Consider the following 57,671-nt stretch of genomic DNA (forward strand, 5'->3'; position numbering starts at 1 on the left):
CTGAGCCAGGATCAAACTCTCATATAATGAAAGAAGTTTGTTTTCCTTCTCAATTGCTGGCAATGGTTCAAAACCATTTATCCATTTATTTATTGACGTTCGTTTCGTTCAGTTTTCAAAGATCAAACCTCGTTGCCTCATTGGCGACTTTTCTATAATACCAAATCTCTTTTCCAATGTCAACAACTTTTTTATTTCTTTCTCCTTGTCTCAAGGAACGACTATTAATATACCACCGTTTTTTTAAGTATGCAACACTTTTTTTAAATATTTATCAAAAATATTTCAGAGGCATGGGAGATATCTTACCATGCCTCTGATAAGGAAATCACATTTAATCTTTCTTTCTCATTAATGGGAATAAGAGAACATCACGAATAGATGGAGCGTTTGTTAATAACATGACCAAACGATCAATTCCTATTCCAAGTCCACCAGTTGGTGGCATACCATATTCTAATGCTTCCACGAAATCTTCATCCATTTCATGAGCTTCATCATTACCTTGCTCACGCTCAAGCAATTGACTTTCAAAGCGTGCCCTTTGATCAATAGGATCATTTAATTCGGTAAAGGCGTTGGCATGTTCTCTACCAACTATAAATAACTCAAATCGATCTGTGAATCTTTGATCTTCATCGTTCTTTTTCGCTAACGGAGAGATTTCAACTGGATGTCCATATATAAACGTTGGCTGTATAAGTTTCTCTTCAACTCTTTGTTCAAAAAATTCATTGACTATATGTCCAAAGGTCATATGCTCGGTAATTTCAATTCCATTATCTTTGGCCAATTGTTTTGCTTCGTCGTCACTCATTTCTTTCCAAAAGTCGACGCCCGTATATTCTTTCACAGCATCTACCATATGTAGACGACGCCATCTCGGTTCTAAATTAACCTCATAGTCTCCATATTGAACTGTTGCTGATCCAAGAACGGCTTTTGCTACATGGGCAATGAGGTTTTCTGTTAATTCCATAATATCATTATAGTCCGCATAGGCTTCATAAAGCTCAATCATAGTGAATTCTGGGTTATGTCTAGTGGATACACCTTCATTTCTAAAGACACGGCCAATTTCATAAACCTTTTCTAATCCACCGACAATTAGGCGTTTTAAATGCAGCTCAATGGCAATTCGCATATAAAATGGCATATCTAAAGCATTATGATGGGTTTCGAAGGGACGCGCTGCAGCTCCACCTGCGATTGCATGTAACATTGGGGTCTCTACTTCTAAGTACCCTTTTTCATCCAAATAGTGTCTAATTTCATGCAAAATCATACTTCTTTTAATAAACGTTTCCTTACTATCCTGATTTGTAATTAAATCAAGATAGCGCTGACGATAGCGTTGTTCAACATCTTTTAGTCCATGGAACTTATCAGGCAGTGGTCGTAAAGCTTTTGTTAATAAGGTAAAATCAGTGACTTTAACAGATAGCTCCCCTACTTTAGTTTTAAATACCGTTCCCGTAATTCCGACTAGGTCTCCTAAATCAACAGACTTAAAAAGCTCATATTGCTCTTCTCCAACGCCATCTTTCCGCACATAAATTTGGATTTGACCGCGGAGATCTTGGATATGAGCGAAACCAGCCTTTCCTTTTCCACGTTTCGTCATCACCCTACCAGCAATAGTCACCTCAATTGCTTTCTCTTCTAGCTCCTCTTTAGAAAATTCATCATAAGAGCTTTTGATTTCTTCTGTATCATGGGTACGTTCAAACCTTTTCCCAAAGGGGTCAATTCCGTTTTCCCTTAAGGTTTGCATTTTTTCACGTCTCACCTGTAGTTGGTCATTCAATTCTTCCTGACTCATTAAAAACACTCCAATCTAGTTTATAAAGCAGAGTTCACTCTAATTTAGCCATCTGCATCAAGTTGTAGACACTTACCATTATAAAAGTAATGTGATTAAAAACGCAGTCGTTAAAAGTAGACCAGCACTCCTCATACAAAAAACAACTGCCAGCTTCTACCGGCAGTATGGTTCTGTTATCCCGCTTGTTTATCCCTTGTCGCCGCATCTGCAGATAATTTTACAACTCTTCCCGGGTCAGACATCGATTAATGGCATTTCTAATTTTGCATTTCCCCAAATCCTTTTAAATATCATGCCTCATGTTTCTCATTACTGGTATGTTTTCACCTGAAACCCCCTACCCCATTTATTTCATCCTTTCATCCTCCGGTGTCAGTTCTTCTACAGAAACACCTAATACCTCGGATATTTTGCGTAACATATGATCAGTTGGCAAACGGGTGCCACGTTCAATTTCTCCAAAAACCGAAACGGAAACTCCTAAACTTTCCGCAAGCCTTTCTTGTGTAAAACCTTTTAATTTTCGAAAGGCGCGTATGCGTCTTCCCCATTTATCTGTTTCCATAACCGAACTCCTTCTTTATCAGGTATTTCGTCCAGGATTTCAACTAAAGGGGCGTTTGAACTTGGAAGGACAAGACTACTGTCAATTTCCATTAAGGGAATAAGGACAAAAGCCCGCTCATTCATACGTGGATGAGGGATTTGCAAATCCTTCATCACAACATTTTCTTTATTATACAATAAAATGTCAAGATCGATAACCCTCGGTCCCCACTTAAACTCGCGAATCCGTCCAATCTCCCGCTCAATTTCTAGACAATGTTTTAATAATTGATGTGGTGATAAGGACGTGGAAATTTTTATGACCATATTAAGAAATTGATCTTGGTCCGTATATCCGATTGGCTCTGTCTCATATATGGAGGAAAGCTTCTCTATTCGAATTTCCGCACAGTTCTTTATACTTTGAATCGCTTGCTTTAAATATCCTAGTCTGTCCCCAATATTTGATCCTAAAGATATAAATGCCACATTTTCCATTATACTTTCTCCCTCGTTATTTCCACAGCAACTGAATGGTAATGTCCAGGAATAGGTGGGTCTGGCTTTACGACCTTCACTGTAACGCGGTCAATTAATGTATATTTCTCCAGTAAAACAGAAGCGATCTTCTCTGCAACAGCTTCAATTAATTTATATTTATCTTTCTCTACAATTTGCTTACACTCTTCATAAACATTCGCATAGTTGATTGTTTTAGCTAGGTCATCCTTCAGACCTGCTTCTCTTAGATCACTTTCGATCATAAGATTCACAATAAATCTCTGTCCTAGTCGATTCTCTTCTGGAAGTACGCCATGATAGCCATAAAACTCCAGCTCGTTTAAATAGATTTTATCCACTTTATTCGCTCCCTTTTACTAAAACATCCATCATAGCGGCCATTCTACTCATTTCTTTCACATCATGGACACGCACCATATGGCAACCTTTTTGAATACCGTAACAGACTGTAGCGCCTGTCCCTTCCATCCGTTCATCAACAGGTAAATCCAATGTCTCACCGATCATCCTTTTACGAGACGTCGCTAACAGAACTGGATAACCAAGGCCTACTAATTTATCTAAGTTTCTCATCATCTCGATGTTTTCGTTATAGTCCTTTGCAAAGCCAATACCAGGATCTAAAATAATATTCTCATCACGAACTCCCGCCTTCTTCGCGATAGAAATACTTTCATATAGATCTTGGAGTACATCCCGGATAAACGAGGTATAATCGCGATTATCCCGATTATGCATGAGAATAATTGGGATTCCGCTATTTGCCGCCACACTAGCTATTTCAGGGTCCTTTTTTGCTCCCCAAATATCATTGATAATCGTAGCCCCAGCCGCTACAGCCCGCTCTGCCGTGGATGCTTTATATGTATCAATGGAAATAGGGACTTGTATTTTAGTTGCTAAAGATTCAATGATCGGAACGACCCTTGCTATTTCCTCATCAACAGATACTGGATCATGTCCAGGCCTTGTGGATTCTCCGCCAATATCAATCATATCGGCCCCGTTTTCGATCATATCCATTGCGTGCTCTAGTGCATGGGATTCATTATTAAAACGTCCACCATCTGAGAAAGAATCTGGTGTCACATTTAAGATTCCCATAATTAGGGTTTTAGTCGTGAAGTCCAATGTATGTGGCCCACATTTTATTACCTTTTTCAATATAAACACCTTCTCATTCAAACATTTACTCTCAGTCTAACCTTAAAAGGTATTTTTGAAAAGAATGGGGTTCTTCGGACGGAAATGGGGTTCTTCGGACGGAAATGGGGTTCTTCGGACGGAAATGGGGTTCTTCGGACGGAAATGGGGTTCTTCGGACGGAAATGGGGTTCTTCGGACGGAAATGGGGTTCTTCGGACGGAAAAAACTTGGTGCACGAGGCACCAAGTTTTTTCTAATATTTATTCATCGAACTGATAAAGAGGCGTACTCAAATAGCGTTCTCCATTACTTGGAATAACAGCTAGTACTTTTTTGCCCTTTCCAAGTTCTTTCGCTACCTTTAAAGCGGCCGCTACGGCTGCCCCTGATGAGATTCCACCTAATATTCCTTCTTCGCGCGCTGTTTTTCTTGCCCATTCAAATGCTTCTTCATTTTTGATTTTGATGACCTCATCATAAATATGAGTATCTAAAATACTTGGAACGAATCCAGCGCCTAAACCTTGAATCTTGTGTGGTCCCGGTTTTCCTCCTGATAAGATAGGGGAGTCTTCTGGCTCCACAGCGTAAATTCTCACATTGGGATAATGCTCTTTTAATACCTGTCCAGCCCCTGTGATAGTACCACCTGTTCCAATACCTGCAACAAATCCATCAAGCTGATCTCCCATTTGCTCGACAATTTCTTTTCCTGTCGTTAAACGGTGGATCTCAGGGTTAGCTGGATTTTCAAACTGTTGAGGAACAAAATATCCATGTTCTTTCGCTAGTTCATTTGCCTTTTTAATCGCTCCGTTCATTCCTTCTGCTCCCGGAGTCAAAATCAAATCAGCTCCATATGCTTTCAGTAAATTACGTCTCTCCATACTCATTGTATCGGGCATGACTAATACAGAACGATATCCCTTGGCAGCCGCAACCATTGCCAAACCAATTCCAGTATTTCCGCTTGTTGGTTCAATAATGGTATCGCCCTCTTTTAACTTTCCACTTTTTTCAGCCGCTTCAATCATCGCTAAAGCAATACGATCTTTTACACTACTTCCGGGGTTCATATACTCTAATTTTAAATAAACATCTGCGCTATTTTCATCTGTTAATCGGTTCAGTTTCACAATCGGGGTATTTCCAATGAGATCGGTTATTGAATTCGCCAAATTTGCCATCTTCCCACCTCTAATTCCTAGTATTTTTATAGGTTTATTATAAAGTACCATGACAATTATTTAAAGTCAATTAAAAATAGCTATTTAAAAAAAGAAGATGGCTTAATTAAAGCACATCTTCCCTCTTTTACTTTTCAGTTTCTGCTTCCAATGCTTCTAGTTCTTCTTTTGAGAAGTGATACGACTCATTACAAAAATGGCAATGAGCATTTGCTTCTCCATCTTCTTCAATCATGGCATGAATTTCCTCTTTGCCTAAACTGATGATGGCATTGGATAGACGTTCCTTTGAACATGTACATTGGAATTCAACAGCTTGTTTTTCTAGGATATTGACATCCTTGAGAAAACTCTCCAATATTTGCTCGGGGGAATAACCTTCATTTACTAAACTCGAAACAGCTGAAGTGGACTGTAACCTCTGCTCAATTTCGGTAATCACTTCTTCATCTGCACCAGGCATCAATTGAATAATAAAGCCACCTGAAGCTAAAATGGAATTATCCGGATTGACAAGAACTCCAACTCCTACAGAGGATGGCGTTTGTTCCGATTTAGCAAAGTAATACGTGAAATCATCACCTATTTCACCTGATACAAGCGGTACTTGGCCGGAAAAATGGTCTCTTAACCCGACATCCTTCACGATCGTTAATGTGCCATCCACACCAACAGCGCGTCTTACATCCAACTTTCCGATATCATTTAATTCAAAATGGGTTTGGGGGTTCGTAACATAGCCGCGCACATGTCCTTTTGCATCAGCATCTGCTAGTACGATCCCAATTGGCCCGCCCCCTTCTATTTTAATCGTTATTTTATCCTCGCCTTTCAGCATTGCTCCCATCATCACCCCAGCGGTCATCGTTCGACCAAGGGCAGCTGATGCTGTGGGCCAAGTTTGATGCCGGCGCCTGGCTTCCTCAACCGTATTCGTTGTAATAACTGCATAAGCGCGGACTTGACCATCATAAGCTATTGCCTTCACCAAATAGTCTTCCATTAAGAGACCACCTCTCATTCGTTTCGTTTATAAATCAATTGTAGACCTTTCAACGTTAAATCCGGATCTACAATATCAATCATCTCGGTTTCCATTGCGATTAAATTAGCAAGCCCACCAGTTGCAATGACTGTTGGCTTAGTTTGACATGTATTCATGATGCGTTGAACTATGCTCTCTACTTGTCCTACAAATCCAAACAGAATCCCGGCCTGCATTGCTGCAACTGTATTCTTACCAATGATTTCGTCCACATGGGTAATTTCAATTCTTGGGAGTTTTGCAGCTCGATTATAAAGGGCTTCTGTAGAAATGCCAATCCCCGGGGCAATAACCCCACCCATATATTCACTTTTCTCATTGATATAGCAAAAGGTTGTAGCTGTTCCAAAATCAACTATAATAAGCGGACTTCCGTATTCGTGAATTCCCGCAACAGCATTGACAATCCGATCGGCTCCTACTTCGCGGGGATTATCATATTTTATATTTAATCCTGTTTTAATACCTGGACCAACAATCTTTGGGTTAACATGAAAGTATTTTTCACACATCTTTTCTAGCGTGAACATCAATGGAGGCACAACAGAAGAAATAATCACTCCTTGAATATCTTTAAACTGAATTCCTTCATGCTGAAAGAGCATTTTAATACCCATTCCATATTCATCTTCTGTTTTATGACGATTGGTTTGCATTCTCCAATGATATTTTAGCTGATCTCGATGATATACACCAAGTACAATATTGGTATTTCCTACATCCAAAACTAAAATCAATCGTTTCACCACTTTTTATTGGACTTTTTCTCAAAACATCATACCACAAATACTTTATTGAGGGGATATATTAAGACTCACTTCAAGCACACGAAGGGAGTCTGTAAGAACGATAAAAAAGGTTATTCCCAAGCGGATCCCTAGGCTACCAAACAATCGCAATATTGATTCTCCTTGATTATTCTAGTACTGTTGTTGGCTTTGACTCCTTCACAATAATAAGGCCGTCATATGCATCAACAGGCTTCATTTTAATGGTATAAAACATCTTCGCTATCTTATACCATGCACGGAAATCATCGCCTATATTCCCCATCCTTTGCTCACTATGAATAATTTTCGATAATTCAGCTGATTGACTAGCCGTTTTAAAATCGACATAGAATTCATTTGATTCTATATCACCAAAAGCATCCGTCAATTGACTATGATGTTTTACAGTGAATTGTTCACGCTCATCTGAACCGCCGTTAAGCGCCTGAAATGTATTATCCATGAATTCCGTGCCAATCGCAAAGTATTCCTCTCCATATCGTTCAGCTAAATAATTCCCCATAGATTTATATCCAGCTAATGAGGCAGAGGTTTTTTCGATATGCCCATTATGAGCCGAAATAAGTATTTTATCATGACCACGGGTTTCTTCATAATCAATGATCCATTGTAAATTATCTGCCAAGTATTGATCACGAACTCTCGCATAATGTTTATCATCCGTTAATAGTAATTCTGTGCGCTGTCTTATTATCTCCATATATTGTAAAGCAATAGCAAAGTCATCAGGTGAAGATTGTTGGACATATATCTCTTTATTTGACTGTAAATCTAATTTAATATTGTCCATAATATCATTCACTTCTTGTAACTGAGCTGCAGTTAATGTACGCATTGTATCATTCGAAACATAATTCAATTGTTCAGTTAGAGCATTTGCCGCCTCTGGATTGACCACTTCATAATAATCAAGAAGACCTTCTTTACTATAGTCGTACCGTTGCATATCATTCCCATAGAAAGTTATTTTTTTATCGGCGTTTGCCTTCCTATTATAATCATGCATCCATTGTACAAACTTAATCATTTGCTCAGTTCGATAAATCGGATAATCGAGTGCATTTACAGCATCTTTAGCCGTTCCCTCTCCTGTTAAAATAAAGTGATTTATAATCTGACTACTACCAAAATCACCTTCCAGAACAAAAACATAAACATCCTCGTTTGTAATTAGCGCCTCAAATACATCTTTCTTCAATTGCTGAAATTCAATATTTCCATGGGTTGCTTCTCCAAGTCCAATCACCCTTACTCCATCCGGCAAAGTAATTTGCTCAATCGAAGAAACGTATTGATCTGCATTCTCTACAACACTATTACTGCACCCTGATAGCATCACCAGTATAAACAATATCAACAGTAAACCCCTTTTAAAAATCCCCATTTGTAAGCTCCCATCATCTATTTTCACATTACAATATAAATCCCAAAACTGTATTACCATGATAGTACACTCATACATATTTAAATGTCAATAAAAAAATTCCCGAATCAGATAAACAAGATAAAATTGACCGGTGGTCCGATGGGTGGCAGCAGGCAATCGCAATTAGAGGCTCACAGAGTTTAAAACAAAAAGGACCCAATTGTTCCTAAATAGAAACAATTTGGGTCCAATACGGACATAGTCCTTTTATAGCAAACAAGAAAGGAGAGTCGCAGACCCTCCTTCAAAAGCAATTTTACTTATTCATTTTTAGTATCATCGTTGTCCATTCCATCTGGACGTTGACTTGGACCTAATTTACCTGGTTGGCCAGAAATTGGGTCATCTTCACGCTGTTCTGTAATTGTTAAATCTTCTTCTGTTTTTTCCTTAGGTTGAATAGTAATCGCTGGGTCTACCTTTTCAGTATTGCCAGTTCGACCTTCAGGAAGCTTACCATCTTCGTACAAGCTACGAATTTGTTCAGCATCTAATGTTTCAATATCAAGAAGAGTTTGGGCAATTAATTCAAGCTTATCTTTATTTTCCGTAAGAATTTTTGTAGCCCGATCATAACATTCTTTAATAATGCGTTGAATCTCCAAATCAATCTCATAAGCAATGGCATCAGAATAATTCTGCTCATTGTTAATATCGCGGCCTAAGAACACTTGACCACCTTGTGATTGACCAAACTGGAGGGGACCAAGTTTTTCACTCATCCCAAATTCTGTCACCATTTTTCGTGCAATGCCTGTCGCACGTTGGAAGTCATTATGGGCTCCTGTAGAAGCTTCACCAAAGGTAATTTCTTCTGCGACACGCCCACCTAATAATCCAGTGATCTTATCAAGCAATTCTGGTTTCGTCATAAAATAACGATCTTCCTTAGGAAGCATAACCGCATAACCACCAGCTTGCCCACGCGGTACGATGGTTACTTTGTGCACCATCTCAGCCTCTTCTAACACAAGGCCAATAACCGTATGACCACCTTCATGATAAGCAACAATGTTCCTTTCCTTCTTCGAAATGACACGAGTTTTCTTCGCAGGACCTGCAATCACCCGATCTGTTGCTTCGTCTACATCTTCCATATCAATTTTCTTCTTATTGACTCTAGCCGCAACCAAAGCTGCTTCATTTAACAGGTTCTCTAAGTCTGCCCCTGAAAAGCCTGGTGTCCTCATAGCGATCGCCTTTAAATCAACCGAAGCATCAAGAGGTTTATTGCGTGCATGCACACGTAATACCGCTTCACGACCTTTTACATCTGGTCGATCTACTGTAATTTGTCGATCAAAACGACCTGGACGTAATAACGCTGGGTCTAAAATATCAGGACGGTTCGTAGCGGCGATAATGATAATTCCTTCATTTTCACCAAATCCATCCATTTCAACAAGTAACTGGTTTAGTGTTTGTTCACGCTCATCATGCCCACCACCAAGACCTGCACCACGTTGGCGACCAACTGCATCTATTTCATCAATAAAGATAATACACGGGGAATTCTTTTTAGCATTCTCAAATAAATCACGAACACGGGATGCCCCTACACCCACAAACATTTCAACAAAGTCAGAACCACTAATGGAGAAGAATGGTACTCCCGCCTCCCCAGCTACTGCACGAGCAAGGAGGGTTTTACCTGTTCCAGGTGGACCAACTAACAAAATCCCTTTTGGTATATTTGCACCCAATTCAGTATACTTTCTTGGATCCTTTAAAAAGTCCACTACTTCTACTAGTTCTTGCTTTTCTTCATCAGCGCCCGCTACATCTCTAAAGCGAACCTTTTTCTTTTCTTCGGAATATAATTTTGCTTTACTCTTCCCAAAGTTCATTACGCGGCTACCGCCACCTTGAGCTTGATTTAGAAGGAAGAAGAATAAAATAAAGATAATAATGAACGGAATAATCCCAGTTAAGAATGAGACCCAAACACTTGTCTCTTTTGCTGGTTTTACTTCCAAATCACTTGAGGCAGCATCAATGCGGTCAAGCATTGCAGGGCTATTCATTACATATGTAATAAAGAAGTCCCCTTCTTTCGCACCTTTCAACTGTCCTTTAATTTCGTAAACGCCTCGTTCAGGCTGCATTGTATATTTTTCGATATCGCCATTTTCCAAATGTGCCACAAATTCATTATACGTAATCGGTTTCGTCACTTCATTACTATTTTTAAACCAACTCAAAATTCCAACTAATACAAGAAAGATGAGTCCATAAAAAATGACATTTCGCAAAACCCGGTTCATCCCTTACCTCCTCCCACGGTAAAAAAACTATCTTCAATAGTATCATAGCCATTTGCATTTTTACAACTATTCCACATCAGTTTAGACACTTTTTTATTGTTATTCATTCTTTTCATAAACTTTCGGTTTTAATACCCCTATATAAGGGAGATTGCGGTATTTCTCCGCATAATCAAGTCCATACCCTACAACAAAAGCATCCGGAACGGTAAAACCTACGTAATCTGCTTCAATCTTTCCTTTTCTGTTTGACGGTTTATCAAGCAATGTCACAATTTTGATCGACTTTGCTTTTCGATAACGGAATAAATCCACCAAATAACTTAGGGTTAGTCCACTATCAATAATATCTTCAATGATTAAAATATCTCTTCCCTCAACAGGAGTGTTGAGGTCTTTTAGAATTTTAACCTCACCAGTAGATACCATTCCGTCCCCGTAGCTAGAAACATCCATGAAATCCACTTCCAAATATGTATCAACCCGTTTTAATAAATCCGTCATGAACGGGATGGCTCCTTTAAGTACACCAATCGCGAGTGGGAAGCGACCTTCATACTCTTCCGTAAGTTGAGCGGCTAACTCCAAAATTTTCTCATTAATTTCCTCTTCTGTTATAAGGACTTCTTTAATATCATTCTTCATTTCATCCTGCCCCCGTAAATTGTTTGGGTTTGGTCATATAATAGAACATAATTATGACTATTTTGGGATATTCCCTCAAAGCTAGACTTTTTCAAACCAGGGATCCACAAGATTTTGCCAGTATGATCCACTACAATCGGCCAAATCTTTCGTTCTTCCAAAGGAACCTTCTGGTCAATAAAAATGTCCTTGATCTTTTTGCTTCCTTCCATTCCTTTTAAACTTATTCTATCACCTGGTTTTCTAGTCCGTATAATTAATGGAGTTTGAATTTCTTGCCCATCTAACAAAAATGAATTTGCATCCTCTTTTATTAGCAAGTCTTTTGTCTGTCTTAATTCCAGACTCCCCCCATTAGGCAAAACCACTTTATTCCCCTCATATAACTCATAATAATAAGGTGAATGAAGTTCCCTTCCCTCGTTAAAGACGAAACGACATGATGAATAGGAGCGAATAACCTTCAATCCCCTAGGGAAATCAAGCCTTCCAGATGGGTTTTCGGACCTTAATAATTGTTGGATCAAATCAGTATGTACGGCTAAAATATCAAGTGTCTTATACTGGTAAAGATAGTTTAATATTAGATGAATCACTCTCCTTTGTAAAGGCAAAGGTTCCACTAAAAAGGAGGGAATATCTAAATAAATTTCTTGATTATCATTGACTTGACATATTTTATTGAACAGGACTTTTGCCTCACTTTGTAAATAGTCCTCGTCTTCCGTCAAATCGTCATGAAAACGTTGAAAATGTTCCAATGCCTGTTCATTTTCCTCTTTCAAGATTGGGAGAACATCAAGACGAAATCGATTTCTTGTATAATCCCTCTTTTTATTACTTGGATCTAACCTTGGTTCAAGTTGATAATGATGGCAATATTCCTCAACTTCTTGCTTTGAGACAGCGAGCAAAGGCCGGATAATCTCTCCGTTCCCAAATGATCGCCTTATTCTAATACCTGCTCTTGCCTGTCCTGTTGCCCCTCTCGTAAGCCTCATTAAAATGGTCTCCATCTGATCATCCCCATGATGGGCAACCATCAGTTTATTTGCGTTAATCTCTTCCATTACCTTCATTAGAAATTGATAGCGATAAGTTCTGGCTGTTTCCTGCAAACCTGTTTTGTCCAGTTCCATTTTTCGTGGAATATCAATCGCTGTACTATGAAAAGGGATTGATTTCTCCTCACAATATCTCTTCACAAATAAGAGATCTTGTTTGGATTCTTCCCCTCTTAACATATGGTCAACATGCGCAACAGCCAGTTGAATCTCGTATTTTTCTTTCCGGGTAATGAAAAAGTCAATCATCGCAAGGGAATCTGGCCCCCCAGATACAGCAGCTACAAGATAATCTCCCTTTTCAACCAGTTTGTGTTTCTTGATAAAAGCCTCTGTCTTTTTCTCAAACTGCAACATTCTCCCCATCCCTTTACAAGAAAAGTGCGACAAGCTAAAAACAACGTTTTCCGTCTTGTCTTACACGTTCATGCCGACTTTATATCTGATCCTATTGATATTGCCTCTTTATTATTACATCACACATTTTCTTATAAAACATGTTACCATTTCACTTCAATGTGCTCCAGTCGCAACACTTTATCCCCTCTTCAAAGGTGTTTACAAAGTGCCGAACCATTTACAGAAGATAACTATAAATATACAAGGCATAAAGAACAATCGTAAGCAATAAAACCATGACGGTTTCCTTTAGGGAGCCTGACTTCTTCTTTTTCTGTTGTCTTGTAGCATACCTCTTTGCATAGGACGGCGCTTTGTCCTGCCTTTCAGATAAGATCATAAGTAGCTCTTCCTTCATCCTTTTAGCAGAATCATATTTCCCGAATAAAGCTTTCTGAAGAACAGGATTAAAACGAGCTAACTCAGGATGAGAGCCAATTTGTTGAACCAATTGTTTCTTGCCATCACCAACTTTTGCAAATTTCTTTGGATAATACATGTGGATCATAAGCATAGCTGTTGAAAATAAATCATAGGATGGTTCCGACTTTCTTGAACCTAATCCCCAATAACCTCTATCAAAAAATTCCGTAAACTCCTTAATCGCTCTACCATTTATCGTGGTACCGCCAACATCGATAAAACGAATTCTAGGTGGTGGTCCCGATACGATTAAATTTTCCGGTTTCAGATCTCCAAAAGTCCATCCTTCTTGATGCAGCTTCTCTAATGCATCTAAAAGTTGCACAATCAAAATTCCTACCCATGTTTGCCCATTCTTACGGATAAAAGTTAGTAAATCTGGGCCTTGTATATATTCCATTGTATAAAAATGAATTCTTCCCCTTGGACTCTCCCAATCATCCATTTCATGCAAAGAAGGCCCTGGGGAATCCCCTTGGACCTTAGAGAAAGCTTTCAGAACATTGACCTCTGACGTAATCGAAAGGCTATCTATACTCATTTTTAGCGCAGTATGTCCTTTCGTTCCTTTAGCTAGATAAACAATCCCATTTGCTCCAGAACCAAGTTCCCTTATAAGTTGATAAATTCCGCCATGCCATTTCCCAGTTATCACTGTGCCAGGAGGAAATTTACATTGAGTCTTCCATGTATTCATCATCATTTGCTAGCAGTCCTCTCAAAGAACGCCTTTTCTTAAAATAAGTCATAGCTTCACGTAATGCTGGTCCAGTAGGGGTAATACCGCCAACCGCCAATTTCGGAAAAGTCGAAGTTAATAACTCTAAATTAGGTGTCCAATCTAAAAGTTTTTCTACTTCCTTTCTTTTCCCAGGAAATATAAAGACGGCAAAACGATTATGACCCATCCGTGCATTTAGACTTAAAGACAAGTCTAATAACGCCTCTTTTACTGTCGGTAATTTTGATTTCATACTGGCACTTGTATCTACTAAAACTAATACCTCAATATCGGACGTTTCACCGAGTTCATCAACAACCTCCAAAACTTCCCCTCGTTGATCTGGAGGTAGTTCTTCCATATCGGTTTCTTTCCCTAAAATTTGCCGCAACTCTTTATTGACGACGCCTTGTAAAGTTTGCGTCATGGCCTTTCTTGTCACCATTTGAACGGTTTGAGATAGTTGCTCCGCATACACAATTTGGCTAATCCCACCACCAGAAGCAGCAATTCCTTCAATCTCTTGGACACCCTTATGTTCAATTGATTCATTTTCAACCACACCGATAACATTCACTGTTATACCACTTTCATTCGCCAAAGCTGCCATTGCAATCGGATCTTCTCCTTGATTGGAACATCCATCCGTGATGAGTAAAATCTGCTTTAAAGGACTTTTTGTCATGATCTCCCCTCCATTTGAACGATTAAACAGGAACAAAAGCGCAAATACCTGTTACATCCTTGTATGTTGCAACGCCGTTCTGACCAACATCCTGTTGACTCGTTTTTAACATCCTCGCCTCAAATAGGAAATTTTATACAATTTCTATGAGATTTTCATTCCTCTGCTTCTCACTGGAATCGCTGCCCACTTAGGGGTATTATGCTTTATTTTCAATGCCATGATGGTCATATCATCTGATATGGTGCCTGAGCAAGTACGAATCACTTCTTCCATGATTAAATCAGAAATTGCTTGGGGATCGTCCGTTTCGATTTCCCTCAGCTTTCGTTTCATCCAAATTTCATAATTTTCTACATTTTTCGGCCCTTCAAAAATGCCATCACTCATCATAATAAGTAAATCTCCGGCTTTTAATTGTTCTGTGACGACGTCTACATCAAATTCCTGTATCATTCCAATTGGTAAATTGGCTGCTTCAATTTTTAATACTTTATTTCCCCTTTTTATAAAGCTCGGGGTGGAACCAATTTTCAAAAATTTCGTTTGCGCATCTTGTAAGTCAATGACGGCTAAGTCCAAGGTTGAGAAAATTTCATCCGTTGAACGCAAGGATAAAATGGAGTTAACTGATTTGATCGCAACCTTCTCCTCTATACCTGACTTTAAAATCTTCTGTAACAGTTTCAATGTCTCACTGCTCTCGTGATGGGCCCTCTCTCCATTTCCCATCCCATCACTGATCGCGGCGGCAAATTTCCCTGGGCCTAATTCGATCATCGAATAACTGTCCCCAGATAAAAAGCCACCACCTTTTGCCGCGTGGGCAACACCTGTTTCTACTACAAATGCCTTAGCTGAGCGGAAGGTAGCATACAGAAAATCAAAGGATCCTTGTTCTTCCTTCTGAACAATAATCGTTTCATTTAAAATATCGGAAAGGAGAGGAGCAATTATTTTTTCGCATTCCCCTAATACATTTTGACCCGGCAAAGTAATATCAATATCGATATTACCGGGTACTAGACTATAAATTTCAACTTCTTCAATTTCAATCCCAAAATCTTGTAATGCATCTAAAATGATTTCTTCCTGTTTTTGATGATTGGCTTGCTCCCTCTGAATTTCCTTTGCAAAGTCGCCCATTACCTCTGACACCCCTAACAACTGTTCAGCAACAAGTTTCCTACTTTCCTTCACTTGTAACTTTAATTGCTGATTCGCTTGATAAATATTCAATCCTTGATGAATCGCATTTTTTACCTTTTGCGAACGATTACAATGGCGTTCGAGCTGTTGATTAAGGGAATTGGGTATGGTTCCTGTATTTTCATCCATTTCATGCATAATGTTCTTCATTAAATCATAAGTTGTATCAAAGTTTTCAGTTCCCCAACATTGGGCTTTCTTATAACACATTTGACATGTCTTCTCCGTCACATCACTTAGAAAATAATCAAATTCTTGTTCTATTTTTTCAGATTCATTCCCTTTTTCTGTTTGTGAGAAACTATTAGATAAAGCTTGAAAAACAGACGAAAATTGCTCGACCCTTTTTACTGTAATATCGCGAATTTTCCGGGCATATCTTTGTTGGTCCTGCGTATACTCAGTAGTACCTGGGATATAACGTGCAATATTCTCGGACCAGCTTTTAGGTGTGATCAATAAAAGAAAAATAGCAATACTGGATTCGTAGACCGTATCTAGCAAGGAAGAATTTCCTTCCCCATATAAACCCATTAACAAAGTAGCAACCATGAGACCAAATGCTGTACCTATTTGCTTTCCTTCCTTTAGCAAGCCACCTAGTAATCCCGCGAAAGCTAGTAAGCTCATTTGCAGAAGACTACTGACACTGGCCAAGCTAAAAATAAGTCCTGTTACAACACCAACGGTCGACCCTACCGTTGCCCCTGCTGTAAAGGCAAAGAGAATAACAAGATAACGGGATAAAATATGTTCAACAGACAGATCATACACTGTCCACCCAATTGTTCCTGTCATAATTGAGGCAAGTAAAATGATGAGGCTTACAACCTCTTCTGTTTTTAATGACTTTTTCCGCTTTTTCGATGTAAGAAAAGGAATACTTTGCATAAAAATAAAGACCAGAACAAAACTTAAGCTTGCTTCTATCCCCGCCATGAAAGCGTCGAATTGTGAGATTGTTTGTCCATTTTGAAAAAAGAGCCAACCACATTTTACTAAAAAGGAAATGACCAATACACCATAGGGCAGTATTTTCACACTAGGTTGGACGAATAAGGAAAGTAGCTTAAGACTAATAAGATAAATGAAGCATAGACCGAATGTATGAATGGTATTTCCAATCCCCAGTGTTAACGACCCCGCTAAAAGGCCAAATAGTACAATCGGAGCCTTATCCTTTTTTAATAAATAGACAACAGCAAAAAACGGCAATATAAAAGGAGTCAATTGTGACAAAATAAGAGCTCGTCCCAAAAGCAAGGCAACTAAAAATAAAGCCAAGCCTTTTTGTAAAATTAAATTCACCAATTTCTGTGTTACCTTCTTGAAGCCGTGTGAAATCTCTAGCTTCGTCCCCCCTAAAGCCGAATTCCGAATAGATGTCTCCGCAAAGCCTCTTTCTCCTTTATCCATTTTATTCGCACTCCCCACACAAAGTAATGATGGGCTTTATTATAACGGAGCTTATTCTAAAACTTTGTCAATTCTAGGGAGGAAGTTGAAAGAAAAGTTCGACTAAATGAGGCAAAATCCCAGATGATTAGAAGTTTATGGAGAAAGGTCGAATAAAATGCAAAAAAATACAAGTCCTCGTAGAAACGAGAAACTTGTATTTAGGCTAGCATAATGTTGGTCAAAACAGCGAAGGCAGGCGCTTCCGCTTTTCTTTGTCCAGCTCCGCCTCCTAGCTGCTAGCAAACTTTTGGTGCCTTCCTACGATAAGTCAACATCGATTCACCCTTCGGGTTCATCGTGTTTCCTTTATCTCGTCAGGCCCCTAAAAAGTTTGTACGCAGCTAAACAGTCGGCTCCGCTTTTCTTTATGTCTAGCTACAGCGCCTAGCGATTAGCAAATTTACGCCTTCTTCCTGCGATAAGTCAACATCGGCTCATTCTTCGCCGTGTTTCCTTTATCTCGTCAGAAGTCTTTAAATTTGTACATCGCTGGGCAGGCGCTTCCGCTTTTCTTTATAGCGGTGGAGGGGATCGAACCCCCGACCTCACGGGTATGAACCGTACGCTCTAGCCAGCTGAGCTACACCGCCAAGTTGTTCGTGCCAAAGGCACAGATTCTATAATACAATTATCTACAGAGCTTGTCAATCATTGTTTTAAAAGAAGATAAGCAAGTGGTTCTTACACAGCATTTCAAAAGGAAATTCGTAACTCTCCTCCAAAAGTAAAATGACCCCACCACTCTAAAAAACAGAGTCGAAGAGCCACTTTATTAAAAAAACAGACAGCAAGTTAACCGCGTCTTGCACCTCGTCCGCCACGTTTTGATTCGGTATTTCGCTTTAATGAAGATAGGCGATCCTCACTATCTTTTAGAAAACGATTCATTTTACTCTCAAAGCTTTCCTTCGCACGATCATTCATCCGGTTATGACGATGATTGTCACGATGTTGGTTTGAATGGGATTGACTCGATGGCTGGTCTACTGCCTTACGAATAGACAAGCCAATTTTACCGTCTTTCTCAACATTTAACACTTTCACGAGGACTTCATCCCCAACAGTTAAATGGTCTTTAATATCCTTTACATAATTATCGGCCACTTCACTGATATGAACAAGTCCTGTGGAGCCACCGGGTAATTCCACAAACGCCCCAAAATGCGTAATGCCTGTTACCTTGCCTTGTACCTTGCTGCCTACTTCGATCGACATAAAAAAATTTATCCTCCTTAAAAGTATAAAAGTAAACCTTACATTACATTATATCTAACTTTTGAAAAAAGTGTCAATAAGACTCCTTTTCCTTCTCTTTTTTCTTTTTCGTTTCCGGGAGATTAAAAATGATTTCCCCTTTCTCTGAAAGAAAGTAATCTCTTCGTGCAAGTTTTGCTATGTATTCTTCATCATTTAACTTTACAAGTTCATTCTCCAACGAAGCTTGCCTTTTCTCCAAAGTGGCAAGAGTCTGTTCTAATTTCGCCTTTTCCTTTTGTTTCTCAGCTAACATAGAATTTTTAGAAACAAGGGAAGAAATAACCAAATAAGACAGGGCGACGGTCAGGATAAGGAATACTGTTAGCCTGCGAATAAGAAGCTTTTTTCTTCTTGCCGCCTTCCTCATTGTAACTTCTTGTTGTTTCATATAATTAGTTTCCAATGAAGCAACCTTTTTCATCCCCATCCTGAGTCCTCCTTACCATTATTTTTTGAAAAGCTTCTTCATATAGCCTGAAACAAAATGAACCATTCTGTTCCAGATACGAGTAGTAGAATGGAATAATCTTTGTAATGCTGCCACCCAAGGTTTAGGGAGCAATAAAAGAATACCTTTTGCTAAAAGAGTAAACGGATACCAGAATATCTTTAATACCCATAATAACACGATTCCAATCCCTTTTACAAGAACCCAGGCAAATCGTCCAATCCCTAACAAAATAGTAAGGATGAGGAAAAGGATGGCTTTGATAGGGCGATAGATAAGGAAAAGGAATAATCGTTGAATAAAAGACCAAGTCGCTTTTAAGAAAGAAATGATCCCTTCTAATATGCGAAGATAAACACCTTTCATTAATGCTTGATAAGCAGCAAAGCCACAAAGAATGGCTAAAACAAGATAAAAACGCACCTCTCCGTAATTGACAAGGAATAATACATAAAAAACAATGATGCCATGTAAAAGCCAAAATAATATATCGTTGATAAAAACAATGACTTTGCTTCGGTTTCCTCGTTTCAGAAAACGTTGGTACGTGTCAAGTGAGGCACCGAAAAAGCCACCCATACTAATCATAGCAAGCATGGTATAAAGTTGGGTAGATAAAGTCATCGAAACAACTTGCCAAAGAATCCTTTAGCCTTCTCCCCATGATGATCATCAAGGTAAACGAGATCATATATTTTTCCTTTAATCGAGACAATCCCTCGATCAACATCTAGGTTTTTCATTTGTAAATTTTGACCGTGTATGGATAAATACCCCATCGTCGTTTCTAATAGAAATTCCTCATTATCGAAACTCTCTACATGTTTCACACCGGTTATATCAAGTAGCTTTCTACCTCTCATTGTTAAGTCATGCTCTGGTGTTGGGCCTTTATTTCCCATAGATTCATGATATTGGTTCATGTTCATCCCTCATTTCCGTACTGATTTTACTTCATACATATGAGGGAAAATCAGGAAATAGAACAAGCCCTTCTCTAGAGATTATGTCTTTTATAGTGCGATTCCAACAGGAGGATAAACTTTTTGAACATCTCTTATACGTGTTTTATTGTTCCGTCGTTAGCTTTTCTTCCTTTACGGTCTTGTACATACTGGCAGCATCCTCTTTTTTGGTGGACTCTTGAAGCTCAGTAACTTGTACTGTCACAAGCTTTTGACCAAAACGAATCTCTAATTCATCTCCAACTTTCACATTGGACCCCGCTTTTGCCTGCTGCCCATTAATCAGAATTCTCCCCTTATCCGCCACTTCCTTTGCAAGTGTACGCCTTTTTATAAGCCGGGAGACTTTTAAAAATTTATCTAAACGCATGGTTGTCATGCCCTCACCTCTTATATCATTCTTTTTCCTTTGCCTCATCCCAAAACTGATCAAGCTGCTCAAGGGTATAGGCCTCAAAGCCTTTTCCGCTTTCTCGTACTTTCTCTTCTATGTAAGTAAAGCGACGGGCAAATTTTTCATTTGTACTTTCAAGTGCTTCTTCAGGATGTATGTTCAATAGACGAGCAACGTTCACAACTGCAAATAATAGATCCCCTAATTCTTTCATTTGCTCTTGTTTATTTACTTTCGCCATCTCTATCTCTAATTCCTGCATTTCTTCCTTAACTTTTTCCCAAGCTTCTTGTGCTTCTCCCCAATCGAACCCTAGTTTCCCTGCCTTCTTTTGATATTTATAAGCTTTGATTAAAGCAGGTAAGCCTTTTGCCGTTTCGGCTAAAATAGAATCATCTCTATCTTTCTCCGTTGCTTTGATTTTGTCCCAATTTACTGTAACCTCTTCAGCATCACGTACCTTAACATCACCAAATACATGGGGATGACGACGAACCATTTTTCTGGAGATCGATTCTAGCACATCTTCAATTGAGAACATTCCTTCGTCTTCCCCAATTTGGGCGTGAAGCATGATTTGTAATAAAACATCCCCTAACTCTTCAATCATATTTCCAATATCGTCCTGATCAATAGCCGCTAACAGCTCATAGGCTTCTTCAATCAGATATTTTTTCAAAGAAAGATGGGTTTGCTTCAGGTCCCAAGGACAACCATTGGGTCCCCGTAAATCCGCAATAATCTGCCGTAAAGTCGAAAATTCTTTATAAGCCTGCTCCTGTTCAACAATAGGGGGAACATATAAACTTGTTAAATTGTCCAACGTGATACCGTGATCTAATTCATACAGAGGGAGCTTCCTGATTTTCTCCCGCTTACTCCCCGCTGCGGTCACAAGCCACACCTCGTAATCATGGGGGTACTTTTCCATAAGAGTCAGTTTTATGTTCGAAGCCACAAAAGGATCATACACTTGTCCAACAATGACATGCTGGAATATTTGAATTTCATCTCTCTTTAATGAAGTTCCATCTAAAAGTTGGAATCCTTCAATGGGATCCACCTTCAGGGCGGTAAACAAAGCATCCAAAAAGCTTTGTCCTCCTTGTATATGGATCTCAATATTTTTTTTCGGAGCCCATTCTAATAAAAGTTGAACCGTTCTTTCAGCGACAAGGGGGTGACCAGGAACTGCATAGGTGATCGATTCCTTCTCGGCCTTATTCAATAAAAACTGGGTAATTTCCTCATAAACGCCAGCAAAATCTTCATGTTTTTCATAGATATCATCGAATGATTCAAAGACAAGCCCTTCATCTATTAATTCTAATACGACAGGATGTTCTCTCGTTCGCAAAAAGAGTGGCTTCTCTTGCTTTAATAATTTATATATTCCAAAAGGCAATTGATCCAAATCTCCAGAGCCTAAACCGATCACGGTTATTTCTCGATTCATTCTAACCCTTCTCACTTTCTATTCGAATTAAAGCGATTCAATTTACTACTAAATGGGAAAAAGGAAAGCTCTTCCTCTGTTAAGCTCCCGTTTTTTAAAATGATCCCTAAGTAGACGCTTGCCCCAAGAACAACACTTGACAAGGATAGGGCGGCACTTATAAAACGTCCCCCTTCCCAAAAGGAAAACAAGAATAACCACAATTGTAAAACAAGGGTCATTCCTAATGCAGCTAAGCCAATGGAAGGAAGTACTTTTCTGATGGTTGGAAGAATAGAAACTCGTTTGTGTAGCTGCCAAATGAATAGCATCGCCATCACCGCTAAACCGATGACTGTTGATAAGGAAGCTCCCATTGTTCCCCATAAAGGCACTGCAATATAATTGCCGATTATTTTGATGATGAGTCCTACTAAAATATACTTCCCTACAACCAATACTTGGCCTAGCGCTTGTAAAATCCCTGTACAAATCAAAATCAAGGAACTGAACAAAATAGAAACAGCTAGAACGGATAGCACTGCTGAGCCTTGCTCATTGGCAAATAACATTGTATTGGTTGGTTTCATAATGTTTATAAGGCCTATAGTGGCCCCTATCGCAACCACAAGCGTGATTTTCATGGCACTGGCTGTTCTCATCCGGATGGTTTGTTCATCATCCTTCATCCAGGCGGCTGTCACAATTGGCACGAGTGCAAGAGAAAAAGAAGAAGCGACAACGGTTCCTAATTGAATAAGCGGTTGTCCGCGGTCAAAAATTCCCTTCAATGCTTTTGCCTCGTCTATTTCTACCCCCAAATTCGTCAATAAAGAATAAATACTAAAGGAATCGACAAATTGAAATAAAATAAGCACCATCCCACTAAGACAAAAAACAGCTCCATGAATAAGAACGATCTGTGCCGTGGTATAAAGCTTCTTCCAAGATAACCCCTTTATAAAAAATAAAAAGTACGTTTTTCTTTTTATCATATAAACGAGAAGGATTCCTACTCCGATCGCTCCACCAATAAAGGACCCTGCAATTGCAACTGTCCCCACATCATAAAGCGAGTATCCTCGCCGGGTTAACATAATGGCCGCCATCATAATGATGAGCACTCTCACTGTTTGCTCTGCTACTTGGCTGGTTGCAGTAGGAAGCATATCTCCTGTACTTTGGAAATAGCCACGACTAATCGATAAGAATGGCAGAAGTAGAAACATAAAGGCTGTCATTTGAATTAAAGAGGTTAACTGCGAATCTCCCATCCATTGGGCGATCAAGGAAGCACCAAAGAAGAAACAGCTAAATAAGACAATCCCTACAAAGAGAAGGGTGATCAAAGCCGCCTGCATGCGATGAGCTAAAAATTCCCGCTTCCCAGTTCCATCCTCAGCAGCTAATTTAGAAATAATAACAGGAAAGCCAGCTGTAGCCAATATCATTCCTATTCCATAGATCGGGTATACTTGCTGATAGATATAAAATCCGATATCGCCAACGATGTTTTGATAAGGAACTCGATATACGGCACTTAAAATTTTTACAATAAAGGCAGCGATAGTTAAAATAAACGCACCCTTCATATATTGATTCGTTGGTTGTGTAGGCAATCCACATTCTCGCCTTTCAATAAATATACTAAATAAAAGATATTATAACATGTTTTAAATCCTTCCTTCATTCGAAACATAACAAAGACCCGAGCAAAATATAGAATTCCCGCTCGGGTCTTTCACATATTCAATTCAATAAGATAATACGATTACGATTCCATCTGCCTTGCTAAAAAGCCGGCGGCTGTTTCAGCGGATTTTTGTTCGATTTCTCCAATCGTGCGATCCTTAGAGAAGATCACAACAGCTCCGATTGGATCGCCGCTCGCAATAATAGGTGAAACAGCGTAGGATGTTAATTCTTCTTGATTTCCTTCCACTAATATCGTATTTCCGGCATTTTTTTCAATCCGGGAGGCACGATCCGCCATTGATCTTTCAATCACTTCACCATTATGTTTATTCATATATTCCTTTTTAGAAGTTCCAGCAACGGCAATGACGCTATCTCGGTCACAAATTAGAATGGAACTGCCTAGACTTTCAAATAAGGCTTCTGCATATTCCTTAGCAAAATCCCCAAGTTCACTAATAGGTGAATATTTTTTTAAAATAACCTCGCCGTCTCTATCCACAAAAATCTCAAGTGGATCCCCCTCACGGATTCTTAAGGTTCTGCGAATTTCCTTTGGGATAACCACTCTTCCCAAATCATCGATTCGACGAACGATTCCAGTTGCTTTCATCTTAAGCTGCCTCACTTTCATCTGATGATTTCCAAAGACACAATCCTAAAATTACGCTTGGCAACTTCTGCCAACTAAGGGAGTGTCTCTGCTATTTTGCTTTCATTTCCAACGGTTGTTAAATTTAGTATCTTTCAGATGAGAAGTTCTATTCATAAATTCACTTATTTTTTTGGATAAGGTATGCAGCAGTTCCTTATTTACGTAAGCAGACACCGAAAGTTTGCCTTCCACTTTTCTTATTTCCGCGCTTTTTTTAAATCCTTCATCATTTTCTTGACCATTTTCAACCATTCTTCTTGTGGCATTTTACCGATTTGAATGGTGATCTTTAACTGCGAGCCATCCATTCCAAGCCCGACTTTTCTGCCAAATTGGCTACAGATTTTAAACACCTTTGATCCATCGGTTTCACCTGTTCCGATCTCCGACATGAGGATGGTGATCTCTGATTTAGATTGTTTAATCGATTCTAGTTTCGCTTCTTTGGCATAGACTTTAATTTCGGCCACTGCAAATAATAGCTCAACCTGTTCAGGGTAATCGCCAAAGCGATCGATCATTTCTTCTTGGAGTTCCTCAAGTTCTTCTAATGTTTCAATATTCCGGAAGCGTTTATACATCTCAATCTTTTGTTGTCCGTCTTTAATATAAGCATCTGGAATATAAGCATCCAATTCTAATTCAACTTCAAAAGCGGGAAGTTGTTGTTGATTGATTTCACCTTTACGCTCATCAATCGCCTCTTTCAGCATTTGCGAGTATAAATCAAAACCAACTGAATCAATAAAGCCATGTTGCTGGGCTCCTAATAAATTACCGGCCCCTCGAATCGACAAATCGCGCATAGCAATTTTAAAGCCTGAACCTAGTTCGGTAAATTCCTTGATTGATTGTAACCTTTTTTCCGCAACCTCTGTCAGTACCTTATTTTTTCTATACGTAAAATACGCATAAGCCACTCGATTTGAACGCCCCACTCGTCCTCGTAATTGATAGAGTTGGGAGAGTCCCATCCGATCGGCATCATGGACGATTAATGTATTTACATTGGGAATGTCGACTCCTGTTTCAATAATCGTTGTTGTCACCAATACATCGAATTCTCCATCGAGGAAACTAAGGATGACCGATTCTAATTCAGTCTCTGTCATTTGTCCATGGGCATAGGCCACCCTCGCATCAGGTACGAGCAATGAAACTTCTTCTGCCTTTCTCTCAATATCCTCAACACGATTATATAAGAAATAGACTTGGCCACCTCTGGCTAGTTCCCGTTCGATCGATTCTTTTACAAGGGAACCATTATACTCCATCACGAAGGTTTGGATCGGAAAGCGATTTTCCGGTGGTGTTTCAATCACAGATAAATCTCGTACGCCTAGCATCGACATATGCAAAGTTCTAGGAATCGGAGTAGCTGTTAGAGTTAAAACATCAATATTTGCCTTTAGCTGTTTCAATTTTTCCTTATGGGTTACACCAAAGCGTTGTTCTTCATCGACAATTAATAACCCTAAATCTGCGAACTGAATATCCTTCGATAAAAGCCGATGTGTCCCGATCACAATATCGATCGTTCCATTTTTTAAGCCCTTCGCTGTTTCCGTTTGTTGCTTCCTCGTTCGGAATCGACTAAGCAAACTAATATTAATGGGATAATCTTGAAATCTTTCTTTCACTGTTTCAAAGTGTTGCTGGGCCAATATCGTCGTTGGCACAAGAAAGGCGACCTGTTTTCCGTCCATTATCGCTTTAAAAGCTGCCCGAATCGCTACTTCTGTTTTCCCGTATCCAACATCTCCACACAGTAACCGATCCATCGGTCTTTCCCTTTCCATATCGCGCTTAATTTCCGCAATAGAACGTAGCTGATCTTCCGTCTCTTGATAAGGGAAGGACGTTTCTAACTCTCTTTGCATATCACCATCTGGTGAAAAAGCATAGCCTTTAGCCGCTTCCCGCTCGGCGTACAACTTAATCAGATCATCTGCAATATCTTTAACAGATGTTTCCACTTTCTTTTTAACACGTTTCCATTCACTGCCACCCAGTTTATAGATTTTAGGATCTTTTCCCTCAGAGGCAACATACTTTTGCACTAAATCGATTTGTTCCACAGGTACATATAGCTTGTCACTGCCTTGATACCTTAAATGCAAATAATCTTTGTGCACTCCGTTAATCACAAGTGTTTCAATACCAAGATATTTTCCGATCCCATGATTCACATGAACGACATAATCGCCCACTTGTAATTCAGAATAGCTTTTAATTCGTTCTGCATTCGATAACTTTTGCTTTCTTTTTACTTTTTTTGTTTTTTTATTAAAGATTTCTTCTTCCGTAATGACTGCTAATTTAGAACCAAGTAATTCAAAACCTGTTGTAAGAGAACCCTTCATAATCTGAATACCAGATATGTCAGATAACGGCTCATTCACAATGGCCGCTTCAATTTCATAATCCTCTAAAACGGAATGCAATTTTTCAGCTCTTTCTCTATTAGGGGCCAAAAAGATAACCGAAAATTGACTTTTACGCCAGCGGTCTATTTCTCCCTTTAATAAATGCATCTGGCCATGAAAGTTTTGCATCAGTTTACAAGATATATTCGAAATATTTTGCGGGTTTGTATTCGCTATATGTCGCAAAAACATTGAAAGGTAAATCTTAGGCTGTGATCGATGGATAGTCAATAGTTCCGAAAATTGGTGTGAAACGGGGACATCATGCACCATTTCTCCTTGTTCCAATAAGGATGTATACCATTCTGCCTCTTCCTTCTCCAATCTTTCATTCATTTCTTGAATACGGCTCATCTCATCAAAGATAAGTAAACCATTGCTAGAAAGATAATCTAGTAAACTTGCTGCAGGGTCATAATCAAAAGATAAATACTTGAAAAATTGCTCTGGTTTCTGCCCATTCCGCAATTGTTCTAAGTCATACCCAATCTTCTCCGCCATTCTTGCCTTTGCTTCTTGACTTTTTATCTTTTTTAAGGAGTTTGCTAAGGCAACTTCCAATTTTACGGCAATAGCCTTTAATTGTTCACTATTTACAGGTGACTCAGTAGCGGGGCCGATCAGAACCCTTTCTCTCTTTTCCTTTGACCGTTGATCTTCTAAAGAAAAAGTTCGTATGGAATCTACTTCTGTGTCAAATAGTTCAATCCGAATGGGGTCTGTTTCAGTTAATGGGTAAATATCAATAATTCCCCCACGCATACTAAATTCACCCGGGGCACTCACCATATCTGTCCGTTGATACCCCATTTCTACAAATCGTAGAATTTCATCTTCTACATTTAACTCCCCTCCGACCTCAATAGACAGTAGATGTTTCCGCCATTCTGTCGGAGTAGGCAAAATTCTCCTTAAACCGGCAACAGGCACAACAAATACACCATGTCGCCCAGATGCCATATAATTCAGCGTCTCAATTCGTTGCGCACGTAACTCAGGACTGGCAATTCCGATTTCCGCCGCAATCAATTCATTAGCCGGATAAAGAAATAAGCGTTCTTCATCCATTAATTGCTGTAAATCCTCGTAAATCTTCTGTGCTTGTAAGAGATTATGAGTGACAACGATAATAGACTTTTCAGTTTTTTTAGCAACAGACGCAATGACCACAGATCTTGCAGAACCTGTTAGTCCTGAAACAAGCTGTTCTTCTAAATTCTCATGTATTCCAGACAAAATCGATTGTATTTCTGTTTGTTGTAAAATTAAATTTGTTAATGATTCCATGACTTACTCCTTTTTCTAAAGGCTTTTGAGAAAAGCGCCAGGTGGTTGTAATAAGAATGAATAAGGATAAACGGCTAAATTATGGATCAAAGGCTAAAGGCGCGCCGTCCTGGCGGCAAGGTCAAATCGCGACGTCCTGTCGCTTCCCTTGCACTAGTACTTCCTGTACGTCGCAACGCCTTTGTGACCAACATCCTGTTGGCCTCCGTCCGCATGTCTTTGCCGTTCTGACCCACTTCCTGTGAGCCTAACAGAAAAATGCTTTGGATGTCACTCCAAAGCGTTTAATGAATTAAAAAGTCATACTGGTGCAAATCGGGATTTTCCTCAAAAGCTCCTTGGCAATTCTCACAAATCGTTTGGATTTGTATATCTCCATTTCCACTATAAGTAATCATTTCTTGTTTTTCATTTTCGTCTAATCGATGAATACCTAATTCTTCCTCGGTTAGTAGTTCACCTTCGATTTTACCTACCATTGTAGCACAATGACGGCAAAAATAATGAACTTGCATGATCGAGCCTCCTTACAAAACAATCGGTTCATATAGTATGAACAGGTTTATAAGGAGTTATTCATGATTAGGCATTAAATTGATTCATAACTTCCGGGAATGGCTTTTCAAACCAAGCCTCACAAGCATCCCCGCACTTATCAATAACAGACTGCATGTGTTGCCATTCCTCTTTATGGAACTTCCCTAATACATAATCCGGTACAGTCATACCCGTAGGAGGCCGATTAATCCCTACTCGAATACGATTAAATTCTTGTGTACCTAAATGGGCAATCAATGATTTTATTCCATTATGACCACCGGCACTTCCTTTTTGTCGCAAGCGAATCTTTCCTACCGGCAAATCTAAATCATCATAAATCACTAATAAATCCTCTTGCTTTATTTCAAAATAGTCCATCATCGGGCGAATACAGTCTCCCGATAAATTCATAAAAGTGAGAGGCTTGACCAAAAGGATCTTTTCCCCATTATGATGAAGCAAAGAATACAAACCATTAAATTTTGTTTTCGTTAGAGGAACACCATATCGATCGGCTAAGTGGTCTACGATTTCAAAGCCAATATTATGCCTTGTTTGATTATATGACCGACCTGGATTTCCTAATCCAGCAATTAATTTCATCATTTAACACTCCAATATACATATCACAATGACCATTCCCTTTATTATACAGGAAAGGCCATCCCAAGAGAACTGTCATTTTTAAAGGAATAAGAAAGTAAAAATTGATCTAGCTCCAGCGCCCAGCGACTAGCAAACTTTCGGTACCTGCTTGCGTAAGTCAACATCGATTCACCCTTCGGTGTCTAGCTACAGGCGGTAGGGGCTCGAGGTCAAATAACCCTGAACCTAGGAAGGGAAAAACCGCCCTTCCTAGGTTCAGGAACATTTGCTTGTCGCCCCTAAGCAACCGCCTTCCGCATTTCGTGGTTCATCGTGTTTCCTTTATCTCAGGCCAACAGGATGTTGGTCAGAACGGCGTTGCGACGTACAAGGATGTACTAGTGCAGACGAAGCGCCAGGACGGCGCGCCCTTAGCCGTTCAACCTTATGACCAAATTTTGTACGTCGCTAAACGGGCGCTTGCACTTTTCTAAAGAGCACAGCGACAAAGCGCAGCCTTGCCTCGGCTGCGCACTCTCACTCTTATATAACATGTTTGCACTTATTATATTATTCGTCGGCAGATTTATCTTCACCAATAACTTCCGGCTCAGTTTGAGTATCGGAAGGCTCTTCCACTTCTTCTTCTCTTGGTGGCTGTACAGTTGCAATCGTTTCTATCTCTTCATGATTAATCGTAATATTGTATTTATCCTTTATATCTCCCACTGTTAAAGTATCACCTATTTGTAAATCTGTGATATCCACTTCAAATACTTCTGGGATATTGTTTGGTGTTGCTGTTACACTTAATTCATATAAAATTTGTTGGGTGATGCCACCTTGCTTAGCTCCTTCCGCTTCACCAACTAGTTCAACACGTACAAGAGCATCAATTTCTTGCTTCATATCAACGGCTAGAAAATCGGCATGTAACACTTCATTTTTAATTGGATCTTGTTGATATTCATGAAGAATAACATTGACCTTATTTTCACCTAAATCTAGGGATATAACACCATTTCGCCCAACCTCACGCATCGTTTTAATAAAATCTATGCTGTTGACGAAGATTGGTGTATTTTCAACTCGGTAACCGTATACAACGGCTGGAATATCTCCCCGCTCGCGAATTTTTGTTAATTGTGAACGACGTCCGTGTTCACGACGATTTGCAGTTAAAACTGATTCCATAAATGACACGACCTCTCCCAATTATTCAAAATACTATATTCCTATCTATACCCTATCATAAAATAAATTAAACTTCAAAGTAAGCAGACTGGAGAGAAAAAGAACAGCTAAAGACGCAATACTTTGTCGTAGCTTGCTCCCAACCTACATCTTACAGGATTGAATCACCTACATGATCTATGGAATCTACCAGGCTCATCAAAAGCCGAGTGGTGTAGTCGTGGAAGGAATTAGTTCTACTGTAATTCAATGAGCATGCCCCTCGCAAATTGGTATTGGAACTGTTTGGTCACTTCCTTGCAGAAATTTCCCTTGTACAAAAAGAGGATTGCCGAAATGCTTTTACTTTCGACAGTCCTCGGAAATGAAACTCTTATTGCTGACCTTTCGCCTCTTCAACAGCGACATTGATCTCCTCTTCCAGTTCTCTTAATGCCGTATTCACATCAATGTCTGTTTCTGCCAATTTTAAAATTGTTTCATCGTAATTAACAAATGAATCCCAACGGCTAACTTGTTCATATTCGGCTGGTGTTCGCTGATAAAATGCCAGGACATTCTTGCCTTTATAACCTGGATCATCCTGTCCATATTGTGCCTCCAGGTCCGGGTCAATATAGGCTGGTCCACCAGCTGCTGTACGTGCTCTCCTTGTTTGATTTTCCTTCGAGACGTATTCCATTAACACTTCAAAAGCAAGCTCAATATTTTCACTATGTTTATTAATCATCATTGGCGTTGTGCCAAGATAATGACCCGTATCCGGTTGGTCCTTCCAAACTGGTTGGGGAGCAATTTCAATATTTTCTTGTGTATATTCCATTTCTCCATATTCACCAGTTAAGAATGATTGCCAATCAATCGCCATAGCAGCCATATTACTTTGGAACATATCCCCATCATGCTCCTGTTGCCACTCATAGATACTAGGAATTCGATAATATTCGTAAAGCAATTCAAAATATTGCTTGAAACGAGGATCCTTTGTTACTAGGGATTCTCCAGTCTCGGGATCAGTCGCATTAATGGCAAATTGACGCAGTGGCAAGGAAAGAGATGAACCGCGAACAGAGTCGCCGCTACTTAACTGCAGACCAATATATTTGACTCCATTCCGTTCCGCTGTCATCTCTCGCGCTAAATCAAGTAATTCATCCCAAGTCATGCTTTTTTCTGGATCAGGATAAGGTACACCGAATAGATCAAAGATTTCTTTGTTGTAATATAATGTGGCGTAGCCAGTTCCATCCGGCATACCGATTAATCGCCCTTCTCCGGCGGGATCGAGCGCTCTAATGTGTGCCACAAGTCCTGGATCAAGGCTGTCTAAATCAAAATCAAACTGTTCGACTAGATCATCTAAAGGAAGCAGCATATCTAACTCTTCTAATATATGCACTCCTCCGGCTGTAATAATATCAGGCGTTGTACCGCTAGCCATAATCTCTTGCAGATTCTCGGACGTGACATCACTTTGAATATGTTGAATCGAAACATGATCCATCTTATGATTTACTAAACCCATTCGATCCTGCATTCGCTCCTCATCCCAGCGATCCACCATCGTGATCACAACGGGTTCTTCCTCATTCGTCCCTTCTTCTTGCGATGAATCTGTTTCTGCCGAATCATCATCCCCTTGTAAATCAGGGGCAATAATTTCTGTCGCGCCGCTACCGCCATTACTGTTTGAACAAGCAACCAATAGTATCCCTATCAACCCTAACAGAACGAGTAACTTTAGTGATCTAGAAGACGTAGGCATTTCATTCCCTCTTTTCGTTAAAAGTTAAGTGACTTGAGTACATCCCCATATCTCTCAGACAGGGGTCCCTCGGCGTTATCCTCTTTTAAGCCGTTAAACGGAACGTGCTCTTAAGCCACTCCTTTATCAAATTAACTCTCTTTCTCCTGTAATTCTTGGATTTTAGCGTCAGCTTCCTCCTCCGCTTCCCGCAAAACCGTATTGATATCTACTTTGTCAACCGCAAGCTTGCGCTGTGCTTCTCCTAAAATTGAGTAAATTTCACCGTCATAAAGTGTTGGTGTTGGGGTTGGGGCTGGGTCAACAGAGAACACTTCATTGAGTTCCTCTTGGTCGTATAATCCCGCTCCTTCTGCATAAGCATTGCGGACATCTTCATTATCAAGTACACTCAAACGCAATACTTCCTTCCCAAGATACGTTTGCGCTTCCTCAGTCACAAGCTCGGCCACCGCCTGCATCGCCGCTTCGCGATTTTTTGCTGTTTCAGGCACTAAAAATAGGTGATAGTCAATTTCTCTTCCAAGGTCTGGGTGCTCGGATGTTGTCGGGAAGCTTGTAAGTCCCCAGTTTACTCCGGCTTCCTCCAATATTGGAATACGACTTGTAAAGGCAGCGAACCAGTATGGCGCCATCGCCAAGCGTCGCTCTTCCATGAAAAAGTTAAAATCATAATTATATTGATCCCCGTTTATAACTCCTGGGATTTTGTATAATTGTTCAAGCTGCTTAAAAACCTCTGTGTATTCAGGTGTATTAATGGCTGCTTTACCATTTTCATCAACGACGGATAAGGATCTTGGGCGGGTCAACATTTGCGGCCCTCCTGTAGAGAGTCCAATATAATCCGTTCCTCCTACATTTCCAGTCACTTGTTTAGAAAGTTCGATCACCTCATCCCATGTCATCCCCGCTTCAGGATAAGAAACACCAAATTGATCAAAAATATCTTTATTATAGGCAAGCACTCCCTGATTCATAGAAACTGGCATTCCATAAATGGCTCCTGGCTTCCCTGTTAGCTCCGCAAAATGATTCAAGTTTTCCACAATGGCTGGATTAAACTGGTCGAGTGGAATGCCTTTTGCCTCAAAGAAATCGGACATATCGCCTGCAAGCTCCCTATCAATCTCTTGCAATAAACTATAATTACTTGTCGCGATCAAATCAGGCACTGTACCTGCTGCCATCATCTCTTCAATATTGACGTCTTGTAACATCTCAATGGTAAGATTCGGATATTTTTCAAGGGCAGGGGCAAACAACTCATCCGCCTTTTCCTGATCAATAATCCCCATCGCTTTATTCCAAAGCGTTAATGTGACAGGTTCATCAAACACAGATTCATCCACCGCTTCTGGTTCAGGTTCACCTGCATCTTTACCCACATCCTTACTCGCGTCTTGACCACCATTCTGACAACCAGCTAACAATAACAGGACCATGAAACCGAGATAAATAACTAGCGATCTTTTCATTTTCCCCCTCAATCCTTTCATTTGTTTTGGGTTCATCCGAAAAAACGCAAAACAACCCTAATTGAAGTTCATCAATTAGGGTTGTCTCATCGTCTCCACCCGGATTTGTTATTACTATATTAAACTAGGATATAATTAATGCTAGGTTTCCGTGACGAAACCTTATTATTCATTATCATTGGAATCGCTTACAAAGTCAAGTCGCTTTTGCACATTTTTTCCAATACCTTATATTTAATGGAGCGATCCGCTTCCCATCTTGGCTTGATCCGATTAAACATCACCAATATTGCTAGCTGATACAGCTGTCGCTCCTGCTTCCAAAGCAGCGCTCATTTCTTCCTTTGTTTTAAATAGCCCTCCGGCAACAACAGGAAAAGGAACAATGTTTACTAACTCCGTAATCACGCGCGGCATCAAACCTGGCATTGCTTCAATGGCATCAGGTTGGATTTTGATTGCTGTCTCAATTGCCTTTTCCATTGCATGTGTGTCAATAAGAAAAATACGCTGAATCGTTTTTAGCCCATTTTTCTTGCCTTGGATAATCGATTGACTGCGCGTGCTAATAATGCCATCTGGCGCAATCACTTCTGCAACATAATTCATGCCATCTGGTGTATGGCACTCGATTCCAGAAATAAAGTCAACATGGACAAACACGGTCTTACCTGCATTTTGCAATTGATAAACGTATTCCGGCAAATCCATCATTTTCCCCGTTAATAAAAAGACGGTCTTATAAGAAGATTGCAGGCACTTTTCAGCCTGATCCCAACTAGTTATCGTATAGATATAGGGCTGTTTAAACATATGATTGCTCCTTTATTTCAAGATAAATATCGCTGACACTATTATACACAAAAGTTGGCTGCTGCTCATGCTTAGCTAATTCGTCTTCCGATGTGACCCCAGTAAGTACGAGGCATGTATCGATTCCCATTGCTTCCCCAATGGCAATATCGCTCGGCAATGAGTCTCCGATAATAACCGATAGATGGCAATTCCCCGCATTTTGTTGCCGGATTGCCTGTTGCATCCAGAAAGACGGTTTCCCCAGAACAACCGGATCTGGGACAATGTGCGGATGATCAAGCAATCGTGCAAGCGAGCCTGTATCAATTAAATACCCTTTTGGATTTGGGCATAGTAAATCACGATTAAGCAAAATAAGTTTTCTCCCTTTTTGCAAAAGATGGAAACCTTCTTGCAATTCGGTATACGTAATCGAAGGCGCCATTCCTAAAACGACATATGAAGGATCTCTGTTTGAGGCAGCTTCTTCAACTATCCGAAAACCTAAATTTCTTATTTCGTCCTTAATCATCGTAGAACCAATGACATAAAGCTGGACCTCTTTTTTATGCTCTTCAGGAAAATACTTTTCTAAGGCTGCGATGGGGGTTATAAGCTGATCTTCCGTCAAGCGTAAACCCATAGATTGTAAATCATTGCTTAAAATTTGCCTAGAACGAACGGGATGGTTGGTGAGAAAAAACACTTGCTTTTTTTGCACATATAATTCTTCAATTAATTCCTGTGCATGTGGAATTAATTCACCTCCCATAAGCAAAGTCCCATCAAGATCAAAGAAATAATATTGATACTGTTTCATCTGCAATCCGCTCCCCCTAATATTTTACCTCAAAGCACACAAAAAAAGCCTAATTGAAGAAAAGGACTGCTCGGCATTCCGGCTACCTTTTTTCAATTAGGGTTATCTCATTGGTCTCCACCCAAATAACCGATCATTTCGGTCATAAATTCTGTGTTCTTTTATTATTAGTATTCCTGAATCCATTTTCTATGTCAACTGTTTTTTAGTATTATGTAGAAGAATTCAGACAAAAAAGGATGAAAATCATAAAATAAACGTATTTCATGATTTTCATCCTTTATTTTTAAAACAAACCAATTTTATTCAATCAATCAAACAACGTACTTACAGATAGGTTTTCATGGACGCGAATAATGGCTTCACTTAATAGGGAAGCGACAGAAAGCTCCTTAATTTTATCTATTTTCTTTTCCTCTGGAAGAGCAATAGAGTTTGTAATGACTAATTCTTTAATATTAGAATTCTCAATCCTATCAATGGCTGGACCTGATAAAACGGGATGTGTACAGCATGCATACACTTCTTTCGCTCCATTTTCTGCGAGTGCCTTGGCAGCAAGGGTGATCGTTCCAGCGGTATCGATGATATCATCAATTAATATAGCGACCTTACCATCTACATTCCCAACAATGTTCATGATTTCTGCCACATTAGGACGAGGACGACGCTTATCAATAATCGCGATCGGAGCCTTCAGACGATCTGCAAGCTTCCGAGCTCGAGTTACACCACCATGATCAGGTGAAACAATGACAATTTCATCCTTCGAATAATTCTTTGCTTTAAAATAGTCTCCTAAGATTGGCACACCCATTAAATGATCAATCGGAACATCGAAGAAACCTTGAATTTGTGGGGCGTGTAGATCTAGCGTAATCAGGCGGGTAGCTCCTGCCGTTTCAATTAGATTTGCGACTAATTTTGCTGTAATCGGTTCTCTTGCTCTAGCCTTCCGATCTTGGCGTGCATAACCATAATAAGGTAAAACAATATTAATTGTTTTTGCGGAAGCTCTCTTTAATGCATCAATCATAATTAAAAGCTCCATTAAATTATGATTGACAGGGGAACTTGTCGACTGTACAACATAAACATCACAGCCACGAATACTTTCCTCAATATTAATTTGAATTTCACCGTCACTAAAGTTATGGACCGAACATTTCCCCAGTTCTATTCCTACAACATCGGCAATTTCCTGCGCCAATGCACGATTCGAGCTCAAGGAAAAAATTCTCAAGCTTGGGTCAAGATATTGATTTGACATTTTGCGCCTCCAATTAATTATTCAAATTTAGTTTCTTGACATAGTCTTCTTTATTAACCTGCCTAGCACGGGCAATCGATAAGGCCTTTTCAGGTACATCATCTGTAATCGTTGAACCTGCAGCTATATAGGAGTTTTTCTTAATCGTGACAGGGGCAATAAGGTTCGAATTACACCCGACAAAAACGTTATCTTCAATTTTTGTTAAGGCTTTGTTCTTGCCGTCATAATTCACAGTTATAGATCCACATCCTAAGTTAACATTCGTTCCAACTTCAGCATCCCCAATATAACTTAAGTGTGAGGCTTTACTTCCCTTACCGAAGTCAACCTTTTTAAGTTCAACGAAATTACCGATCTTCACTTCATCATGAATGGTTGATTGTGGTCGGATATGTGCATAAGGACCAATATTAACATGAGAACCAATTGAGCTATCATGAACAACGGATTGGCGAATGTTCGTGTTGGAACCAACGACAGCATTTTCTAATTCACTATGCGGTCCAATCTGACAATCATCCCCAATTATGGTCTTTCCTCTCATAACTGTTCCAGGGTAAACAATGGTGTCCATTCCGATTTCCACATCTGTATCAATATAAGTATTATCCGGATCAATGATGGTCACACCATTTGCCATATGTTTCTCATTTATTCTTGTTCTCATAATCTTCTCTGCTCGAGATAGGGCCAAACGATCATTAATTCCCATCGTTTCATTGAAATCCTTTGTTTGGAAAGCTGACACGGTTTCATTCTTAGCCTTCAAAATTTCAATGACATCAGTTAAGTAATACTCCCCTTGGGAATTATCATTTGAAACTTCTTCGAGGGCTTCAAATAAAGCAAGATTGTCAAAACAAAACATTCCAGTGTTAATTTCTTTCACATTTCTTTCTTCGCCATTCGCATCTTTATGTTCGACAATTTTTTCAACTTGGCCTGCGTGATTACGAATGACTCTGCCATAACCAGTTGGATCTTCGGTATAAGCTGTTAAAATGGTTGCCTTTGCTTGTTGCTGCTTATGTGTTTCGAAGAGGGCTTCTAGAGTATCGGTACTAATAAGAGGGGTATCGCCACAGATCACAAGTGTTGTCCCTTTTTCTCCATTTAGTAATTCTTTAGCTTGCATGACAGCATGTGCTGTGCCAAGCTGTTTCTCCTGAATCACAAATTCACTTCTATCCTCTAACTGTGCCTTTACAAGCTCCGCTCCATGTCCAACAACGGTTACTGTTTTACTTACCTGAAGCTTTGCAATATTATCAACAATATGTTCTACCATCGGTTTTCCACAGACCGGATGAAGTACTTTATAAAATTTCGACTTCATACGGGTCCCAAGTCCTGCTGCTAGAATAACAGCAAATCTATTCGCCATAAACGGCCCTCCAATAACCTTTTTTCCATTATTGAATATATCTTATCTAATGGTTTTTTTCAAGAAATCCAATAATTTCTATAAAAAGATGACACAATATGTTTAGTATAAGCATCATTAGGGAAATAATAAAGAGATTGACAAAAATAGGGGGAAATTGGAAGGATATTTGGCCTTGGGCGATTTGAGTCAACTTTACTTCCCCAAAACACAAAACCCTGCTCAAAGGCAGGGCATTGAATCAATGTTTATTTGTTTAAGAGGCGCCAGCTTCTTCCAATTCTGGTTCTCCTACTTCTCCTAAACGATGGTATTCAGCCAAAACAGCATCCTGGATTTTGCTGCGAGTGTTCGAATTGATCGGATGAGCAATATCCCGAAATTCTCCATCTGGAGTGCGCTTGCTTGGCATTGCCACAAATAATCCGTTATTACCGTCAATAACACGTATGTCGTGTACGACGAATTCCTCATCAAGAGTAATAGATGCAATCGCTCTCATTCTACCTTCTGTGTTCACACGTCGTAGTCTCACGTCGGTTACTTCCATTGTGCTCACCACCTTCTTCTCCCAAGATCGACATAAATATGTATTCAACATAAAATTCAAATCTCCTTCTTTATATCGCAAATTTTTTTAAAATTTGTAAACTTGCTTATAAAAGGTGTTGGGAGAAGAAGAGGCGAATGCTATTTTACTTGAGCAATCACTTCAATTTCTAGTAATACATCTTTTGGTAGTCTTGCTACTTCCACACAAGAACGAGCTGGCTTGTGAGATGAAAAATAATTTCCATACACCTCATTAATAGTCGCAAAATCATCCATATTTTTGATAAAAACGGTTGTTTTTACAACGGTTTCCAATGTTGCGCCAGCCTCTTCTAATACGGCCTGAAGATTGCGAAAGACTTGATGCGTCTGCTCCACAACACCACCGGAAACAATTTCACCTTCCGGAGTCAAAGGGATTTGCCCTGAACTATAAAACATTTGATTCACAATAACCCCTTGTGAATATGGGCCAATTGCTGCAGGTGCTTGATTAGTCGATACAATTTTCATAATGTGTCCTCTCCCTTTCCTTGAATAAAATTCCTCTTTTTATAAAAAATCTACTTGCCCAGAAAAATAATTCCCTTTTACGACAGTGATTTTCTTTTCCTTCATATCAACATTGGCCAACTTAGCAAGAGAAATATACTCGTTAACCAATCGTTCTTCTTGATACTCTGACTCCACTAGTACACCGATCCCTGCAACTGTTGCATTAAACTCTTTGAGTAGATCAACCATTCCATTAATCGTTCCCCCGGCTTTCATAAAGTCGTCAACGATTAAAACACGAGAGCCTTCTTTTAAGCTACGCTTTGAGAGAGACATCATTTGAATGCGTTTGGAGGATCCAGAAACATAGTTAATACTCACTGTTGATCCTTCTGTTACTTTGTTATCTCTTCTAACAATAATAAAAGGTACGTTCAAATGATGTGCAACGGCTTGAGCTATCGGAATACCCTTTGTAGCCACTGTCATCACCACATCAATATTTAAATCCGATACAGCTGATGCTAGCAACTTTCCCACTTCATTTAAAATTTGCGAATCCCCTAATAAATCCGTCATATAGAGATAACCGCCAGGAAGCAAGCGATCGGGATCAGCAATTAACTCACATAAATGTTGGATAAATTCCTCGGCTTCCTCTTGTTTGATTTTCGGAATATACTTAACCCCACCAGCGGCTCCGGACACAGTTTGAAGTGTGCCGATTCCTCTATTTTCAAAGGTCTCCTTTATAATCACCAAATCCTCACTAATAGAAGACTTTGCCGCCTGATATAAACCTGAAAAGTGGGTCAATGACACAAGCTCTCGTGGATGGTTCATTAAATAATAAGTCATATCTACAAGGCGCTCGCTGCGACGAAATTTCATTCCTTTACCTCCTGCAAAACCAAAATACGAATGATAATATAATAAATATACATGTTCGTACGGATATAAACAAGATTAACTTACTTCCATTAATGTCCTAACATTCTAACAGCAAATACTTGACTGCAGAATCCCCGCAAGCCGTTATAAACCCTGTGAAGCCTTGAATCATGCTGTACAAGGCCAAAAACAGTAGGCCCACTACCGCTCATCAATACCGCATCCGCTCCGAATTTCTCCATTTGCTCTTTAATTAGGGCCACTTCCGGATACATTTTTAAAGTGACCTCTTCTAATGCATTTCCTAAATGGTTACAGATTCCCTCATAGGATTGCTCTTTCAGGGCCTTTATCATGGCTTTCGTATTTGGATGGACAACATTTTTCATATTCACGTTCTTATATATTTCTGCTGTGGATACACCTATTTCCGGTTTAGCTAAAATCACCCAACAATTGGGCGGTGTCGGTAGAGGTGAGATTTTCTCTCCTCTTCCTTGCGCTAATGCCGTTCCTCCATGTACACAGAAAGAAACATCCGAACCAATTTCGGAACCAATCTGGGCTAATTCATTGGTCGAAAGATGAAGGCCCCAAATTTGATTAAGACCTTTAAGAGCTGCTGCTGCATCACTACTGCCACCTGCTAGTCCAGCTGCTACAGGAATAGCTTTATCAATTGAAATTTTTACACCCTGTTGAATTTGAAATTTTGTTTTTAGCAAATTAGCCGCTTGATAAGCTAAATTTCGCTGATCATCTGGAACATAGCGACTTTGTGAAGTCACTTCAATTCGATCTTCTTCTAATGGTACCAACTCTAAACGGTCAGCCAAATCAATGGTCGTCATAACCATCTCGATCTCATGATATCCATCTGATCGTTTACCTAGTATATCAAGGGATAAATTAATTTTTGCTGGTGCTTTTACCAACAATCGCATGAAATTCACCTGCTTATTTTCCCGTCTGTTTATTAAGAAAAGCGCAAGCGCCTTGCTCAGCCCCGACAAGCAAATGTTCCTGAACCTATGAAGGGCGATCTTTCCCTTCATAGGTTCAGGGTTATTTGACCTCGAGGGGCTAGGCGCTGGAGCTAGATCTAAACATTGGCCAATTTTTATACTTTCCTATCCCGTTAAGAAAAGCGCAAGCGCCCGTTTAAGACGTTCACTTTACGTTCATTTGAATAAAATAAATCATACCAAATTGTTGCGTAGGACGCTAGATACTTTATTCTAACATGAAAGAGAAAGGATTCATAAAATCTCTTTCCTCTTCTAAAAAAATAATTGTTATAGTGGTGTAGATAAGGTATATAAGAGAGCCTTAGACATAAAGAAAGCCGAAGCAAGAGGCTTCGGCTGCGGGAATTTATATTTTGTTTCAAGGTTGATTCAGATCACAAATTATCAGGTTTATTAGAAAGTTGTTCTTCAGCAATTTCAATGGCTCTTTTCACCATATTCCCTGCATCTCTGGCTTTTATTCCGCCCCATCCTTCTTTCTGGACAACATCATAAAATCCCAGTTCTTTTGCCAACTCTTCTTTCATCTGATCAGACATGATCCCTCTTCTACGACCCAAAACAAACTCCTCCTTTACCCGCCTTTTTATTGTGATCATGGAGGAAGAATTTTATCCTGGATAGTAGTGGAATCACGACGTAACTCAATCATATCGCAAGCGCCTATTTAAAGGATGCGAGGAAGCTAGTCGCTGGGCACCGGAACTGGATCCAAAATTAGCCCAAATTTATACCTTTCTATCCTAAAAGCAAAAACAGCAGTAAACAATTTTTGTTTACTGCTGTCCTAATGCTAAACTACCTGCTGTATCCTCAAAAAATGTTAGTTCAACTGTTTCAGTAAGTACATCTGCATAGCTATAGGAAACACGTTCAAATGAATTTTCCTCTTGATCTAATTCGATGACAAAAACCGATGGATAAGTTTCTGCCAAAACCCCAGAACGCTCAATTGTCTTTCTGCGGCCTCCATTGGCTTTTAACATTAATCTCCTTCCTAAATTTGAATCAAGAGATCGTTTAATGCTTGCTAATGTTTTTGGCATTGGTTCCACCTCACTAATGTTTATTATAACACAGGATGGAAAAATGGTCAAACAAATGATTAATTTTAACAGTCTTCACGTTAAGTTGTCAACACTTTTTTATCTACAATATCGCCCATTTTCCTACATTTTTTAGTATGGACCTATTTCTAAAAATTATGTATAAAAGATCTGTTAAGCATGAGTACACCGATTAGTAAGAGGGAAAATGGCATTTTTAAAAGCGCCTAGCCCGCTAGATCGATTCAATCAAACATCGTGGAGGCCCAACAGGATGTTGGTCAAAACGGCGAAGACATGCGGACGGAGACCCACAGGATGTGGGTTACAAAGGCGTTGCGCCAGGACGGCGCGCCTTTAGCCTTTGATCCATAACTTAGCCGTTTATCCCTTGTTCATCCATTTGATCCTTACTGAACATCCTTCTTAAAGAAGTTATTCATCTATAACAGGCTTATAAGGCATACCGGTTCGCAACACACCTCTCGTTTCGATTCCCCCTATCCCCTTCTCACCTGTTAATGTATTGCGTAAGACATCCCACACATTGATTCTTTCCATAAAAGGAGTAAAGCAAATTTTAGCTACAATATAAACAGGATCTAGTGCATGTATATTGACCCGTTGTGGTGAACTAGCAAAATTAGCTCCAGCGTGTATAAGCGATTCAAAGTGAGATTGACAGGCTCCCGCAAAGATGACCAATTGGTCGAGACTATGCACCTTTTTTCGGGCTTCTCTCACGGTTTCAACAAAAAATTTTGAATGTCGATAAGCATTTAAGTCAAACTTCTTCCCCTTAGTTTTAGAGTAAGCATCGTGTCCGGTAATGACTAGAACGTCTGGGCGATAATAATCCAATAAATCCCCTATCTGATAATGCATTTCTTTTTCATTACAGTGAATACCATATACGGTTACACCTATTTCATCATATAAACGAAGACATTTTTCTAAATAAGAACGGTCCCCATCAAGATGTAGAATGCGTCCCGGTAATTGGAAATACCCAAAATCCTGCCGATACCCTTGTGTCGCTTTAAATTCCTGTTTATGCATTAATAAGTCTAGATCTTGCCGAAATAACTCCAATGATTGATCTTCAAGCGAGCGAACAGTTGTAGACCTTTTAAGTCGGTCTGACTTATCCATTGGAAGAAGATCAGCAAGCGGTGCATCTGCTATTAGCCGATAATCTTCCCCATATAAAATAGCGATCTTTTCCCCATCTTCTTCAAGGATATCGGTTACTCTAAAAATAATGTCACAGTTATATGATACGCGGCCCACAATCATATTGAGCTCTACCACAGCCGTCAACTCCAGAAAATTAGCATTCATTCTCTATTAGGCTATGCACGGTTCGTATGCCGTGTGCATGCAATGAATTAACTATTTGGGTTGACGAATTCCCATAATGAATCACTTAATTTCCCAAACTCCTCGATTGTGAGTGTTTCACCACGTCTTTTAGGATCAATATCAGTTTTATGCAGAGCGTCCAAGATAAATTCCTTTTGATCCTTTCCAAGTCCATTTGATAAGTTATTTAAAATCGTTTTACGTCTTTGCGCAAAAGATTTACGGATGATGTCAAAAAAGAATTCCTCATTCAAAACTTGAACGACTGGCTGCTCCCTTTTTATCAGCCGAATAACAGCAGAATCCACATTAGGTTGTGGCATAAAAACAGTTTTGGGAACAATCATTACCGTTTCTGGTATTGTGTAATATTGGATAGCAATAGACAAAGAACCATATTCCTTTGTCCCTGGCTTCGCTGAAATTCGATCAGCCACTTCCTTTTGCAACATAGCGACGATTCCCCGTAAAGGAAGACGTTCCTCCAATAACTTCATAATAATCGGTGTTGTTACATAATATGGGAGATTCGCCACAACCATTAAATCCTCTATACCATCGAATTTCTCCGCAATCACGGTCTTTAGATTGGCCTTCAGTACATCTTGATGAAGAATTTCGACATTTGCATAAGGAGACAAAGTATCTTCTAATATCGGCAGCAAACGGCCATCGATTTCAAATGCCAGCACTTTTTTGCTAGTTCTTGCTAAATGCTCAGTCAAAGCACCGATACCTGGGCCAATTTCAATTGCACCTGAATGCTTTGTCAAACCAGCTACCTCAGTAATATTTCGCAAAATATTAGGATCAATTAAGAAATTTTGCCCTAAACTCTTTTTAAATGAAAAACCATATTTATTTAAAATTTCCTTCGTCCGTATCGGAGTAGCAATATCCTTTTGCATTATGTACGCTCCTCTTGGAAAATCTCTTCTAGCGCCTGTTCAAAGTCACTTTTCGAAACCTGAAACATCCTTAATCGCTTATGAAGCTGTTTTCCGTTTGTATAACCAATTTTTAATAATTGGCCGATTCTTTCTCTTCGTTCTTTTGACTTTGGTTCCCCAATCAATCCAGCTGCTAGTAGATCTTCCTTTGTAATGACCTCTGGTTGTGACTCCAACATAGGCTGAGCTTCTCTCAATGCTTCCTGGATCACTTCTACGGAAGCATGTTCCACTCCAAGACCCTTCCCATTATGAGCAATTGCCTTTTTCTTATCAATAAAAGCATGTTTACAACCTGGCACTTGTTCAGAAATGGTCTTTCGGATCTTTTCACCTGGAAAATCAGGATCTGTTAGAACAATCACACCTCTTACCTTTTGTGCATGCTTAATCTTCTCGATCGTCTCCCGAGAGACAGCGGAACCATTTGTTTCAATCGTGTCTGCATCAACTGATTTATGAATAGCTCGGGTATCATCTTTACCTTCTACCACAATTATTTCTTTTATTTTCATTTTTCCTCCAAAAAAGTGAAACGTTTTTGATTCTTATACGTCTATATATAGTAAGATAGTTTTCCCCTATCTTCTTGACGATTATCTTTTGGATCATGCCAGTGGAACAAAAGGTAATCGTCTTTTTTTAAATTATAACATTAGGTTTAACTTTATCCACAACCAGACATTTTTATCACACAAGTGCAAGCATTTGTTTAAACGAAAAAAAAGCAGAGAAATATATTCCCTGCTCCCCATCTATTTAATTCAATACCCGTACTTTTACATTTTTTCGCCCAAAACGATATGCTTGATCTTTACTTGGTACAAATAAATCAATCCGATTTCCTTTAATTGCACCACCCGTGTCACCTGCTATCGCATATCCGTAACCTTCTACCCATACTTTAGAGCCAAGGGGAATAACACTCGGATCAACAGCAACCACTTTGGCATTTGGATTTGAATTCAAATTAATCCCTGTAGCTGTGACACCAGAACAACCATTACAACTTGCTGTATAAGCTGTTGCACTCATCGTAATTTCATTTCCACCTTGTGGAGCAGCAGAAGCCTCTTGAGTAGAAGCCTCTTGAGTAGAAGCCTCTTGAGCAGCACCTTTATTTGGAGCATCATCATTACTTGTTGAAGCTGTGTTTGACTTGCCGCGTGACACTTGTGCAACTAACACTTTCGTCCCTACAGCTACAATTTTATCTTGGCTATCACTCACTGTTTTCTCTGCCACTAGCTTACGTTTTACTTCTTTACCATTCTCTTTTATTACTTCGTACTCTTTTTTCAGAAGGCCTTCTTTTCCGTCTTGAACGACCTCTTCAGTTCCTTCCATTAGGCTTGAATCTTTTTTTGTTACAAGCGCATACTCAATGGGCTCTTCCACTACATCGGTGACCTTTTCAACGCGGATGACTTTTACTACCGACTTAGGTTCCACGTCTTCTTTAAGATTTGGTTCTACACGATCCAAATCACCTAGTTTAATGTCGTGTTGCTTTAAAAGGTCAGCGACCGTAGTCGAAGTGGTCCAAACCTCTTCTTTCTTCTTCCCATTTTGGAGAGTTAGAAGAAAGGCACGGTCTATATTTAACTGTAATTGATCTTGTATTTCATCCTGCATAGAAAAGTCAATTTCATCATGTTCGTTGATGTCAATTTTCTCCTCATCCAAGAATTCATCTACTGTCTTAGCTGTTGTCCAGTATACGGTCTCTTCATCATCATCCTTCACCGCGACTTGCTTTGCTTTTTCCCACACAACATTTAAGTCGTTTTTGACAGGTGTTTCCATCGGATGAGACAAGTAATCCGTATCTTTCACCGCAACTTCAAGCTCATCTAGAATATCCCCTACAGTATTGGCATGGGTTTTAACTGTCATTTCTTCTCCGTCTATTGAAAGGGCCACCGTTTTCTTTGTCCCTTCATACGTAAGTACGCTCAAAGTAGCTGAAAAAACTATGAAACTAGCAATTAAAATGCCTAATTTCTTACGTGTCATTGATGAAAAAATGAAACTCTTTTTAGGTGTTGTGTTCATCAAAACACTCCTCCTTCTTCTTCTTCGAGAGTTTTACATAAAGGTGTTTAGTTGTCAACCCCCTTCTCTTTCACAAGGTAAAACCTATTATGAACAGATAGATTTGAAAAAGAAAGAGAAACTTCTCGACAATTCCTTTATGAAAGAGGCAAAGTTTGTAGAATAAACGGATAACTCACAAGAAAAACGCAAGCGTTTCACATAAGATGAATGGCTAAAGAAGCGGGAAAATGGCTAAGCCGTCCGGCCTACAGGATGTAGGCCGCTTTTATCAATCAATGCCGAATACTTTTTTAGCATTAGCCGTTGTTTGTTGAGCAACCTCTTGTATACTTAAACCTTTTAACTCTGCAATTTGCTCTGCTACTAATTTTACATAGGCAGGTTCATTTCTTTTTCCTCTATAAGGATGGGGAGCTAAGTACGGACAATCCGTTTCCACCAATAAACGATCCATTGGCACTTGGATCGCTACCTCCTTCGGCTTCTTAGCGTTTTTAAACGTAACGGGTCCTCCAAGAGAAATGTAAAAATTCATAGCTAAGCATTCTTGTGCTATTTCGGGGCTTCCACTAAAACAATGCATAATTCCGCCCACTTGCTCAGCTTTTTCTTCTCGTAAAATCGTTATAATATCTTCTGTTGCTTCTCGATTATGAATAATAATTGGTAAATTTAGCCTTTTAGCTAGTTGAATTTGCTTACGGAACACTTTCTTCTGGACTTCCTTTGGGGACTTATCCCAATGATAATCCAAGCCCATTTCTCCAAGTGCTACAACCTTGGGGTGTCCCGCAACTTCTTCAAGCCAGACAAGATCTTCCTCTTGCATATCAATGGCATCAACAGGATGCCAGCCGACACTTGCGTAGACATGATCATATCGTTCAACAATTTCAAGTGCCTTTTCAATAGTTGGGCGGTCAAACCCGACTACAACCATATATTGAACACCCGCGGCGCTCGCTCTTTCCATGGTTGCTTCAAGATCTTCTGCAAATTGTTCATCATTTACATGGCAATGTGTATCAAATAACATGACTAAAACTCCTTTATAGAGTATACTCCAAAATTACATAACTTTTATATCAGTTGGTTAACATTTACATTACAAAGACTTCAATTCAATAAGGGTTCCATATTGGACTATTTGGAAATGCGCCCAAAACACCATCACAATAAGGTTTTTGTACAAAAAATAACATAGGAAGGTATAGCAAAAATATCATTTTGGCTATCACCTTCTATGTTATTGTGTCACAAAAGCTCTCCATTTATATCAATTATTACATTTAGTTTACAATTGCGCCGATTTCAAGAGATGGATCGACAGAAGCTAACGATAATTTTCCGTCTTTTTCTCCTGCTAAGATCATTCCTTGCGATAACTCGCCTCGTAATTTCACTGGTTTCAGGTTTGCCACAACGATTACCTTTCTACCAACTAATGCCTCTGGTTTATAATATTCCGCAATTCCCGACACAACTTGACGAGTTTCGTAACCAAGATCCAGTTGAAGCTTTAATAGCTTATTTGCTTTTTTAACAGGCTCACATGCCGTTACTTCCGCCACCCGCAATTCAATCTTTTTAAAATCGTCTATCGTGATTTCAGGTAAATGCTGTTCTTCTTCCTTATTCTCTTGTTCATTTTGCACAGGTGTCACGGAATCTCCCTGCATCTTCTCTTTAATAAAGCTGATTTCCTCTTCCATATCTAAACGTGGGAATATTGGTTCGCCCTTTTTCACAACCGTTAAGCCTTCAGGTAATTGCCCAAAGTTCACTAAGCTTTCCCATGATGTTAAGTCATCCGCCGTCACGTTTAACTGGCGTAAAATCTTGTTAGGCGCTTGAGTTAGGAATGGTTTCAGTAATATCGCCACTCTTCTTAATGTATCAGCCAAGTGGACCATTACACTAGCTAATTCATCTCTCTTCTCTTCTGCCTTGGCAAGTTTCCATGGTTCGGTTTCATCAATATATTTATTAGTGCGACTAATCAATTGCCAAACAGAGGATAGGGCAATCGAAAATTCCATTTTTTCCATCGCTTCATCATATTTTTGGACGGTTGTTTCATTCATCACACGCAAGCTGTCATCAAATGGTGTGATCGAACCTTGATAAGTTGGAATCACTCCATCAAAGTACTTATTAATCATCGCAATGGTACGATTCAGTAAATTACCAAGATCATTGGCTAAATCAAAATTAATTCGTTCCACAAAACCTTCAGGTGTAAAGACGCCATCTGCTCCAAAGGGAACTTCTCTTAATAAATAGTAACGTAAAGCATCTAGTCCGTAGCGATCAATCAATGTAACGGGATCGACAACATTCCCTTTCGATTTAGACATTTTTCCATCTTTCATTAACAACCAACCATGAGCAAAAACCTTCTTAGGTAATGGTAAATCAAGCGCCATAAGCATAATTGGCCAATAAATTGTATGAAAACGAACAATTTCTTTTCCGACAAGATGAACATCTGCGGGCCAGTACTTCTGGTATTTCGTATCGTCTTCCGAACCATAGCCGAGAGCGGTAATATAATTTGTTAAGGCATCAATCCAAACATAGATCACATGTTTCGGATCTCCGGGTACTTTCACGCCCCAGTCAAAGGTCGTACGGGAAACAGCCAAATCCTCTAACCCTGGCTTAATAAAATTGTTAATCATTTCATTTTTCCGAGAATCAGGTTGGATAAAATGCGGATTTTCTTCATAAAACGCTAAAAGTCGATCCACATATTTACTCATTTTAAAGAAATAAGATTCTTCTTTTACCTTTTCAACTGGTCGTCCACAATCTGGGCAATTTCCGTTATCTAGCTGACGCTCTGTAAAAAAGGACTCGCAAGGAGTACAATACCAACCTTCATACACATCAAGATAAATATCATCCTGATCAAGCAATTGTTGAAAAATCTTTTCCACTATTTTTTTATGACGTGTTTCGGTCGTACGAATAAAATCATCATAGGAAATATCAAGCTTTTCCCACAATTCCTTAATTCCCTTCACAATATCATCTACATATTCCTGTGGCGAAAGGCCTAATTCCTTTGCCTTCCGTTGAATCTTTTGTCCATGTTCGTCCGTTCCCGTCAAATACATGACATCATAGCCCCGCAGCCTCTTATAGCGGGCCATAGCGTCTCCAGCCACGGTTGTATAAGCATGGCCTATATGTAAATTCCCGCTTGGATAATAAATAGGAGTAGTAATATAAAATGTATTTGCCTTTTCTCCCAATTCAGTCGCCTCCATTGTATTATTAAGAAAAGCTCAAGCGCCTATCAAAAGGACGAACCGCTAAGGGCACGCCGTCCTGGCGTAACGCCGATGGACTCGCTCCCGCAAATCTTGCCGATGGCACCTAGAGCTAAATCCAAACACTAACCAAATTCTACTTTGTTTCAAAGTCGTCCTTTGCACCATAACCTTTTCTATCTTCAAAATATACGTGAAAAAGACCTTTTCCGCAACTTTCAAAATTTGCCCATCCTATTCTCCTATCTCATTGACTATATAGGGAAAAATTGGTATGATAAAAGTAACAAATTTTACCTATAATGAAGTATGAAAGTCCCGAATTCTATAAATTGATTTGTGCCTTTCAGGGGGGATGAGCATGAAATCTACAGGTATTGTTAGAAAGGTCGATGAGCTTGGTCGTGTCGTGATTCCAATTGAGCTCCGCCGTAATTTAGATATTGATGTTAAAGATGCGCTCGAAATCTATGTAGATAATGATCGTATTATTCTAAAAAAGTACAAACCCAGTATGGCGTGTGAAATAACAGGTACTGTTTCAGATGAAAACAAAAGCTTTGCTAGCGGAAAACTTGTCCTAAGTCCTGAAGGAGCAGAGCTATTAATCCAAGAACTCCAAAATGCCTTCCGTAAATAATATGAAAAAGTCAGAAGACACCACTTATTTCATGTAAGTGGTGGTTTTTTTAGCCCACGATCATGCTCCCTTATTACTCAACATGATAAGCTTGATAAACTTCACGCTTCGGTAGTTGACGGTCCTTTGCGGTTTGTTTGATCGCTTCTTTCGAGGAATGGTTCTTCTCATCTATATAGTATTGTACATGGCTTTTCATATCCATTGCACTCCACCATTGTTCCTCCACTTCTTCCTCTTGTTTTTCACCCGGCTCAATAATCAAGCAAAATTCACCGCGGACTTCTTGTTTCTCCGCCCACTCAATGGCCTCATCTACAGAGCCTCTTAGAAATTCTTCAAATTTCTTCGTCAACTCACGACATAATACGATCTGACGGTTTCCAAAAGCCTCTTTCATATATTTTAATGTTTCCTTTAATCGATGGGGAGCTTCATAAAAAATAATCGCCGCCTGTTGCTTTCCTAAAATCTCCAGTTCCGCTCTTTTTTCTTTTTTCCCCCTGGGCAAAAAACCATAGAAATAAAAAGGCTGAGGTTTGATCCCTGACGCAATCAAAGCTGTAACAGCAGCATTTGCACCTGGTAAAGGAACAACGGGAATTTTCGCTTGTATCGCCTGTTCCACAAGTTCATAACCAGGATCAGAGATGCATGGTGTACCTGCATCACTCACTAGAGCGAGATTTTGACCGGCATGCAGTTTTTTTATTAATTCTTTCCCACTCGCTTCCTTATTATGCTCATGATAGCTGACTAATCCAGTGGAAATCTCATAATAGTGGCATAGTCTTTTCGTGTTCCGGGTATCTTCAGCGGCAATTAGATCTACTTCTTTTAAAATGCGAATGGCTCGAAAGGTCATATCTTCTAAATTACCAATTGGGGTAGGAACTAGATATAAAATGCCATTATTCATTTCTTTTGAAAAACTCTTCTGCGTCTGCAATCCCCTCGTCCCCCATTTCCATTAAAAACTTTTCCTTCTCTTTACGTGTTAACTGCTTAAAGGCATACTCGGCCTGCAACGCTGCACTCTTTTGCTCATATTCTGCTGAGTAGATCATTTTAACAGGTCTTCTCGCCCGCGTATATTTAGCCCCTTTTCCACTATTATGTTGTTCTAATCTCCGTTTTGGGTCAATCGTATACCCACCATAATAAGAACCATCTCGACATTCCAATACATAAAAATAATGGTTATTTCTCATTTCCATATAACATGGCTCTCACTTCTTCGTTATATTCATTTTGTTGATTATACACAAATAGCGGAGGGAGAATTTTAAGTCCCGGACGCCCATCCTTGATCCCTTCCACTAAAATCGTGTTCGCCTCTTTTCCTTCTTTAGGGTAAACAAAGCGAAGTCTTTTCGGCTCAAGACGATAGTTTCGCATATGCATGAATAAGTCCATTAATCTTTCAGGTCGGTGAACAAACGAAGCCTTTCCTCCTTGTTTAAGGAGCTGGCTACTGCTTTTGACGACATCTTCTAAAGTACAATAAATTTCATGCCTAGCAATCGCCAAATGTTCATTTTGATTTCTTATCTCAGGAGATTTCGATGAAAAATAAGGAGGATTACAAGTAACAAGATCAAATTGATTAGAGCCTAAAAGCGAAGGCATTTCCTTTAGATCCCCATGAATCATCTTTATTTTATAATCCAATTGATTAAACGTAATACTTCTCTTAGCCATATCAAATAAGCGTTCTTGAATCTCAACACCAGTTATTTCCGCCTTTGTCCGGTTACTTAGTAAGAGGGGAATCACCCCATTCCCACTACATAAATCGATAATTTTCCCCTTTTGAATCGGCAAATAGGTAAAGTGGGAAAGCAAAACAGCATCAAGCGAAAAGGCAAAAACAGAAGGACTTTGGATGATCTGTAATTCCTCTGCTAACAAATAATCTAATCGTTCATCCTCTAATAATTCAATCATGATCGTACTTTTCCTCCATATGGTTCAACTGAAAATGGCTATCCTTTAAAATAGCCCTCCCCACAAAGGAGGAGGGCTCGGACATATAAATGGCCTATTATTACGTGTTCAAAAAGGAGGATAAAAAGGACCCATCGGCTAAGGGCGCTGACGTCCTGTCAGCAACGCCGACACTAGCACATCCTGTGCGTCGGAAGTTCGAGGCGGCACAGTTTCGAGCAGCGGACTTGTACAGGATATACTGACTTCCGTGTTGCCCACGGGACGTGGGCGGTTTTAACGGAAGATCCTTATCACCTGATACATGAGTACAAGGAAAGCTTCCCCGAATCCGCATCGCACGCCGGAAAAGTGGTTTTCTTTTCCAAGGAGCGCAGAAACAAGCCAACGAAGAAATTCGCAGTGTCATTTTTACCGGACTTTTTGAACATCCTATTATTTTTTATTTAAGAAAGATAAGCAAAATAAACAATCCTCATCCAAACGGGGACTACCAAAGTGAATGTTGCAAATATGGAAGCCTTCTTGATAGATTCTAGCGAGGTTATCGTACCCTTCACCAATTTCAGTTATTTTATCGTAGACCGTTTTTCCCGGCTTTTCTCCAGATTCTTCGGGGTTGGAGGCTTTTGGGGTTTCCCCCTCCATAGCTTTTCGCAAATGGTCATTCTCTATTTTCAAGGCATGGTTCTCTTCAATTAAATGAGCTAAATATTGTTTGAGTTCTCCTAATTGCTGGTATAACTCTCCAATCTGCATTTCCATGCTACTGACAGAGTCAAATAACTCCTTTTTATCCATACTTTCTCACCCCAATTATTCCGTGGCCGGGATAGATGATGAGCCCTTCTTAATTTCTTCCAATGTATACTCCAATTGCCTTTCTTGCCCAAACAAATCAATCTGAATTAAACGTTCTAGCATATTTAATCCCGTTACTTTGCCAGGCCCATCCGGAGTTTTAATGGTTTCACCAATATCGGGCAATTCAGCTTTAGCTGCTTCATACTCATCATTTTCATATTTCAAACAGCACATCAATCTACCACAAAGTCCAGATATTTTTGATGGATTTAAAGAGAGGTTCTGGTCCTTGGCCATTTTAATAGAAACTGGCTCAAAATCCCCTAAAAAGGTTGAACAGCATAGCATTCGACCGCATGGCCCAATTCCACCTAACATTTTGGCTTCATCTCGCACACCAATTTGCCTTAATTCTATCCTAGTTTTAAAAATAGCAGCTAAATCCTTCACTAGATCACGAAAATCAATTCTACCGTCTGCAGTAAAGTAAAAAATCACTTTATTGCGGTCAAATGTAAATTCAACATCTACTAATTTCATCGCCAAGCGATGTTCAGCGATTTTGTCAGTACAAATTTGATGGGCCTCTTCTGCTGCGAGCCGATTTTCCTCCACACTCATTTGATCCTTTTCATTTGCAAGTCGAATCACCTTTTTTAAAGGCAATACAACATCATGTTCACTTACTTGCTTAGGTTCCGTTACAACTTTTCCAAATTCGACTCCCCGAGTTGTCTCGACAATCACATAATGATCCTTCGTAATCAAGAATTCCCCCGGATCGAAATAATATATTTTACCGGCTTTTTTAAACCGGACACCAATCACATTATACAAAAGAAGGTCCCCCCTGCAATTTTAACACCAACTGTTCCATTAACAGCTGAGGATTCATATTTGCCTGTAGCATTTGTTTCGCTTCCAATATTGCCATCATTTGTTCAGACAGTCTCCCCGCAGAAGTTTGTAAAGCATCTCCCGCCAACTTTTTCTGTTGATCAGGATAGATCAATTGCTCTTCTTTCCCCAATTGTATATAAAGTATATCCTTATAGATAAATAATAATAGATCCAGTCCTATATCCATTTGCGCCCGTTCCTTAAAATGGCCATTCCATTCATTTTGTAAGGAGGTCATCGCATACAATGGATTTTGCTTCAGGACTTCATATAATTTTAACACTATATTTCGTGCTTGTGCAAACCAATCATCGTGATCAAGGTCAAGTGCTTCCTGTACTTGGTTTGTCATGGCAGATAATAAAGGGGCCTTCGTAGGATGAACCCCTAATTTTATCAACTTGTCCGCCACCACATTGGCTGGAAGTGATTGAAAAGAGATCATTTGGCAACGAGAAATAATCGTTGGCAACATTCGCTGTGGCTGTTCCGTTAAGAGAATCGCCGTTGTTTGCAAATGAGGCTCTTCTAAAAACTTTAATAAACTATTGGCCGCAGAATTCGTCATTTTCTCCGCATCTATAATGATATAAAATTTCTTTTTCGATTCTAATCCTGTTTTATTAAACTCCGCTCGTAACGAACGAATTTGGTCAATTTTAATGGACAGACCGTCTGGTTCCACAATATGAACATCAGGATGATTCCCATTCGAGATTCTTTTACAATTCACACACTGCTCACATGGAACCAAGCCATTTTTAGGTTCAGTACAAAAAAGGCTTTGAGCGACCAGCATACTTGCTGCCCGCTTGCCTGTCCCGTGTTCCCCTTCGAATAAATAAGCGTGGGCAACACGATTCTTCTCAATCCCACTTTTTAATACCTTTGCCGCAACGGGCTGTTCTTGTTCAAAATCTTGCCAGTTCATTTTATCACTCACTTGTGCTTAGGCCCGCACGATGCGGGGCAGAACGGCGCGCCCTTAGCCGTTCTTCCTAGTTATCCAAATTTGTACGTCGCTAAACAGGCGCTTGCGCTTTTCTTTGTCCAGCTACAGCGCCTAGCGACTAGCAAATTTACGTCTTCCTCCTACGATAAGTCAACATCGATTCAGCCTTTGGCTTCATCGTGTTTCCTTTATCTCGTCAGAAGTCTTTAAATTTGTACGTCGCTGGACAGGCGCCTCCGCTTTTCTTTGTCCAGCTACAGGCGGTAGGGGCTCGAGGTCAAATAACCTGTAACCGATGAAGGGAAAAGTCGCCCTTCTTCGGTTACAGAACATTTGCTTGTCGCCCCTGACCAACCGCCCTCCGCTTTTCTTTGTCCAGCTCCGGCTCCTAGCTGCTAGCAAACTTTCGGTACCTTCCTACGATAAGTCAACATCGGTTCGTCCTTCGTCCTTACCGTGTTTCCTTTATCTCGTCAGGCCCCTAAAAAGTTTGTACGCAGCTAAACAGTCGCCTCCGCTTTTCTTTTAAAATTGATGGAATTGGTCGATTGGTAGGACGAATACGGTGGCACCGCCTACTGAGACTTCTACTGGGTAAGGGATATAGGAATCTGCGTTTCCTCCCATTGGGGAGATAGGTGCCATTAATTGATCACGAGATTTACAATTATCCCGAATAATTTGTAAACATTTATTAACTCTCACATCTTCTACACCAATCATGAATGTCGTGTTCCCCGATTTTAAAAAGCCGCCTGTTGTTGCCAATTTTGTCGACCTAAAATTATTATCTACTAAAGCACTCATTAATCGATTGCTATCCTGGTCTTGTACAACAGCCATAATTAATTTCATCGGCACGCACCCCTTCATTCATTCATTTATTATACTATTTCTAGTATATCACGATTTCCTTAGCTTATAAAAACATTTTAAAGAATAATTTGAAAACATCTACTCATTCTCTTCAATGAGTTTCTCCACCATTTTCATGGTCTGAAGAAATACCTGCTCTATTGGTTGGGAAGCATCTATTTCCCTTATTCTGTCAGGGAATCTTTGTAATAATTGTTTATATCCTTGCCTTACCATCTGATGAAAATTCAATTGTTCTAGATCTAGTCGATTGATTTCTCGGCCCTTGTTTGTTTCAATTCTTTTTAAGCCAATCTCAGGGTCTATATCAAAATAGATGGTTTGATCTGGCATTAACTCTTGAATGGCAAACTGGTTAATTGATAATATTTCATCCATTCCTAGGCCTCTTGCATATCCTTGATAAGCTAGAGAACTATCGATAAAGCGATCGCAAAGCACTACGGCCCCACTTTGAAGACCAGGTATCACTTTTTCTACTAAATGCTGTCGCCTTGCCGCGGCATATAATAATGCCTCTGTTCTAGCATCCATCGCAAGATTTCCTGAATCCAGAATAATACCGCGGATTTGCTCCGATATAGGAATCCCCCCGGGCTCCCTTGTTAAAATAACATCCATTCCCTTTACTTCTAATTCCTGGGCTACTTTTTGGATGATCGTTGTTTTTCCTGCCCCTTCTGGACCCTCGATTGTGATAAATATTCCGCGCATAGTTACCTCCAAAAGCTTTCTCTTCCACTATTATATCATTGTCAGCCACCCTTTAAAATCAATACCTCGAGACTTCCCTCATTAGGGTCGTGATAGGCTGATTCTCCTCTTATCGAAAAACAGCTAACCTCCCATTCCGAAGGGCTTCCATCTCCCCTTGAAATCTTGCTCCAAATTTCATCAGCTTCTTTAGTTGCTCAATATGAACCTGCGTTATTTTTTCTCCCGGCATAATGAGGGGAATCCCCGGAGGGTAAGGCGTAATCATCTGTGATGCCACTCTCCCAACAGACACATCCATTTCCACCCAGTCTTCCTCCCGATCGTCCATTTCTTCATAAGAAAGGGCTAACGTTGTGATCGCTAAGCTTTCTTGCCATATTATATTTTGCTTGGGCCGGTTTTGTGCTTGTCCGTCTGTCCAAGGTAAGCTTTGTAATTGTTGCAGTGCTCGATCAAATGGATAAGGCATACCTATTTTTAACAATGGAAAAATGAGTAAGATCTGTTGTGGATCCGCTAATTCAGGATATATTCCCGCCAGTTCAAATCTAGTTTGTAATTCATATCCGGAAAACAAGGCGTGACGAACCATGATTTTAAGAGGATCTTCACTTTGAAGCACCTGAATCCCCGGTAGTTGCTTTAATTGTTCTATGAAGTTTTGAATTTGATTTTGAGAATAAAGTACATCCTCTTTTGAAAAGTGAGCCAAATAATGCCGGGCTAAATCTAAAGATGCCATGATTAAATAAGAAGGACTGCTAGATTGAAGCATCTTTAAATACCTCTCTACCTTTTTGCCAGGCACATGTTCACTATTAATATGTAAATACGAACCCATAGTGAAAGCCGGTAATGTTTTATGGGCCGAATGGACAACAATATCAGCCCCTAGGCGAAGGGACGTTTGTGGAAAAGGGTTTCCTAAACAAAAATGGGCACCATGGGCTTCATCGACTAAAACAAGCGCATTATTTTGATGGGAGATTTCGATCATCGATTGGAGATTATATGTTCGCCCATAATAATCGGGATAAGTAAAAATACAAGCCCGAATGGATGGGTACTGTTGAAAAGCTCTTTGTACCGTCTCCACCATTAACTCTGTTTCGCCATTCTCCCTTACCGTGGAAGCAATAAAAACTGGTTTTAGCTTTGCTAGATTTAATGCGTGCAAAATCGATTGGTGGCAATGACGCTGCACCAACACATAATCTCCCGCTTGGCAGCAAGCTAGAATCATAGCTAAATTGCCAACCGTCGTCCCATTCACCAGAAAGTAACTTTTACTGGATTGGTAAAAGTCGGTTAATAACTCTTGAGCTTCTCCAATCATCCCTTCAGGAGCATGCAAATCATCTAAACCTGTTAATTCCGTCGCATCTAATTGGGCAACCTGGGCAAAGGCTGAATCGATTCCTTCATA

Annotated in this window: 55 protein-coding genes and 1 tRNA gene (1 of these 56 running past the window's edge); 1 reads left to right on the forward strand and 55 read right to left on the reverse strand. The window is 39.7% G+C overall.

Annotation, left to right across the window (positions count from 1 at the left end):
- Positions 1 to 334 precede the first annotated feature (334 nt).
- From lysS to metG, 46 genes are all read right to left on the reverse strand, one after another.
- Entirely contained in the window at positions 335 to 1,822 is a 1,488-nt protein-coding gene (lysS, locus tag KI363_RS11505) for a lysine--tRNA ligase (RefSeq protein ID WP_158323832.1), read from the reverse strand.
- 349 nt (positions 1,823 to 2,171) lie between these two features.
- Entirely contained in the window at positions 2,172 to 2,390 is a 219-nt protein-coding gene (locus KI363_RS11510; RefSeq protein WP_158323833.1) for a helix-turn-helix domain-containing protein, read from the reverse strand.
- On the reverse strand, positions 2,342 to 2,869 hold the full coding sequence (folK, locus tag KI363_RS11515; protein WP_158323834.1) for a 2-amino-4-hydroxy-6-hydroxymethyldihydropteridine diphosphokinase: 528 nt from the start codon (positions 2,867 to 2,869) through the stop codon (positions 2,342 to 2,344). Before folK ends, KI363_RS11510 begins: the two co-directional genes overlap by 49 nt.
- Positions 2,869 to 3,231, reverse strand: coding sequence for a dihydroneopterin aldolase (folB, locus tag KI363_RS11520; RefSeq protein WP_158323835.1), 363 nt, complete (start codon positions 3,229 to 3,231; stop codon positions 2,869 to 2,871). Before folB ends, folK begins: the two co-directional genes overlap by 1 nt.
- A 1-nt stretch (position 3,232) precedes the next feature.
- Positions 3,233 to 4,045 carry a dihydropteroate synthase gene (folP, locus tag KI363_RS11525; RefSeq protein WP_246516847.1) on the reverse strand — a complete coding sequence of 271 codons (813 nt, stop codon included), beginning with the start codon at positions 4,043 to 4,045 and terminating at the stop codon, positions 3,233 to 3,235.
- A 254-nt stretch (positions 4,046 to 4,299) separates the two neighbouring features.
- On the reverse strand, positions 4,300 to 5,226 hold the full coding sequence (gene cysK, locus KI363_RS11530) for a cysteine synthase A (protein ID WP_158323836.1): 927 nt from the start codon (positions 5,224 to 5,226) through the stop codon (positions 4,300 to 4,302).
- Between the two features lie 127 nt (positions 5,227 to 5,353).
- The gene (hslO, locus tag KI363_RS11535; RefSeq protein WP_158323837.1) at positions 5,354 to 6,229 is read right to left on the reverse strand and encodes an Hsp33 family molecular chaperone HslO; all 876 of its coding nucleotides are present in this window, start codon (positions 6,227 to 6,229) and stop codon (positions 5,354 to 5,356) included.
- 14 nt (positions 6,230 to 6,243) lie between these two features.
- Complete coding sequence (locus tag KI363_RS11540) at positions 6,244 to 7,008, reverse strand: type III pantothenate kinase (RefSeq protein WP_158323838.1); 765 nt, start codon at positions 7,006 to 7,008, stop codon at positions 6,244 to 6,246.
- A gap of 178 nt (positions 7,009 to 7,186) precedes the next feature.
- Positions 7,187 to 8,506, reverse strand: a complete 1,320-nt coding sequence (locus KI363_RS11545) for an erythromycin esterase family protein (protein ID WP_246516845.1) — start codon at positions 8,504 to 8,506, stop codon at positions 7,187 to 7,189.
- 242 nt (positions 8,507 to 8,748) lie between these two features.
- Positions 8,749 to 10,752, reverse strand: coding sequence for an ATP-dependent zinc metalloprotease FtsH (gene ftsH, locus KI363_RS11550; RefSeq protein WP_212966392.1), 2,004 nt, complete (start codon positions 10,750 to 10,752; stop codon positions 8,749 to 8,751).
- A gap of 99 nt (positions 10,753 to 10,851) precedes the next feature.
- Positions 10,852 to 11,397 carry a hypoxanthine phosphoribosyltransferase gene (gene hpt / locus KI363_RS11555; RefSeq protein WP_158323840.1) on the reverse strand — a complete coding sequence of 182 codons (546 nt, stop codon included), beginning with the start codon at positions 11,395 to 11,397 and terminating at the stop codon, positions 10,852 to 10,854.
- The gene (gene tilS / locus KI363_RS11560; RefSeq protein WP_158323841.1) at positions 11,394 to 12,818 is read right to left on the reverse strand and encodes a tRNA lysidine(34) synthetase TilS; all 1,425 of its coding nucleotides are present in this window, start codon (positions 12,816 to 12,818) and stop codon (positions 11,394 to 11,396) included. The genes hpt and tilS overlap by 4 nt, the downstream gene beginning before the upstream one ends.
- Before the next feature lie 220 nt (positions 12,819 to 13,038).
- Positions 13,039 to 13,986: a serine/threonine protein kinase PrkT gene (gene prkT, locus KI363_RS11565; protein WP_158323842.1), complete on the reverse strand. Its 948-nt coding sequence runs from the start codon at positions 13,984 to 13,986 to the stop codon at positions 13,039 to 13,041.
- Positions 13,955 to 14,689 (reverse strand): VWA domain-containing protein, encoded by a 735-nt coding sequence (locus tag KI363_RS11570; protein ID WP_158323843.1) that lies wholly within the window; start codon positions 14,687 to 14,689, stop codon positions 13,955 to 13,957. Before KI363_RS11570 ends, prkT begins: the two co-directional genes overlap by 32 nt.
- Before the next feature lie 144 nt (positions 14,690 to 14,833).
- The gene (gene spoIIE, locus KI363_RS11575) at positions 14,834 to 17,314 is read right to left on the reverse strand and encodes a stage II sporulation protein E (protein ID WP_212966393.1); all 2,481 of its coding nucleotides are present in this window, start codon (positions 17,312 to 17,314) and stop codon (positions 14,834 to 14,836) included.
- Between the two features lie 558 nt (positions 17,315 to 17,872).
- A tRNA-Met gene (locus KI363_RS11580) sits at positions 17,873 to 17,946 on the reverse strand.
- Between the two features lie 202 nt (positions 17,947 to 18,148).
- Positions 18,149 to 18,571, reverse strand: coding sequence for a S1 domain-containing RNA-binding protein (locus KI363_RS11585; RefSeq protein WP_158323845.1), 423 nt, complete (start codon positions 18,569 to 18,571; stop codon positions 18,149 to 18,151).
- 73 nt (positions 18,572 to 18,644) lie between these two features.
- Positions 18,645 to 19,040: an FtsB family cell division protein gene (locus tag KI363_RS11590; RefSeq protein ID WP_158323846.1), complete on the reverse strand. Its 396-nt coding sequence runs from the start codon at positions 19,038 to 19,040 to the stop codon at positions 18,645 to 18,647.
- Between the two features lie 18 nt (positions 19,041 to 19,058).
- The gene (gene yabQ, locus KI363_RS11595; protein ID WP_158323847.1) at positions 19,059 to 19,685 is read right to left on the reverse strand and encodes a spore cortex biosynthesis protein YabQ; all 627 of its coding nucleotides are present in this window, start codon (positions 19,683 to 19,685) and stop codon (positions 19,059 to 19,061) included.
- Positions 19,682 to 19,984, reverse strand: a complete 303-nt coding sequence (yabP, locus tag KI363_RS11600; protein ID WP_158323848.1) for a sporulation protein YabP — start codon at positions 19,982 to 19,984, stop codon at positions 19,682 to 19,684. The genes yabQ and yabP overlap by 4 nt, the downstream gene beginning before the upstream one ends.
- A gap of 145 nt (positions 19,985 to 20,129) precedes the next feature.
- Positions 20,130 to 20,396, reverse strand: coding sequence for an RNA-binding S4 domain-containing protein (locus KI363_RS11605; RefSeq protein WP_158323856.1), 267 nt, complete (start codon positions 20,394 to 20,396; stop codon positions 20,130 to 20,132).
- A gap of 25 nt (positions 20,397 to 20,421) precedes the next feature.
- Positions 20,422 to 21,876 carry a bifunctional methyltransferase/pyrophosphohydrolase YabN gene (yabN, locus tag KI363_RS11610; protein ID WP_158323849.1) on the reverse strand — a complete coding sequence of 485 codons (1,455 nt, stop codon included), beginning with the start codon at positions 21,874 to 21,876 and terminating at the stop codon, positions 20,422 to 20,424.
- Between the two features lie 11 nt (positions 21,877 to 21,887).
- Positions 21,888 to 23,474 (reverse strand): putative polysaccharide biosynthesis protein, encoded by a 1,587-nt coding sequence (locus KI363_RS11615; RefSeq protein ID WP_158323850.1) that lies wholly within the window; start codon positions 23,472 to 23,474, stop codon positions 21,888 to 21,890.
- A 152-nt stretch (positions 23,475 to 23,626) separates the two neighbouring features.
- Complete coding sequence (gene spoVT / locus KI363_RS11620) at positions 23,627 to 24,163, reverse strand: stage V sporulation protein T (RefSeq protein WP_158323851.1); 537 nt, start codon at positions 24,161 to 24,163, stop codon at positions 23,627 to 23,629.
- Between the two features lie 239 nt (positions 24,164 to 24,402).
- A complete protein-coding gene (mfd, locus tag KI363_RS11625; protein ID WP_158323852.1) occupies positions 24,403 to 27,918 on the reverse strand; it encodes a transcription-repair coupling factor in 3,516 nt (1,171 codons plus the stop codon).
- A gap of 284 nt (positions 27,919 to 28,202) precedes the next feature.
- Positions 28,203 to 28,433, reverse strand: a complete 231-nt coding sequence (gene fin / locus KI363_RS11630; RefSeq protein WP_158323853.1) for an anti-sigma-F factor Fin — start codon at positions 28,431 to 28,433, stop codon at positions 28,203 to 28,205.
- A gap of 67 nt (positions 28,434 to 28,500) precedes the next feature.
- Positions 28,501 to 29,061, reverse strand: coding sequence for an aminoacyl-tRNA hydrolase (pth, locus tag KI363_RS11635; RefSeq protein ID WP_158323857.1), 561 nt, complete (start codon positions 29,059 to 29,061; stop codon positions 28,501 to 28,503).
- A 552-nt stretch (positions 29,062 to 29,613) separates the two neighbouring features.
- Positions 29,614 to 30,237 (reverse strand): 50S ribosomal protein L25/general stress protein Ctc, encoded by a 624-nt coding sequence (locus KI363_RS11640; RefSeq protein WP_158324490.1) that lies wholly within the window; start codon positions 30,235 to 30,237, stop codon positions 29,614 to 29,616.
- A 373-nt stretch (positions 30,238 to 30,610) separates the two neighbouring features.
- The gene (locus tag KI363_RS11645; protein WP_158324336.1) at positions 30,611 to 32,002 is read right to left on the reverse strand and encodes an extracellular solute-binding protein; all 1,392 of its coding nucleotides are present in this window, start codon (positions 32,000 to 32,002) and stop codon (positions 30,611 to 30,613) included.
- Positions 32,003 to 32,133: 131 nt separating this feature from the next.
- Complete coding sequence (locus KI363_RS11650; protein ID WP_212966394.1) at positions 32,134 to 33,480, reverse strand: ABC transporter substrate-binding protein; 1,347 nt, start codon at positions 33,478 to 33,480, stop codon at positions 32,134 to 32,136.
- A 273-nt stretch (positions 33,481 to 33,753) separates the two neighbouring features.
- Positions 33,754 to 34,293, reverse strand: coding sequence for a glycerol-3-phosphate responsive antiterminator (locus KI363_RS11655; protein WP_158324334.1), 540 nt, complete (start codon positions 34,291 to 34,293; stop codon positions 33,754 to 33,756).
- On the reverse strand, positions 34,286 to 35,095 hold the full coding sequence (locus KI363_RS11660) for an HAD-IIA family hydrolase (protein ID WP_158324333.1): 810 nt from the start codon (positions 35,093 to 35,095) through the stop codon (positions 34,286 to 34,288). The genes KI363_RS11655 and KI363_RS11660 overlap by 8 nt, the downstream gene beginning before the upstream one ends.
- Positions 35,096 to 35,405: 310 nt before the next feature.
- On the reverse strand, positions 35,406 to 36,365 hold the full coding sequence (locus KI363_RS11665; protein ID WP_212966396.1) for a ribose-phosphate diphosphokinase: 960 nt from the start codon (positions 36,363 to 36,365) through the stop codon (positions 35,406 to 35,408).
- A 13-nt stretch (positions 36,366 to 36,378) separates the two neighbouring features.
- On the reverse strand, positions 36,379 to 37,752 hold the full coding sequence (glmU, locus tag KI363_RS11670; RefSeq protein WP_212966397.1) for a bifunctional UDP-N-acetylglucosamine diphosphorylase/glucosamine-1-phosphate N-acetyltransferase GlmU: 1,374 nt from the start codon (positions 37,750 to 37,752) through the stop codon (positions 36,379 to 36,381).
- 256 nt (positions 37,753 to 38,008) lie between these two features.
- Positions 38,009 to 38,302, reverse strand: a complete 294-nt coding sequence (gene spoVG / locus KI363_RS11675; RefSeq protein ID WP_057987739.1) for a septation regulator SpoVG — start codon at positions 38,300 to 38,302, stop codon at positions 38,009 to 38,011.
- 140 nt (positions 38,303 to 38,442) lie between these two features.
- Positions 38,443 to 38,817, reverse strand: a complete 375-nt coding sequence (locus tag KI363_RS11680) for a RidA family protein (RefSeq protein WP_158324330.1) — start codon at positions 38,815 to 38,817, stop codon at positions 38,443 to 38,445.
- A 39-nt stretch (positions 38,818 to 38,856) separates the two neighbouring features.
- On the reverse strand, positions 38,857 to 39,690 hold the full coding sequence (gene purR / locus KI363_RS11685) for a pur operon repressor (RefSeq protein WP_158324329.1): 834 nt from the start codon (positions 39,688 to 39,690) through the stop codon (positions 38,857 to 38,859).
- 89 nt (positions 39,691 to 39,779) lie between these two features.
- Positions 39,780 to 40,634 carry a 4-(cytidine 5'-diphospho)-2-C-methyl-D-erythritol kinase gene (ispE, locus tag KI363_RS11690; protein WP_158324328.1) on the reverse strand — a complete coding sequence of 285 codons (855 nt, stop codon included), beginning with the start codon at positions 40,632 to 40,634 and terminating at the stop codon, positions 39,780 to 39,782.
- A 458-nt stretch (positions 40,635 to 41,092) separates the two neighbouring features.
- A complete protein-coding gene (locus tag KI363_RS11695) occupies positions 41,093 to 41,278 on the reverse strand; it encodes a small, acid-soluble spore protein, alpha/beta type (protein WP_158324327.1) in 186 nt (61 codons plus the stop codon).
- 216 nt (positions 41,279 to 41,494) lie between these two features.
- Entirely contained in the window at positions 41,495 to 41,764 is a 270-nt protein-coding gene (veg, locus tag KI363_RS11700) for a biofilm formation stimulator Veg (protein WP_057987673.1), read from the reverse strand.
- Between the two features lie 435 nt (positions 41,765 to 42,199).
- A complete protein-coding gene (gene yabG, locus KI363_RS11705; protein ID WP_158323748.1) occupies positions 42,200 to 43,105 on the reverse strand; it encodes a sporulation peptidase YabG in 906 nt (301 codons plus the stop codon).
- A gap of 47 nt (positions 43,106 to 43,152) precedes the next feature.
- Positions 43,153 to 44,034: a 16S rRNA (adenine(1518)-N(6)/adenine(1519)-N(6))-dimethyltransferase RsmA gene (gene rsmA / locus KI363_RS11710; protein ID WP_158323747.1), complete on the reverse strand. Its 882-nt coding sequence runs from the start codon at positions 44,032 to 44,034 to the stop codon at positions 43,153 to 43,155.
- Positions 44,034 to 44,591, reverse strand: coding sequence for a ribonuclease M5 (gene rnmV / locus KI363_RS11715; protein WP_158323746.1), 558 nt, complete (start codon positions 44,589 to 44,591; stop codon positions 44,034 to 44,036). Before rnmV ends, rsmA begins: the two co-directional genes overlap by 1 nt.
- 244 nt (positions 44,592 to 44,835) lie before the next feature.
- Positions 44,836 to 46,131 carry a resuscitation-promoting factor gene (locus KI363_RS11720; protein WP_212966398.1) on the reverse strand — a complete coding sequence of 432 codons (1,296 nt, stop codon included), beginning with the start codon at positions 46,129 to 46,131 and terminating at the stop codon, positions 44,836 to 44,838.
- A gap of 271 nt (positions 46,132 to 46,402) precedes the next feature.
- Entirely contained in the window at positions 46,403 to 47,170 is a 768-nt protein-coding gene (locus tag KI363_RS11725) for a TatD family hydrolase (RefSeq protein ID WP_158323744.1), read from the reverse strand.
- Between the two features lie 253 nt (positions 47,171 to 47,423).
- On the reverse strand, positions 47,424 to 49,391 hold the full coding sequence (gene metG / locus KI363_RS11730; RefSeq protein WP_158323743.1) for a methionine--tRNA ligase: 1,968 nt from the start codon (positions 49,389 to 49,391) through the stop codon (positions 47,424 to 47,426).
- Positions 49,392 to 49,770: 379 nt separating this feature from the next.
- Here metG and abrB point away from each other — a divergent pair, with 379 nt between their 5' ends.
- The gene (gene abrB, locus KI363_RS11735; RefSeq protein WP_158323742.1) at positions 49,771 to 50,049 is read left to right on the forward strand and encodes a transition state genes transcriptional regulator AbrB; all 279 of its coding nucleotides are present in this window, start codon (positions 49,771 to 49,773) and stop codon (positions 50,047 to 50,049) included.
- A 73-nt stretch (positions 50,050 to 50,122) separates the two neighbouring features.
- Here abrB and rsmI read toward each other — a convergent pair whose 3' ends face one another.
- From rsmI to KI363_RS11780, 9 genes are all read right to left on the reverse strand, one after another.
- Positions 50,123 to 50,998 (reverse strand): 16S rRNA (cytidine(1402)-2'-O)-methyltransferase, encoded by an 876-nt coding sequence (gene rsmI / locus KI363_RS11740; protein ID WP_246516846.1) that lies wholly within the window; start codon positions 50,996 to 50,998, stop codon positions 50,123 to 50,125.
- Positions 50,961 to 51,266, reverse strand: coding sequence for a GIY-YIG nuclease family protein (locus tag KI363_RS11745; RefSeq protein ID WP_158323741.1), 306 nt, complete (start codon positions 51,264 to 51,266; stop codon positions 50,961 to 50,963). The genes rsmI and KI363_RS11745 overlap by 38 nt, the downstream gene beginning before the upstream one ends.
- Positions 51,250 to 51,996, reverse strand: coding sequence for a tRNA1(Val) (adenine(37)-N6)-methyltransferase (locus tag KI363_RS11750; protein ID WP_212966399.1), 747 nt, complete (start codon positions 51,994 to 51,996; stop codon positions 51,250 to 51,252). The genes KI363_RS11745 and KI363_RS11750 overlap by 17 nt, the downstream gene beginning before the upstream one ends.
- Positions 51,997 to 52,431: 435 nt before the next feature.
- The gene (yabA, locus tag KI363_RS11755; RefSeq protein WP_158323739.1) at positions 52,432 to 52,797 is read right to left on the reverse strand and encodes a DNA replication initiation control protein YabA; all 366 of its coding nucleotides are present in this window, start codon (positions 52,795 to 52,797) and stop codon (positions 52,432 to 52,434) included.
- Positions 52,798 to 52,812: 15 nt separating this feature from the next.
- Positions 52,813 to 53,637 carry a PSP1 domain-containing protein gene (locus tag KI363_RS11760; protein ID WP_212966400.1) on the reverse strand — a complete coding sequence of 275 codons (825 nt, stop codon included), beginning with the start codon at positions 53,635 to 53,637 and terminating at the stop codon, positions 52,813 to 52,815.
- Positions 53,630 to 54,631, reverse strand: coding sequence for a DNA polymerase III subunit delta' (gene holB / locus KI363_RS11765; RefSeq protein ID WP_212966401.1), 1,002 nt, complete (start codon positions 54,629 to 54,631; stop codon positions 53,630 to 53,632). Before holB ends, KI363_RS11760 begins: the two co-directional genes overlap by 8 nt.
- 546 nt (positions 54,632 to 55,177) lie before the next feature.
- Positions 55,178 to 55,507, reverse strand: a complete 330-nt coding sequence (gene darA / locus KI363_RS11770; RefSeq protein ID WP_057987735.1) for a cyclic di-AMP receptor DarA — start codon at positions 55,505 to 55,507, stop codon at positions 55,178 to 55,180.
- 99 nt (positions 55,508 to 55,606) lie between these two features.
- The gene (gene tmk, locus KI363_RS11775; protein ID WP_212966402.1) at positions 55,607 to 56,242 is read right to left on the reverse strand and encodes a dTMP kinase; all 636 of its coding nucleotides are present in this window, start codon (positions 56,240 to 56,242) and stop codon (positions 55,607 to 55,609) included.
- Positions 56,243 to 56,351: 109 nt separating this feature from the next.
- Positions 56,352 to 57,671: the 3' portion of an aminotransferase class I/II-fold pyridoxal phosphate-dependent enzyme gene (locus KI363_RS11780; protein ID WP_158323749.1), read on the reverse strand. 99 nt of this gene lie beyond the right edge of the window; 1,320 of the gene's 1,419 nt are visible here — the last part of the coding sequence; its start codon lies off the right edge, out of view — the gene reads right to left on this strand; its stop codon occupies positions 56,352 to 56,354.

This window comes from Lederbergia ruris (assembly GCF_018332955.1).
GTDB classification, from domain to species: domain Bacteria; phylum Bacillota; class Bacilli; order Bacillales; family Bacillaceae_C; genus Lederbergia; species Lederbergia ruris.

Excerpts from the sequence above, each read along its gene's own strand:
- KI363_RS11605 (WP_158323856.1), bottom strand. The coding sequence starts at position 20,396 with ATGCGTTTAGATAAATTTTTAAAAGTCTCCCGGCTTATAAAAAGGCGT.
- hpt (WP_158323840.1), bottom strand. The coding sequence starts at position 11,397 with ATGAAGAATGATATTAAAGAAGTCCTTATAACAGAAGAGGAAATTAAT.
- KI363_RS11640 (WP_158324490.1), bottom strand. The coding sequence starts at position 30,237 with ATGGAATCAGTTTTAACTGCAAATCGTCGTGAACACGGACGTCGTTCA.
- KI363_RS11660 (WP_158324333.1), bottom strand. The coding sequence starts at position 35,095 with ATGAAACAGTATCAATATTATTTCTTTGATCTTGATGGGACTTTGCTT.
- yabG (WP_158323748.1), bottom strand. The coding sequence starts at position 43,105 with ATGAATGCTAATTTTCTGGAGTTGACGGCTGTGGTAGAGCTCAATATG.
- spoVT (WP_158323851.1), bottom strand. The coding sequence starts at position 24,163 with ATGAAAGCAACTGGAATCGTTCGTCGAATCGATGATTTGGGAAGAGTG.
- KI363_RS11745 (WP_158323741.1), bottom strand. The coding sequence starts at position 51,266 with ATGGAAATGAGAAATAACCATTATTTTTATGTATTGGAATGTCGAGAT.
- glmU (WP_212966397.1), bottom strand. The coding sequence starts at position 37,752 with ATGGCGAATAGATTTGCTGTTATTCTAGCAGCAGGACTTGGGACCCGT.
- hslO (WP_158323837.1), bottom strand. The coding sequence starts at position 6,229 with ATGGAAGACTATTTGGTGAAGGCAATAGCTTATGATGGTCAAGTCCGC.
- tilS (WP_158323841.1), bottom strand. The coding sequence starts at position 12,818 with ATGTTGCAGTTTGAGAAAAAGACAGAGGCTTTTATCAAGAAACACAAA.
- pth (WP_158323857.1), bottom strand. The coding sequence starts at position 29,061 with ATGAAATTAATTGCTGGATTAGGAAATCCAGGTCGGTCATATAATCAA.
- rnmV (WP_158323746.1), bottom strand. The coding sequence starts at position 44,591 with ATGAAAATAAAAGAAATAATTGTGGTAGAAGGTAAAGATGATACCCGA.
- KI363_RS11720 (WP_212966398.1), bottom strand. The coding sequence starts at position 46,131 with ATGAACACAACACCTAAAAAGAGTTTCATTTTTTCATCAATGACACGT.
- yabP (WP_158323848.1), bottom strand. The coding sequence starts at position 19,984 with ATGAACCAATATCATGAATCTATGGGAAATAAAGGCCCAACACCAGAG.
- cysK (WP_158323836.1), bottom strand. The coding sequence starts at position 5,226 with ATGGCAAATTTGGCGAATTCAATAACCGATCTCATTGGAAATACCCCG.
- veg (WP_057987673.1), bottom strand. The coding sequence starts at position 41,764 with ATGCCAAAAACATTAGCAAGCATTAAACGATCTCTTGATTCAAATTTA.
- tmk (WP_212966402.1), bottom strand. The coding sequence starts at position 56,242 with ATGCGCGGAATATTTATCACAATCGAGGGTCCAGAAGGGGCAGGAAAA.
- ftsH (WP_212966392.1), bottom strand. The coding sequence starts at position 10,752 with ATGAACCGGGTTTTGCGAAATGTCATTTTTTATGGACTCATCTTTCTT.
- mfd (WP_158323852.1), bottom strand. The coding sequence starts at position 27,918 with ATGGAATCATTAACAAATTTAATTTTACAACAAACAGAAATACAATCG.
- KI363_RS11725 (WP_158323744.1), bottom strand. The coding sequence starts at position 47,170 with ATGTTATTTGATACACATTGCCATGTAAATGATGAACAATTTGCAGAA.
- darA (WP_057987735.1), bottom strand. The coding sequence starts at position 55,507 with ATGAAATTAATTATGGCTGTTGTACAAGACCAGGATAGCAATCGATTA.
- spoIIE (WP_212966393.1), bottom strand. The coding sequence starts at position 17,314 with ATGGATAAAGGAGAAAGAGGCTTTGCGGAGACATCTATTCGGAATTCG.
- yabA (WP_158323739.1), bottom strand. The coding sequence starts at position 52,797 with ATGGATAAAAAGGAGTTATTTGACTCTGTCAGTAGCATGGAAATGCAG.
- KI363_RS11645 (WP_158324336.1), bottom strand. The coding sequence starts at position 32,002 with ATGCCTACGTCTTCTAGATCACTAAAGTTACTCGTTCTGTTAGGGTTG.
- prkT (WP_158323842.1), bottom strand. The coding sequence starts at position 13,986 with ATGATGATGAATACATGGAAGACTCAATGTAAATTTCCTCCTGGCACA.
- folK (WP_158323834.1), bottom strand. The coding sequence starts at position 2,869 with ATGGAAAATGTGGCATTTATATCTTTAGGATCAAATATTGGGGACAGA.
- abrB (WP_158323742.1), top strand. The coding sequence starts at position 49,771 with ATGAAATCTACAGGTATTGTTAGAAAGGTCGATGAGCTTGGTCGTGTC.
- KI363_RS11750 (WP_212966399.1), bottom strand. The coding sequence starts at position 51,996 with ATGATTGAATTATTAGAGGATGAACGATTAGATTATTTGTTAGCAGAG.
- spoVG (WP_057987739.1), bottom strand. The coding sequence starts at position 38,302 with ATGGAAGTAACCGACGTGAGACTACGACGTGTGAACACAGAAGGTAGA.
- KI363_RS11545 (WP_246516845.1), bottom strand. The coding sequence starts at position 8,506 with ATGGTAATACAGTTTTGGGATTTATATTGTAATGTGAAAATAGATGAT.
- KI363_RS11655 (WP_158324334.1), bottom strand. The coding sequence starts at position 34,293 with ATGTTTAAACAGCCCTATATCTATACGATAACTAGTTGGGATCAGGCT.
- holB (WP_212966401.1), bottom strand. The coding sequence starts at position 54,631 with ATGAACTGGCAAGATTTTGAACAAGAACAGCCCGTTGCGGCAAAGGTA.
- purR (WP_158324329.1), bottom strand. The coding sequence starts at position 39,690 with ATGAAATTTCGTCGCAGCGAGCGCCTTGTAGATATGACTTATTATTTA.
- KI363_RS11650 (WP_212966394.1), bottom strand. The coding sequence starts at position 33,480 with ATGAAAAGATCGCTAGTTATTTATCTCGGTTTCATGGTCCTGTTATTG.
- lysS (WP_158323832.1), bottom strand. The coding sequence starts at position 1,822 with ATGAGTCAGGAAGAATTGAATGACCAACTACAGGTGAGACGTGAAAAA.
- ispE (WP_158324328.1), bottom strand. The coding sequence starts at position 40,634 with ATGCGATTGTTGGTAAAAGCACCAGCAAAAATTAATTTATCCCTTGAT.
- rsmA (WP_158323747.1), bottom strand. The coding sequence starts at position 44,034 with ATGCAAAAGGATATTGCTACTCCGATACGGACGAAGGAAATTTTAAAT.
- KI363_RS11665 (WP_212966396.1), bottom strand. The coding sequence starts at position 36,365 with ATGTCAAATCAATATCTTGACCCAAGCTTGAGAATTTTTTCCTTGAGC.
- KI363_RS11570 (WP_158323843.1), bottom strand. The coding sequence starts at position 14,689 with ATGACAAAAAGTCCTTTAAAGCAGATTTTACTCATCACGGATGGATGT.
- KI363_RS11590 (WP_158323846.1), bottom strand. The coding sequence starts at position 19,040 with ATGGGGATGAAAAAGGTTGCTTCATTGGAAACTAATTATATGAAACAA.
- KI363_RS11680 (WP_158324330.1), bottom strand. The coding sequence starts at position 38,817 with ATGAAAATTGTATCGACTAATCAAGCACCTGCAGCAATTGGCCCATAT.
- yabN (WP_158323849.1), bottom strand. The coding sequence starts at position 21,876 with ATGAATCGAGAAATAACCGTGATCGGTTTAGGCTCTGGAGATTTGGAT.
- yabQ (WP_158323847.1), bottom strand. The coding sequence starts at position 19,685 with ATGACTTTATCTACCCAACTTTATACCATGCTTGCTATGATTAGTATG.
- KI363_RS11585 (WP_158323845.1), bottom strand. The coding sequence starts at position 18,571 with ATGTCGATCGAAGTAGGCAGCAAGGTACAAGGCAAGGTAACAGGCATT.
- fin (WP_158323853.1), bottom strand. The coding sequence starts at position 28,433 with ATGCAAGTTCATTATTTTTGCCGTCATTGTGCTACAATGGTAGGTAAA.
- KI363_RS11510 (WP_158323833.1), bottom strand. The coding sequence starts at position 2,390 with ATGGAAACAGATAAATGGGGAAGACGCATACGCGCCTTTCGAAAATTA.